Annotated in this window: 57 protein-coding genes (1 of these 57 running past the window's edge); 46 read left to right on the top strand and 11 right to left on the bottom strand. The window is 42.0% G+C overall.

The window, feature by feature from the left end; all coding sequences use genetic code 11:
* The 6 genes in view from G564_RS0107025 to G564_RS0107000 are tightly spaced (at most 24 nt apart) and all read left to right on the top strand, a layout consistent with a single transcriptional unit that may run on beyond the window.
* Positions 1-359, top strand: the end of a protein-coding gene (locus tag G564_RS0107025) for a ParA family protein (RefSeq protein WP_029037035.1). It extends 406 nt beyond the left edge of the window; only the last 359 of its 765 coding nucleotides appear in the window; the start codon falls outside the window, past its left edge; it ends in the stop codon at positions 357-359.
* A gap of 6 nt (positions 360-365) precedes the next feature.
* Positions 366-1271, top strand: a complete 906-nt coding sequence (locus G564_RS0107020; RefSeq protein WP_029037034.1) for a ParB/RepB/Spo0J family partition protein — start codon at positions 366-368, stop codon at positions 1269-1271.
* Positions 1261-1845 (top strand): DUF5683 domain-containing protein, encoded by a 585-nt coding sequence (locus G564_RS0107015; protein ID WP_029037033.1) that lies wholly within the window; start codon positions 1261-1263, stop codon positions 1843-1845. The genes G564_RS0107020 and G564_RS0107015 overlap by 11 nt, the downstream gene beginning before the upstream one ends.
* The gene (gene dapB, locus G564_RS0107010) at positions 1845-2540 is read left to right on the top strand and encodes a 4-hydroxy-tetrahydrodipicolinate reductase (RefSeq protein WP_029037032.1); all 696 of its coding nucleotides are present in this window, start codon (positions 1845-1847) and stop codon (positions 2538-2540) included. The genes G564_RS0107015 and dapB overlap by 1 nt, the downstream gene beginning before the upstream one ends.
* 24 nt (positions 2541-2564) lie before the next feature.
* The gene (gene lepB, locus G564_RS0107005; RefSeq protein ID WP_029037031.1) at positions 2565-4133 is read left to right on the top strand and encodes a signal peptidase I; all 1569 of its coding nucleotides are present in this window, start codon (positions 2565-2567) and stop codon (positions 4131-4133) included.
* Between the two features lie 8 nt (positions 4134-4141).
* On the top strand, positions 4142-4771 hold the full coding sequence (locus G564_RS0107000; protein ID WP_029037030.1) for a WbqC family protein: 630 nt from the start codon (positions 4142-4144) through the stop codon (positions 4769-4771).
* On the opposite strand, the gene G564_RS0106995 is transcribed toward G564_RS0107000, so the two are convergent.
* The 7 genes from G564_RS0106995 to G564_RS0106965 form a co-directional block, all read right to left on the bottom strand.
* Positions 4757-5797: an endonuclease/exonuclease/phosphatase family protein gene (locus G564_RS0106995; RefSeq protein WP_029037029.1), complete on the bottom strand. Its 1041-nt coding sequence runs from the start codon at positions 5795-5797 to the stop codon at positions 4757-4759. The genes G564_RS0107000 and G564_RS0106995 overlap by 15 nt on opposite strands.
* Positions 5797-6672 carry a rhomboid family intramembrane serine protease gene (locus G564_RS0106990; protein WP_051205352.1) on the bottom strand — a complete coding sequence of 292 codons (876 nt, stop codon included), beginning with the start codon at positions 6670-6672 and terminating at the stop codon, positions 5797-5799. Before G564_RS0106990 ends, G564_RS0106995 begins: the two co-directional genes overlap by 1 nt.
* A gap of 35 nt (positions 6673-6707) precedes the next feature.
* Positions 6708-7475 (bottom strand): rhomboid family intramembrane serine protease, encoded by a 768-nt coding sequence (locus tag G564_RS0106985; RefSeq protein ID WP_029037027.1) that lies wholly within the window; start codon positions 7473-7475, stop codon positions 6708-6710.
* Positions 7476-9335 (bottom strand): DNA mismatch repair endonuclease MutL, encoded by a 1860-nt coding sequence (mutL, locus tag G564_RS0106980; RefSeq protein ID WP_029037026.1) that lies wholly within the window; start codon positions 9333-9335, stop codon positions 7476-7478. It lies immediately after the preceding gene.
* Complete coding sequence (locus tag G564_RS0106975) at positions 9336-9635, bottom strand: hypothetical protein (protein ID WP_029037025.1); 300 nt, start codon at positions 9633-9635, stop codon at positions 9336-9338.
* Positions 9636-9747: 112 nt separating this feature from the next.
* Positions 9748-10245 (bottom strand): 6,7-dimethyl-8-ribityllumazine synthase, encoded by a 498-nt coding sequence (gene ribH / locus G564_RS0106970; protein WP_029037024.1) that lies wholly within the window; start codon positions 10243-10245, stop codon positions 9748-9750.
* 10 nt (positions 10246-10255) lie between these two features.
* Positions 10256-11026 carry a tetratricopeptide repeat protein gene (locus G564_RS0106965; RefSeq protein WP_029037023.1) on the bottom strand — a complete coding sequence of 257 codons (771 nt, stop codon included), beginning with the start codon at positions 11024-11026 and terminating at the stop codon, positions 10256-10258.
* Positions 11027-11164: 138 nt separating this feature from the next.
* On the opposite strand from G564_RS0106965, the gene recF reads away from it, so the two are divergent.
* The 5 genes from recF to G564_RS18790 all read left to right on the top strand — a co-directional run bounded on the left by recF (position 11165) and on the right by G564_RS18790 (position 15282).
* The gene (recF, locus tag G564_RS0106960; RefSeq protein ID WP_029037022.1) at positions 11165-12244 is read left to right on the top strand and encodes a DNA replication/repair protein RecF; all 1080 of its coding nucleotides are present in this window, start codon (positions 11165-11167) and stop codon (positions 12242-12244) included.
* Positions 12241-12675 carry a hypothetical protein gene (locus tag G564_RS0106955; protein WP_029037021.1) on the top strand — a complete coding sequence of 145 codons (435 nt, stop codon included), beginning with the start codon at positions 12241-12243 and terminating at the stop codon, positions 12673-12675. Before recF ends, G564_RS0106955 begins: the two co-directional genes overlap by 4 nt.
* The gene (locus G564_RS0106950; protein WP_029037020.1) at positions 12659-12955 is read left to right on the top strand and encodes a DUF721 domain-containing protein; all 297 of its coding nucleotides are present in this window, start codon (positions 12659-12661) and stop codon (positions 12953-12955) included. Before G564_RS0106955 ends, G564_RS0106950 begins: the two co-directional genes overlap by 17 nt.
* A gap of 559 nt (positions 12956-13514) precedes the next feature.
* A complete protein-coding gene (locus G564_RS0106945; protein WP_029037019.1) occupies positions 13515-14159 on the top strand; it encodes a protein-L-isoaspartate(D-aspartate) O-methyltransferase in 645 nt (214 codons plus the stop codon).
* On the top strand, positions 14149-15282 hold the full coding sequence (locus G564_RS18790; protein ID WP_156879196.1) for a hypothetical protein: 1134 nt from the start codon (positions 14149-14151) through the stop codon (positions 15280-15282). Before G564_RS0106945 ends, G564_RS18790 begins: the two co-directional genes overlap by 11 nt.
* Positions 15283-15484: 202 nt before the next feature.
* Here G564_RS18790 and G564_RS0106935 read toward each other — a convergent pair whose 3' ends face one another.
* Positions 15485-15904, bottom strand: coding sequence for a nucleoside-diphosphate kinase (locus tag G564_RS0106935; RefSeq protein WP_029037018.1), 420 nt, complete (start codon positions 15902-15904; stop codon positions 15485-15487).
* A gap of 165 nt (positions 15905-16069) precedes the next feature.
* Here G564_RS0106935 and G564_RS0106930 point away from each other — a divergent pair, with 165 nt between their 5' ends.
* From G564_RS0106930 to G564_RS0106920, 3 genes are read left to right on the top strand one after another with little or no spacing between them, the layout of a single operon-like run.
* Positions 16070-17086: a DHH family phosphoesterase gene (locus G564_RS0106930; protein ID WP_029037017.1), complete on the top strand. Its 1017-nt coding sequence runs from the start codon at positions 16070-16072 to the stop codon at positions 17084-17086.
* Positions 17083-17646 (top strand): gliding motility-associated peptidyl-prolyl isomerase GldI, encoded by a 564-nt coding sequence (gene gldI, locus G564_RS0106925; protein WP_029037016.1) that lies wholly within the window; start codon positions 17083-17085, stop codon positions 17644-17646. Before G564_RS0106930 ends, gldI begins: the two co-directional genes overlap by 4 nt.
* 7 nt (positions 17647-17653) lie before the next feature.
* Positions 17654-18772 carry a peptidylprolyl isomerase gene (locus tag G564_RS0106920; RefSeq protein WP_029037015.1) on the top strand — a complete coding sequence of 373 codons (1119 nt, stop codon included), beginning with the start codon at positions 17654-17656 and terminating at the stop codon, positions 18770-18772.
* Positions 18773-18849: 77 nt separating this feature from the next.
* Here the strand turns inward: G564_RS0106920 and G564_RS0106915 are convergent, their stop codons facing one another.
* On the bottom strand, positions 18850-20313 hold the full coding sequence (locus G564_RS0106915; RefSeq protein ID WP_029037014.1) for an aminoacyl-histidine dipeptidase: 1464 nt from the start codon (positions 20311-20313) through the stop codon (positions 18850-18852).
* Between the two features lie 412 nt (positions 20314-20725).
* Between G564_RS0106915 and G564_RS0106910 the strand changes: the two genes are divergently transcribed.
* The 3 genes from G564_RS0106910 to G564_RS0106900 all read left to right on the top strand — a co-directional run bounded on the left by G564_RS0106910 (position 20726) and on the right by G564_RS0106900 (position 26141).
* A complete protein-coding gene (locus G564_RS0106910; protein ID WP_037373665.1) occupies positions 20726-21796 on the top strand; it encodes a DUF3810 domain-containing protein in 1071 nt (356 codons plus the stop codon).
* 63 nt (positions 21797-21859) lie between these two features.
* The gene (locus G564_RS0106905; RefSeq protein ID WP_029037012.1) at positions 21860-24817 is read left to right on the top strand and encodes an amidohydrolase family protein; all 2958 of its coding nucleotides are present in this window, start codon (positions 21860-21862) and stop codon (positions 24815-24817) included.
* A gap of 10 nt (positions 24818-24827) precedes the next feature.
* Positions 24828-26141 (top strand): amidohydrolase family protein, encoded by a 1314-nt coding sequence (locus G564_RS0106900; RefSeq protein WP_029037011.1) that lies wholly within the window; start codon positions 24828-24830, stop codon positions 26139-26141.
* 65 nt (positions 26142-26206) lie between these two features.
* Here G564_RS0106900 and G564_RS18785 read toward each other — a convergent pair whose 3' ends face one another.
* Positions 26207-26650 carry a hypothetical protein gene (locus tag G564_RS18785; RefSeq protein WP_051205349.1) on the bottom strand — a complete coding sequence of 148 codons (444 nt, stop codon included), beginning with the start codon at positions 26648-26650 and terminating at the stop codon, positions 26207-26209.
* A 108-nt stretch (positions 26651-26758) separates the two neighbouring features.
* On the opposite strand from G564_RS18785, the gene G564_RS0106890 reads away from it, so the two are divergent.
* The 13 genes from G564_RS0106890 (at position 26759) to G564_RS0106830 (ending at position 38626) form a co-directional block, all read left to right on the top strand.
* Positions 26759-27574: a TrmH family RNA methyltransferase gene (locus G564_RS0106890; protein WP_029037009.1), complete on the top strand. Its 816-nt coding sequence runs from the start codon at positions 26759-26761 to the stop codon at positions 27572-27574.
* A gap of 343 nt (positions 27575-27917) precedes the next feature.
* Positions 27918-29150, top strand: coding sequence for a M48 family metallopeptidase (locus G564_RS0106885; RefSeq protein ID WP_029037008.1), 1233 nt, complete (start codon positions 27918-27920; stop codon positions 29148-29150).
* Between the two features lie 43 nt (positions 29151-29193).
* Positions 29194-31398, top strand: coding sequence for a RelA/SpoT family protein (locus G564_RS0106880; RefSeq protein WP_029037007.1), 2205 nt, complete (start codon positions 29194-29196; stop codon positions 31396-31398).
* 23 nt (positions 31399-31421) lie between these two features.
* Positions 31422-31877 carry a Fur family transcriptional regulator gene (locus G564_RS0106875; RefSeq protein WP_029037006.1) on the top strand — a complete coding sequence of 152 codons (456 nt, stop codon included), beginning with the start codon at positions 31422-31424 and terminating at the stop codon, positions 31875-31877.
* An 11-nt stretch (positions 31878-31888) separates the two neighbouring features.
* Positions 31889-33160: an adenylosuccinate synthase gene (locus tag G564_RS0106870; RefSeq protein ID WP_029037005.1), complete on the top strand. Its 1272-nt coding sequence runs from the start codon at positions 31889-31891 to the stop codon at positions 33158-33160.
* A gap of 127 nt (positions 33161-33287) precedes the next feature.
* Positions 33288-34445 (top strand): FAD-dependent oxidoreductase, encoded by a 1158-nt coding sequence (locus G564_RS0106865; protein WP_029037004.1) that lies wholly within the window; start codon positions 33288-33290, stop codon positions 34443-34445.
* Between the two features lie 155 nt (positions 34446-34600).
* On the top strand, positions 34601-35029 hold the full coding sequence (locus G564_RS0106860) for a hypothetical protein (RefSeq protein ID WP_029037003.1): 429 nt from the start codon (positions 34601-34603) through the stop codon (positions 35027-35029).
* 35 nt (positions 35030-35064) lie between these two features.
* A complete protein-coding gene (locus G564_RS20700; protein ID WP_245583670.1) occupies positions 35065-35394 on the top strand; it encodes a hypothetical protein in 330 nt (109 codons plus the stop codon).
* Between the two features lie 156 nt (positions 35395-35550).
* Positions 35551-35730, top strand: coding sequence for a hypothetical protein (locus tag G564_RS20695; protein WP_245583669.1), 180 nt, complete (start codon positions 35551-35553; stop codon positions 35728-35730).
* A 25-nt stretch (positions 35731-35755) separates the two neighbouring features.
* On the top strand, positions 35756-36004 hold the full coding sequence (locus G564_RS18775) for a putative signal transducing protein (protein WP_037373647.1): 249 nt from the start codon (positions 35756-35758) through the stop codon (positions 36002-36004).
* Between the two features lie 28 nt (positions 36005-36032).
* Positions 36033-36809 (top strand): enhanced serine sensitivity protein SseB C-terminal domain-containing protein, encoded by a 777-nt coding sequence (locus tag G564_RS19855; protein WP_051205348.1) that lies wholly within the window; start codon positions 36033-36035, stop codon positions 36807-36809.
* A 110-nt stretch (positions 36810-36919) separates the two neighbouring features.
* Positions 36920-37492, top strand: coding sequence for a DUF6794 domain-containing protein (locus G564_RS18765; RefSeq protein WP_037373645.1), 573 nt, complete (start codon positions 36920-36922; stop codon positions 37490-37492).
* Positions 37493-37648: 156 nt separating this feature from the next.
* Positions 37649-38626, top strand: coding sequence for a hypothetical protein (locus G564_RS0106830; protein WP_029037002.1), 978 nt, complete (start codon positions 37649-37651; stop codon positions 38624-38626).
* A gap of 422 nt (positions 38627-39048) precedes the next feature.
* On the opposite strand, the gene G564_RS0106825 is transcribed toward G564_RS0106830, so the two are convergent.
* Positions 39049-40449: a glycosyltransferase gene (locus G564_RS0106825; RefSeq protein ID WP_029037001.1), complete on the bottom strand. Its 1401-nt coding sequence runs from the start codon at positions 40447-40449 to the stop codon at positions 39049-39051.
* Positions 40450-40770: 321 nt separating this feature from the next.
* On the opposite strand from G564_RS0106825, the gene G564_RS0106820 reads away from it, so the two are divergent.
* From G564_RS0106820 to G564_RS18745, 16 genes are all read left to right on the top strand, one after another.
* Positions 40771-40980: a hypothetical protein gene (locus tag G564_RS0106820; protein WP_156879195.1), complete on the top strand. Its 210-nt coding sequence runs from the start codon at positions 40771-40773 to the stop codon at positions 40978-40980.
* Positions 40950-41915 (top strand): App1 family protein, encoded by a 966-nt coding sequence (locus G564_RS0106815; protein WP_029036999.1) that lies wholly within the window; start codon positions 40950-40952, stop codon positions 41913-41915. The genes G564_RS0106820 and G564_RS0106815 overlap by 31 nt, the downstream gene beginning before the upstream one ends.
* 648 nt (positions 41916-42563) lie before the next feature.
* On the top strand, positions 42564-42959 hold the full coding sequence (locus tag G564_RS0106805) for a hypothetical protein (protein ID WP_029036998.1): 396 nt from the start codon (positions 42564-42566) through the stop codon (positions 42957-42959).
* 167 nt (positions 42960-43126) lie between these two features.
* Positions 43127-43612, top strand: coding sequence for a hypothetical protein (locus tag G564_RS0106800; RefSeq protein ID WP_029036997.1), 486 nt, complete (start codon positions 43127-43129; stop codon positions 43610-43612).
* Between the two features lie 61 nt (positions 43613-43673).
* Entirely contained in the window at positions 43674-44141 is a 468-nt protein-coding gene (locus tag G564_RS0106795; protein WP_029036996.1) for a hypothetical protein, read from the top strand.
* Between the two features lie 78 nt (positions 44142-44219).
* Positions 44220-45023 (top strand): M23 family metallopeptidase, encoded by an 804-nt coding sequence (locus G564_RS18760; RefSeq protein ID WP_051205347.1) that lies wholly within the window; start codon positions 44220-44222, stop codon positions 45021-45023.
* Positions 45024-45059: 36 nt separating this feature from the next.
* Entirely contained in the window at positions 45060-45923 is an 864-nt protein-coding gene (locus G564_RS0106785) for a DUF6929 family protein (RefSeq protein ID WP_029036995.1), read from the top strand.
* 88 nt (positions 45924-46011) lie between these two features.
* On the top strand, positions 46012-47253 hold the full coding sequence (locus G564_RS18755) for a cytochrome P450 (RefSeq protein WP_037373642.1): 1242 nt from the start codon (positions 46012-46014) through the stop codon (positions 47251-47253).
* 108 nt (positions 47254-47361) lie between these two features.
* On the top strand, positions 47362-49197 hold the full coding sequence (locus G564_RS18750; protein ID WP_084625596.1) for an OstA-like protein: 1836 nt from the start codon (positions 47362-47364) through the stop codon (positions 49195-49197).
* 5 nt (positions 49198-49202) lie between these two features.
* The gene (locus tag G564_RS0106770; RefSeq protein WP_029036994.1) at positions 49203-50390 is read left to right on the top strand and encodes an aspartate aminotransferase family protein; all 1188 of its coding nucleotides are present in this window, start codon (positions 49203-49205) and stop codon (positions 50388-50390) included.
* 99 nt (positions 50391-50489) lie between these two features.
* The gene (locus G564_RS0106765; protein ID WP_029036993.1) at positions 50490-51890 is read left to right on the top strand and encodes a tetratricopeptide repeat protein; all 1401 of its coding nucleotides are present in this window, start codon (positions 50490-50492) and stop codon (positions 51888-51890) included.
* Positions 51891-51923: 33 nt separating this feature from the next.
* The gene (locus tag G564_RS0106760) at positions 51924-52871 is read left to right on the top strand and encodes a DUF368 domain-containing protein (protein WP_029036992.1); all 948 of its coding nucleotides are present in this window, start codon (positions 51924-51926) and stop codon (positions 52869-52871) included.
* Entirely contained in the window at positions 52849-53871 is a 1023-nt protein-coding gene (locus tag G564_RS0106755) for a DUF368 domain-containing protein (RefSeq protein WP_029036991.1), read from the top strand. The genes G564_RS0106760 and G564_RS0106755 overlap by 23 nt, the downstream gene beginning before the upstream one ends.
* A complete protein-coding gene (locus G564_RS0106750; RefSeq protein WP_211224619.1) occupies positions 53864-54598 on the top strand; it encodes a shikimate dehydrogenase family protein in 735 nt (244 codons plus the stop codon). The genes G564_RS0106755 and G564_RS0106750 overlap by 8 nt, the downstream gene beginning before the upstream one ends.
* Before the next feature lie 112 nt (positions 54599-54710).
* Positions 54711-57161 (top strand): DUF349 domain-containing protein, encoded by a 2451-nt coding sequence (locus G564_RS0106745; protein ID WP_245583668.1) that lies wholly within the window; start codon positions 54711-54713, stop codon positions 57159-57161.
* A 241-nt stretch (positions 57162-57402) separates the two neighbouring features.
* On the top strand, positions 57403-57671 hold a 269-nt coding region (locus G564_RS18745; protein WP_037373640.1), incomplete at its 3' end, for a hypothetical protein.

Here is a 57671-nt window from a genome sequence, read left to right as displayed (position 1 = left end):
ACGCTTTAACGGCGGCCGATTCTGTAATTATTCCTATACAATGCGAATACTTTGCCCTGGAAGGTCTTGGAAAATTGTTAAACACTATTAAGAGTGTACAGAAGATCCACAATGCCAAACTGGACATAGAAGGTTTGTTGCTTACGATGTACGATTCCCGTCTGCGACTTTCAAATCAGGTAGTGGAAGAAGTACAAAAGCATTTCGATGAAATGGTCTTTAAGACAATCATTCAGCGTAATGTGCGTTTAAGTGAAGCCCCCAGTTATGGGGAAAGTATAATAAATTATGATGCCGGGAGTAAGGGCGCGAGCAATTACCTGAGCCTGGCACACGAGATCATAAAGAAAAATTCATAGAAGAAGATGGCGAAGGCGACCAAGAAACAGGCATTGGGACGAGGACTTTCAGCGCTGCTGAAGGATCCACAGAATGATATAAAGTCGGCCGAAGATAAGAATGCCGATAAGCTGGTAGGGCACATTGTGGAACTGGAGCTGGATTCCATTGAAGTAAACCCATTTCAGCCGCGAACAAGCTTTAACGAGGAATCCCTTCGGGAACTGGCCTCCTCAATCAGGGAACTGGGAGTGATTCAGCCAATCACCGTTAGAAAATTAGATTATAATCAATACCAGCTGGTATCGGGTGAAAGACGATTCCGCGCTTCAAAGCTGGTAGGATTGGAAACAATTCCGGCATATATCAGGATAGCCAATGACCAGGAATCGCTGGAAATGGCCCTGGTAGAAAACATACAAAGGCAGGACCTGGACCCGATCGAAATTTCTCTTTCTTATCAAAGGCTAATTGATGAGATCAATCTCACCCAGGAACAACTGAGTGAACGCATTGGTAAGAACAGATCTACTATTGCCAATTATCTTCGCCTGCTTAAACTCGATCCCATTGTCCAGACCGGAATGAGGGATGGTTTCTTAAGTATGGGGCATGGAAGAGCTTTAATTAATATTGAAGACAGCCAGACTCAGCTGGAGATCTATGAAAAGATCATTGCCAACTCTCTTTCTGTAAGAGAAACTGAAAAACTGGTCAGGAATCTGCAGGAAGGAAAACCTGAAGAAAAGCTTGTTAAATCAACTCCTGCTGTTTCCAGGAATGTCAAGAAAAGTATCAAAGAATTTTCGGACAGGCTCGGCGCCAAAGTAGATGTAAAGGTTTCAAAAAATGGAAAAGGAAAAGTAGTTATCCCTTTCTCTTCCGAAGAAGATCTTGAACGCATTAAAAAGATCATTCAGGGTGAAGATTAAGGATCTCATAGCATCCCTCCTTCTCTTATTTTTTGCTTTGCAGCTATCTGCACAGGAAGATTCCCTGCTGGTCGCACCACAGATCGTTGTGGAAGAACCTACCTATAAACCTTATGATCCCCTTTCACCTGCCCGTGCTGCATTTTACTCGGCTGTTTTACCGGGACTTGGACAGGCGTACAATGGTAAATATTGGAAGATTCCTATAGTTTACACAGCTTTAGGGGTAGGTATTTACTTTTATCACAATAATGATGAGCAATATGATCGTTATCGTACCGCTTATAAAAGCAGGATAGCAGGAAGAACAGATGATGAATTTTCCAATGAAAACGGGCAACCTCTTATCTCCACTAATGGACTTATTGAGGCTCAGCGGTTTTATCAGCGCAACAAGGAAATTTCGGTTCTGGTAACCGTAGGGCTGTACGCTTTGAATATCATAGACGCAAATGTCGATGCTCACCTGCAGCAGTTTAACGTAAGTGAAGATCTGTCCTTAAGGCCCAGCCTGGATTATGACCAATTTACGGGTACTGCCGGCTACGGACTCAGTTTAAATTTTAATTTTTAATGAAAATAGCATTATTAGGTTACGGAAAAATGGGCAAAACCATAGAGAGGCTTGCTCAGGAACGTGGCCATGAGATCATCTTCAGGATTAGCGAAGATGTAGAGAATTACGACTTAAAACAGGCAGATGTCGCTATAGACTTCAGTGTACCCGACGCAGCCTTTAAGAATATTACCACCTGTTTTGAAAAGCAGGTCCCGGTAGTTTCGGGAACTACGGGCTGGTTAAAGAAATATCCGGAAGCGGTTGAAATATGCAAAAAGAAAGATGCTGCATTCATTTATGCTTCCAACTTCAGTCTTGGTGTAAATTTGTTTTTTGAACTAAACAAAAAGCTCGCTGAGATGATGAATAATTTTCCGGAATACAAAGTGGCTATTGAAGAAATTCATCACACTCAAAAACTTGATGCTCCCAGCGGAACAGCAATAAGTCTTGCGGAACAGATCATTGAGAATTCTTCCAAAAAAAGCTGGAAACTTGACACTGCTTCAGAAGAGGAAATACCCGTAACCGCAAAGAGAATAGAGAATGTACCGGGAACTCACATTATTTCCTATAATTCTTCCGTAGATTCCATCAAGATCGAGCACATAGCCCATTCCAGAGATGGTTTTGCATTGGGAGCGGTCATTGCGGCAGAATGGCTTCAGCATAAAAAAGGAGTTTTCACGATGAAGGACGTGCTGTTTTAGACAACTTAATTATAAAATATACACATGAATTTCACCTATTGGATCCTCTTTGTTCTTCTTGTTCAGTTAATACACTTTGCCGGAACCTGGAGGTTGTATCAAAAGGCCGGACGTAAAGCCTGGGAAGCGGCAATACCGGTTTACAACGCTGTAATACTCATGAAGATCATCAACCGGCCATGGTGGTGGGTTATTCTGTTGTTCATACCAATTGTAAACCTTATCATGTTTCCGGTGATATGGGTGGAGACAGTGAGAAGTTTTGGCCGCACCTCAACTACAGATACGATCCTCGCAGTTGTGACCTGTGGATTTTATATTTACTACCTCAATTATGTGAGTGATGTAAAATACCGGGAAAACCGGAGTCTGCACCCGGAAAGTGCAGCAGGAGAATGGATAAGCTCTATCCTTTTTGCAGTGGTGGCAGCCACTATAGTGCATACTTATGTGATGCAGCCTTTCACCATTCCCACCTCATCACTTGAAAAAACCCTGCTGGTTGGAGATTATCTCTTTGTTAGTAAATTCCATTACGGGGCAAGAACTCCCATCACCTCTGTGGCCTTTCCTATGGTACATGATACCATTCCCGGCCTCGGAATAAAATCTTACTGGAATAAACCTTCTATTCCCTATTTCAGGATACCCGGTTTCCAGAATGTGGACCGTAATGATATAGTTGTCTTCAACTGGCCCATAGACACGGTGAGAATGTTTAGAGACCAGTCGGGTCAACGCTTTGACAAACCTATAGACAAAAAGTCCAATTATGTAAAAAGAGCGGTTGGTTTGCCGGGAGATTCCCTGGAGATCATCAACGGAAAGATCCACATCAACAACCAACCTTTGCAATTACCTCAAAGAGCAAAGCCGCAGTTCTCTTACCAGGGCACCACCAAAGGTCAGGGATTTGATCCCTACACCATGTACAGGATGTATGACATTACAGACGGTTTTTATCACGATCCTAATACTAATCAGTTCTATATTCAGGCACTTACAGAAGAAAGCTATCAAAGGCTGAGAAATCATCCTAATGTGGCTTCTATTGAGCGAATAATTACACCTGAAGGCGAAGCTGAAGCCGCTATCTTTCCCAACAACAGAAAAGTTGATTGGAACAGGGATAATTTTGGGCCAATTTATATCCCAAAGGAAGGAGAAACAGTTACAATGGATCTTCAATCCTTTTCCCTTTACAGACAGATCATCGAGACCTATGAAGGCCTTGAGATGGGCAGAGACAGGAAGTTAAGTGTTAGCGGAGAGCAGGTTCTGCTTAATGGAGAGCCATTGAATACTTACACCTTTGAGCAGGATTATTATTTTATGATCGGAGATAATCGACATAACAGCGAAGACAGCCGATACTGGGGATATGTAGCCGAAAACCACATTGTGGGGAAGCCGGTTTTCATTTGGTTAAGCCTTGACCCCAATGCCTCGGGACTTAGTAAGATACGATGGGAGCGAATGTTCACTACAGTGGGAGGAGAGGGAGATCCTGTTTCTTATTTCCCTTATTTCCTGGTGATCGTAGTGGGTCTCTTCGGTTATAGTTTCTTCAGAAAGAAGAAGCCAAAAAAGTAGCCTTTTTGATGCAGAAGCTGTTAGTACATCCCACCTATTTTGGGCCCATCTCCCAATACACTGCCATGCTGAAGGCAGAGGAAGTGGTCTTTGAGAATGAGGATAATTATCAAAAGCAAACCTATCGTAACCGCATGTATATATATGGCGCGAACGGAAAACTGCTGCTAAACATCCCAATCAAACATACCGGCAATAAATCCAATCATCAAAGATACAGGGACGTAAGGATCGAGAATGATTTCCCATGGCAAAGCCAGCACTGGAAATCCCTGGAAACCGTTTACCGCACCTCTCCTTTCTTTGAATTTTTTGAAGATGAATTCCAGCCGCTCTTCGAGCAAAAATTTGATTTCCTGATGGATTTTAATTACCGCTGCCTTGAATTGGCCCTGGATTGCCTCCAAACAGATCTAAAAATGGAAAAAACTTCAGAATTTATTCTGAAGCCTAAGGATATGGTTGATGGGCGGAGACTTGTCGAAGCTAAAAAGCAGCATTTAAAAGTGCAACCTTACCCACAGGTATTTCAGGAAAAATTCGGTTTTTTAAATGATCTCAGCATAGTAGATCTCATTTTTAATGAAGGTCCTCAGGCTTGTGCTTACCTCAAGGAACAGGAGTTAGTATTTCCCTAACCTTAGACTTGCCGTTATGGGGAAATGATCTGAATATGGCACTTCATGGTTTGCGAAAGTAAGGATCTCCATAGACTCATCGGGTAGAATAAAATCTATTCGCAACGGCAGGATTCCGTTTAATTCGAAGGTCTTTCCGAAGCCATTTCCGGCTTCTTTATAAGCATCATTCAAACCCTGGGCCCTCAATTCCCTGTAGATATAAGAATAGGCGGTATTGTTAAAGTCACCCAATACAATAGCGCGATGTTTTGTATCTCTAAGAAGGTCACGCACCAGATTCATTTGACGTTCCTGTCTTACAAAGGTCTGTCCCATTCCCAGAAAGACCTGCTTGGTGTGTTGCTTTTCGATCTTCTCAAGATTAGGTTTGATGCCGAAAGACTGAAAATGCACATTAACCACTCTTATCGTATCTCCCGCTTTAAAGATATCGGCATAAATAGCATTATTATTACTATGAGTTGGGAAGTCTAATGATCCTGATTTAATTATTGGATATTTTGAAAAGATGGCCAATCCAAATTCAGCATTTTTCTCCTTCAGCTTTATGTACTTATGAGGAAAACTTCTGGCAATATTCAGCTCCCCGTTGTAATACTCCTGCATGGCCACCACATCTGCATCCTGTTCCTTAATAAATGCAGATAGCTTTTCGGGAATATCCCCATCTTCGGCCCATCCGTACTGGTTGAATTGCCTTACATTATAAGTCAGGACCTTAAGAATATTATCCCCCTGCACCTCTTCATCACCCGACGAAATTTCATAGACCGAGGTGACGTGATTAAAGCCAATCAATAATGCAATAAGAGACAGTAGTGCCTGGATACGAAGCCGGAAAAGCCAGAAAAGCAGAAAAATAACATTAATTGTTATCAGAAAAGGCACCCCAAGACTGAAAACAGAAAGCAGTGCAAAGGTACTTGGCGGAATGTACGGAAGCAAATAAGAGAATAGCAGGAATATGGCAAAGAGGATGTTCAGGAAGAACAAGAATTTATCAAACCAGTTGAGACCTCTCATTAATTGTCTTTTCCTGCGTTGAACAAATAATCCTTTTCCTGCTTGGTAAGGCTGTCATATCCGCTTTTGCTTATCTTATCGAGAATGGCATCTATTTTTTCCTGTTGCTCCCTTTTATTTCTTGCCTTCGTAGTATATGCAGATGCAGAACTTTCTGAGGTCTGCCGTTTATGGACAGTTCTCATATTGCTCCTCTTCTTTGGAACAGGACTGGACGAGAACATGGATCCAAACCAATCCAGCATCTTTTCAAAACCACTGGCAATATTATTCCCTTTGCCAAGTTGTTTCGCATACAAATAGCCGAATCCGGCCCCACCAAGATGGGCAAGGTGACCACCGGGATTTGAAATAGGGATCTGAATGACATCAATTACGACTAAAAAAGCCGCGATCCACCACAATTTTATACTACCAATCAATATCAGCCTCACCCTCATGTGTGGAATATGGGTCGCTATTCCCACCAGAACAGACATCACAGCTGCAGAGGCTCCAATAAGATAGGATCTGCCCATCCCCTGAAATGCAGGGAAAAGATTATAACTGGCCATATAGACGAGGGCACCAAATATACCTCCCAAAAAGTAGAAATTTAGCAGCTTCTTTGGAGAAAAATAATTCAGAAAATAAACACCCGAAAAATACAGTATGATCATATTCGAGAGCAAATGCCACAGTCCACTGTGAAGAAAAGCATAGGTGATTATTGACCAAGGCTTAAAAATAAATTCTCCCGGTTCTTTTGGAAACACCAGCCATTCGAGGACAAAATCAACATTAAAGTTGAAAAGAAAAGCCAGTGTCTTTACAAAGAAAAAGAGCACAAAAGCTATAACATTGACTGCTATTAGTTTCTCACTAACAGTAGCCATTTGAATCTTTGACCTTATGTTATTATTTCTCCTCACTAATCCCAGCGATTTTGATTAAACTGGTTTTTCTTCCAGTACCACATCATTATAAATCCAAACAGGGCTCCTCCTACGTGTGCAAAGTGGGCAATCCCTCCTCCAAATATAGAATATCCCGTGAATCCTGAAAAGAGGTCAAGTGCAATTAAAGCAGGAATAAAAAATTTAGCTTTAATAGGCACAGGCACAAACAGCAGGAACAGCTCCACATTTGGAAACAGCATTCCAAACGCGACAAGGATTCCATATATTGCACCGGATGCTCCCACTGCCGGGGTCACATACGTCTGGAACATAGTTCTCAAGACATCCTGGTCTACTCCCTCGGGAATTCTAAATTGTCCGCTTCTCGTAATAGATGCATAAGACTCTCTTAAATATTGTTCCACCTCTGCGGTACCAAATCCGGCATCAAGCAGCGCGCTGTATCCTGCCTGGAAGTGATAATAATTTACCAGGGTGTGCAGGATAGCTGCTCCTATTCCGGCCGAAAAATAGAAAAACAGGAACCTGTTCTTCCCCAGCACCTGCTCAATAGGGCTTCCAAACGCCCAGAGCGCATACATGTTAAACAGGATATGAAAAATACTGTTGGGGTCATGCATAAACATATGAGTGATGACTTGCCAGAATCCAAAATTCTCATTTTCAATGAACCACAGGGAAAATAATTTATATGCCTGCTCCCCCAAAACCTGACTCCCAATATATACAATGACGTTTATAATTAATAGAACCTTTACGGTATCTGTCATTCTTCCCATTTACATGAATTTTTTATCTAATTCGTCTACAGTTAAGGTAATAAAAATAGGCTTATTATATGGAGATAAACTTGTTTCCTTACAGGCAAATAAGCTGTTAACAATATTTTGTTGATCGGCAGAATTCAAAACAGTACCCGATTTAACCGCCATACCTTTAGCCAAAGATTTTGAAAGAGTGTCCACCTGCGAAAATCCGGTGCCCGGCACCTCGTTCTCCAGATCACTCAATAATTGCTCCAGTAGTATAGCTACTTCACTTGAAGAAATGAGGGTAGGAATTCCCGTAATCTCTACGGAATCCTTCCGCAATTCTGAGAAAATAAAACCCGTCTGCTCCAGTGAATCTTTAATTTCCTTCAGCAATTCCATTTCATTTACCGAAAACTGAAGCTCAAGTGGAAATAGCAACTGCTGGCTCACCGCCGAAGTAACAGTAATATTCTTCAACATCTCTTCATAAAGAATTCGCATGTGCGCCCTTTGCTGATCAATGACAAGAATCCCGCTTTTAACAGTGGTGACTATATATTTCTTATTAAGCTGGAAAGTGGTGCTTCCTGCTTCCTTATCATCAATATTTCCGAAAAGATTTCCTGTTACCTCGTCACTTTCAAATTCAACCTGGTCAAAGCCCGAAACTGTTCCGTTATTATCTCTTCCAAGGCCGTTATAGAGACTTTCCCAACTTCCTCCCCCAGATCTATCCCTTCTGTAACCGGAGGAACTTTTGTGGCCCGTGGGTCTGTCGTTCTGAAACGGATTAAAATTGGGATCCACTTCCACCTTTGGAGGAGTAACGTCTTTCTGCGAATATTCATAAGGAGTATCCAGAGTGTCATCCCGGTCAAAATCAAGAACAGGTGCCACGTTAAACTGCCCCAGACTATGTTTTATAGAGCTGCGCAAAATAGTGTATAAGGTATGCTCATCATCAAATTTAATCTCGGTCTTTGTAGGATGAATGTTGATATCAATACTCTTTGGATCCACGTCGAGGTACAAAAAATAACTAGGATAGGCTTTATCTTTCAATAAACCTTCAAAAGCCGCTGTTACCGCATGATTGAGGTACGGACTTTTAATAAACCTGTCATTTACAAAAAAGAACTGCTCTCCCCTCCCCTTTTTGGCAAATTCAGGTTTACCTACAAAACCGTGAATTTTGACTATTGCCGTATCTTCTTCGACCGGAACCAGTTTTTCATTGGTTTTTCCGCCAAAGATGTTGACTATACGTTGCCTGAAATTTGTTTCGGGTAGCTGGAAGAGCTCACTCCCATTGTGAAGCAAAGAAAATTGTATGTTTGGATGAGCTAAGGCCACCCGCTGAAATTCGTCAATAATATGACGCAACTCTACGGTATCGCTTTTCAAAAAATTACGCCGCGCCGGAATATTGTAAAATAGATTTTTAACGCAAATTGTGGTCCCTACAGGAGTAACACAGACTTCCTGGGAAATCACTTCACTCCCTTCAATTCTTATACAGGAGCCAACTTCATCATCTTCCTGTCTAGTCTTTAATTCTACATGTGCAATTGCGGCTATGGAAGCAAGTGCTTCTCCACGAAATCCTTTTGTTTTTAAACTGAAAAGATCTTCGGCTGAATTTATTTTGGAAGTTGCATGCCTCTCAAAGCAAAGTCGGGCATCTGTAACACTCATCCCTTTCCCATTGTCGGTAACCTGAACAAGAGTTTTCCCGGCTTCCTTGACAAGGATCTTTATGCTGGTACTGCCGGCATCTATAGCATTTTCCAGTAATTCTTTTATTACAGAAGCAGGTCTTTGGACCACTTCACCTGCTGCTATTTGATTGGCGACATGGTCTGGCAGGAGATGAATAACATCAGTCATTTAATGCGGATTGGTAAAGATGGACAAATCAAAATCTATGATCCACAGGAAGATAAGCACAAGAAGAGCGATAATAACCAGAACTGTTCTGTTGATTTCGCGGTTCCCACGATGACGGCTACTTTCCCGGGCTTCTTTCCATTGGCTTCCAAAATCAATGGCATTGGTCGTCTCCCTGTATTTATTGAATTTCGAATCGAATTTATAAACATTCCCGGTGTCTTTGCCTTTGTAGTAACGCGGGGTATAATTATACCGGTTCTTCTTTTTCTTAGCTGATAAGATGTTGAGTTTAAGCATTACTGTTCTTTATAATTCCGGAAATATCAAAAATACTTAAAATGCCCAGAATTTCCGAAGTTTAGGTGAGCAAACTCTCAACTACAAAAACAGTGCCTTTTAAAAGAGAAGATTAAATACGGCTGTCCTTCCTCAATTGCGCCATTTTAATGGCGGCAACAGCTGCTTCGGCACCTTTGTTACCGTGCCTGCCGCCCGAGCGATCCAGGGCCTGTTGCATATTCTGGTCTGTAAGAACACAAAAGATAACCGGAATATCTCCCTGAACATTGAGATCCTTCACCCCCTGTGAAACAGCCTGGCATACAAAATCAAAGTGTTTGGTCTCTCCCTCGATTACGCTTCCTATTGCTATGATGGCATCCAACATATCATAGGATTCTGCCATTTTTTTACAGCCGTAGATCAATTCAAAGCTTCCCGGAACATTCCAACGCACGATCTTTCTTTCCAGTACATCGTTTTCCAGCAAGACCTCCATCGCTCCTTTACAAAGGTTTTCAGTGATGTTGTCGTTCCATTCAGAAACAACAATCCCAAACCTGAATTCCTTCGCGTTTGGGATTTTATTTTTATCGTATGTTGAAAGATTCTTTCCTTCAGTAGCCATATATTATATTTTATTGCATTGCCTGCGCCTGTCCAAGATAAACATTTACCTTATTAGCTTCAGCAGATTCAGGATATTCTTTCTGAATCCTGTTTAGATGTTTTTCGGCAGCCGCTCCGTTTCCGAGCCTTATCGCCGTCACTGCAGCTTTCATAAGAAATCTTGGAGTGGTGAATGCATTATCTCTCATTTTTGCAGCTTCCTCATAGTAATCAAGAGCTTCTTCAGGCTGATCTAACTGAAGAAAAGCATCTCCGATTGCACCTTTTGCAAGAGGCGCCAGAATTTCGTCATCACTGCTAAAATCATCAAGATAATCTATAGCCTGCTGATAATTGTTTGTATTGAGATAAGCCATTCCTGCATAGTAACGGGCAAGATTCCCGGCTTTAGTCGAACCGTAATTGTCAATGATATCTTCAAAACCAAATTTCCCCTGTCCTCCTGTTAAGGCTAAATTATAAAGGGAATCACTCTGTGCACCTGAAGAGTTCAATGCATTTTCGAAATATTGTTGTGCAACGAACATTTCATTGGCAGCTTCGGCCTCTTTTGGCTCCTGTATGAACTCCTCATAAGCAAGATATCCAAGGATCACTACGGCAGCAATACCAATAATGACAAAAATATACTTTTGGTTGCGTGCAACCCAGGCTTCGGTTTTACTGGCACCCTCATCAAGGGTGTTAAAAACTTCTGCAGTTGTTGATTGATCTTCAACTGCGTTTTGTTGCTCTTCCTTAGTTTTGGGCTTATATCCTCTTTTCTTGTACGTAGCCATAAATATTCGTTAATTGAAGCGCAAAAATAGAATTTTTCTTTAAAATTAAAAGGGAATTAAATTGTTTATTTATGCTAATTTGCACATCCTGAAGGTTAAACCCATTCCTGTTCATACCTTGCTGAATTACAGTTTTTTATGTTTCTCAAAAGTCTTTCCTTATTAAATTATAAAAATTTCTCATCGGCCGAATTTGATTTTGATCCCAAAATCAACTGCCTGGTAGGTAATAACGGGAAAGGCAAAACGAACGTACTCGACAGTATTTATCACCTTTCCTTCGGAAAAAGTTATTTTAACCCCATCACCAGTCAAAACATTAACCACGATGCCGACTTTTTTGTAATCGAGGGAATTTTTGAGAAAAAAGACCGGGAGGAACAAATCGTGGTGAGCGCCAAAAGAGGCCAGAAAAAGGTAATTAAGCGGAATAATAAACCCTACGAAAGGTTTAGTGAACATATTGGCTTTATTCCCACTGTGATCATTTCCCCTGCAGATCGTGACCTTATCATAGAAGGCAGTGAAACCCGCAGAAAATTTATTGATGGGGTGATCTCTCAGAGTGACAGCAAATACCTGAACAACCTCATTGACTACGGGAGGATCCTGGCACAGAGAAATTCCCTTTTAAAATACTTTGCGGCCAATAACAGCTTTGATCGTGAAACACTTTCTATTTATGACATGCAACTGGAGGATCTGGGAAATTTCCTTTACCGAAAGAGAAAAGAATTCCTTGACACTTTTATACCCATCTTTCAGAAGCGTTATGAGATCATAAGTAACGGCAGGGAAAAAGTTTCCATTACCTACAAAAGTCAGCTGGAAGAGGGAGATTTCAGAAAACAGCTGGAGGACGGCCTGCAAAAAGATATGGCCCTGCAGTACACCGGTGTAGGGACTCACAAGGATGATCTGATCTTTGAAATTGAAGGTCATCCAATTAAGAAATTCGGATCCCAGGGGCAGCAAAAATCATTTTTGATCTCTCTGAAGCTTGCTCAGTTTGATTTCATTAAAGATTTGAGTAAAGTCTCCCCCATCCTGCTCATGGATGATATTTTTGACAAACTGGATGAAAACCGGGTTGCACATATCGTGGATCTCGTGGCTACAGATGAGTTGGGACAGCTGTTCATAAGTGATACCCATGGAGATCGTACAGAAAAGGTGGTGAAGGAAACCGGACAAACCTATAAAATGTTCAACCTGTGAAAAAAATAGTGCTACTTTTTATCTTCGGAATGCTTCTGTTAAGCTGCAACACCCAAAGCCCGGAGGAGCAAACGGAAAACCTCAACGGTTATTGGGAGATCAAACAAGCCGATCTGCCTGAAGGTATCTCCAAGGAATTCCGTTTTTCTGAACTTGTGGATTATATAAAAGTGGATAGTTCTGCCGGATTCCGCACCAAAGTTAGACCACAGCTGGATGGTAGCTTTATATCTTCAGATGATGTGGAGATTTTCAACATTAAAGTTGAAAATGACAGTATTAATTTGTACTATTCAACTCCCTATGCAGAGTGGAAGGAAACAATAATTTCTTCCGAAGAAGATGAACTGGTGATCCTCAACTCCGATGGGATCATCTACACCTATAAACGTTTTACCCCCTATTCCGGCAACTATGGCGAAGAGAATTAACGACCACATAAGCATAAGCGAAGCCCTCAAGGAATTTGTGAGCGACAACAAGCTTCAAAAAGGCCTTGATAAAGTTCATGTGCGGGAGGTTTGGAACAGCCAGATGGGGCCTGCAATAGAAAAATACACCACCTCCATAAAGCTTGACCGGGATACTCTTTATGTGCAGCTAAGTTCTTCTGTCCTGCGCGAAGAATTGAGCTACGGCAAAGAAAAGATCATAAGAATGCTGAATGAGGAACTTGGAAGGGAACTGATCACAAAGCTGATTCTGCGCTGAAAGCACCAAATTCCAAGCACCAAATTCCAAGCAAGATCCTGTCTCTTCCAGGGGCAGTTTCGTGTCCTATTTCCTCACACAGTTCAATGTCACCTCAAGCGAAGTCGAGAGGTCTCTGAATCCATTGCACACCTTATTCTCGACCAGTTCTTCCAATTAACTACTAACAACTTAACCAGTCTCCATTACTGTTTCCCGTTTCCTGTTTCTGGTTCCTATTTCCTGAATTCTTTTTCCGAATTAACCAATCACCAATTAACCAATCCCCAATTAACGGTTTTCCGTTTCCCGTTTCCTGTTTTCCGAATTAACGATTCCCGAATTAGCGAATCCCCAATTAACCAATCCCCAATTAACCAATCCCCAATTAACCAATCCCGATTAACCTTTCCCGATTCCTGATTTAACGAATCCCGAATTAACGAATCCCGAATTCGAATCCCGAATTAACGAATTAACCAATTGACTATTCCCCGATTAACGAATTAACTCCCCCCTTTCTTTCAAAAAAGCTCAATTTTCCGTAACTTATTATTGATCAAATATTTAAAATGATGATATGAGTACGAAGAAAGATATGATCGAATTTCAACTGAAAGGTCGCGGAATTTCAGATGCCGGGGTATTACAGGCAATGGAGGAAGTAGACCGTTCCCTTTTTGTCCCAGACGAATACCAGGACAAGGTATATGAGGACAGGCCTCTTCCCATTGGGAAAGATCAAACTATTAGTCAGCCGTACATAGTCGCTTATATGGCCGAACAATTGCACTTACAAAAGGATGAAAAGGTGTTGGAAGTTGGAACCGGATGTGGATATAATGCTGCCGTGGTTTCCAGGCTGGTTAACAAGGTGTATAGTGTGGAGATCATCGAATGGCTGGCTGATCTTGCTAAAGAAAATCTGGCGAAAACAAATTATGACAACATTACTACCAAACACGGCGATGGATATTCGGGATGGAAAGAAGAAGCTCCTTTTGATGCCATACTTCTCACAGCAGCACCACCATCTATTCCCAAACCTCTGAAGGATCAGTTAAAGATCGGCGGCCGACTGCTGGCGCCGGTGGGCCGTTTGAATCAGAAATTAGTGTTACTATATAAGACAGGCGAAGACGAATTTGAAGAAAAGACCCTGCTCCCTGTGAGATTTGTACCGATGACCGGAAGGGCTGACAAAGGCGGCAGCTATGGAAAATAGTACATATCTTAATCGGGCCCGACAGCTTATGGATGCCTTTGCGGGCCGCACCGGTTTAATCGATGAACAGGGTGATCCTGCCCGGCGTTATCTGTGGACAGATGCTTTTGCAGTGCAGGCTTTTTTTGGTCTGTCCCACGCACTCAGGGAGGAAAAATACCGGCAGCAAGCCATTCGGTTAATAGATTTAGTACACGAACACCTGGGAAAATTCCATCCGCGGGACAGCCGGGAAGGATGGATAAGCGGACTCGACAATGATTCAGGAAGCTTACAACCTACAGTGGCGGGATTGCGAATAGGAAAAAAACTTCCGGAAAGGCAGGAGCATGAATCTTACAACTCCCGACTGGAATGGGAGCGGGACGGGCAGTATTTTCATTACCTCAGCCGGTGGATGAATACTTTGCTCCAGGCCCATAAAGAAACAAAAGATCAGAATTATCTTTTACATGCCCGCGATCTGTTCCTTGCGACCGATAAATTTATATACGGCATTGGCAATGGCCTGGCGATGTACTGGAAAATGGACACGCAACTTTCCAGTCCTTTAGTGCCCAGCATGGGAGCACATGATCCTCTTGAAGGTTTGCTGTGTGGAATGAGCCTCAAAAATGCCATTTTTGAGGAGGATAAAGAAGTGGAAACTTTGATCGAAAAATTCAGGATCATGTGCCGTGGCAAAAGCTGGACTACCACAGATGCTTTGGGAATTGGCGGACTCCTGCTCAATGCAGCCCGTGCGGCAGAGTTGGAGTCTTTCGGAATGCATTTACCGGCTTCGGTTCAGGCAGGAAAGCTTTTCAGAGAAAGTATGAACAGCCTTAGAGGTCTACACGGGTTTGGAAAGGATCAAAATCCTAACCGTCGTCTGGCCTTCAGAGAGTGCGGACTATCACTCGGACTTCACGTTGCAAAGGCCTCTGAAAATGCCATTTTTGACACCTCTGCTTCAGAAGGTTTAACCGACTATTTTTATTTAGCTTCAGAAATTGAGGAATTCTGGTTAAACAGCGAACACCGGCAGGCGGCAACCTGGAACGACCATCTGGATATTAATTCGGTTAGCCTGGCATCGTCCTTAATTGCTTCAGAAGCACCTGAAGTTTTTTCAGCAATATAAAAGCAACAAAAAAACCACCCGAAAAAGGTGGTTTTTAAAGGTGGTATTAGTATCGGAGAAGATTTTTGATCCTCTTCCCTCTTAGGGTAATTCAATTATTCTTTCTCAGGTTATAAGAAAAAAATCTTGATTCTTGGCTCTAGAAGCCTGCCTGCCGGTAGGCAGGCGCAGCGATCTTGATTCTTTTAATATTAAAAATACCTTAGAACATCTCCCTTCCAGCGAAGTGGAAAGCTCCTTCTATTTCTGCATTTTCATCACTGTCACTTCCGTGAACGGCGTTCTCGCCGATAGAAGTAGCGTATTTCTTTCTGATAGTACCTTCGGCAGCATCTTCTGGATTTGTTGCGCCGATAAGGGTTCTAAAATCTTCAACTGCATTTTCTTTTTCAAGAATAGCAGCTACAATTGGTCCGCGGCTCATGAATTCAACCAGTTCCCCGAAGAATGGACGCTCTTTATGGATCTCATAGAAACGCTCTGCATCGTTACGCGTCATTTGCGTAAGCTTCAGTGCGACAATCCTGAATCCTGAAGCAGTGATCTGCTCTAAAATAGCTCCAATGTGTCCGTTTTCAACTGCATCGGGCTTAATCATGGTGAAAGTTCTGTTTCCTGCCATTACATCAATTTTTAATTTGGCTGCAAAAATAATCAAAACAATAGCATTTCCAACGAATTGGAGCTTATAAAGCTTCCGAAGTCGGAAAGATCTCCTAAAAATGCCCTTTTTGGAAGGTTTAGAATTGTTTTTTGGATCTTCAAATATTCGGTATCTTCGCCCTCTATGACAAATGAAGATATTTCCCGGGTAAAAGAATTACTATCTCCGGAAAAAAAGATCGTGATCGTTCCTCATAAAGGCCCCGACGGGGATGCAATGGGTTCCACCCTTGCACTTAAGATCCTCCTTGAAGAACTGGAACATCACGTACAGCTGATTGCTCCCAATGATTATCCGGATTTTCTTAAATGGTTACCCTACCAGGAGGAAGTTTTGATCTTTGAACAGGATCCCCAAAAATGCTCTTCTCATATTGCTGAAGCTGATGTCATTTTCACTCTCGACTTCAACAGCCTCTCCCGCACGGGAGATATGTATGAACCTCTTAAAAATGCTACTGCCGATTTTATAATGATCGATCACCACCAGCAACCGGACGATTATGCGGTTGTAACCTACAGTGATGTGACGATGTGTTCTACCGCACAAATGGTTTATCATTTTATAGAGAACATTGGTTTGGCTGACAAGATCACGCCTCAGATCGCCACCTGTCTTTACACCGGCATCATGACCGATACCGGATCTTTCAGGTATAGATCCACGACCAGCCTTACTCATAGAGTGGTAGCCGATCTTATTGAAAAAGGAGCCGATAATACTAGTATTCACGAAAATGTATTCGATACCAGTTCCTATGGCCAGCTTCAGTTATTGGGTTGTGCGCTTCAGAATTTAAGAGTTGTGGAAGGATTGCGTACAGCATTTATTACGCTTTCTCAGGAAGAGCTGGACAGACATAACTTTAGAAAAGGAGACACAGAAGGTTTTGTGAATTATGGTCTTTCGCTGAAAGGAATCGTATTTGCCGCCATTTTTATAGAACATAAAGCAGATAAGATCGTAAAGATCTCCTTCCGCTCAAAAGGCACCTTTTCTGTCAATGATTTTTCCCGAAGACACTTTGGAGGAGGGGGTCATGTAAACGCTGCGGGAGGCAAAAGTGATCTCTCTCTGGCAGAAACAGTTGAGAAATTTATTAGTATCTTGCCCGATTATAAAACAAGTCTGGCACTATGAAAATGAAACTTATCATGCTGCTGTCGGGACTGCTGCTTTTCTCCTGCAAGTCTCCCGAAGCCAGAAGACCGGTTACTCAAAAATCGGGTTCTTATATTAATCAATCTGTAGAACGCAATAAGAAGATCGTAGCCGAAGAAGAAGCTCAGATCCAGAAGATCATCGAGAACGATTCTGCAAATGACTATATCTCATCGCCCAATGGCTTCTGGTACTATTACAATAAAAAAGATACGACCACTACCAAAACTCCGGAATTTGGGGATATTGTAAAGTTTGATTACAGTTTGCAAACCCTCGACGGTAAAAATATTTATACAGATGAGGAGATCGCTCCCCGAACTTATACCATGGACCAGGAACAGCTGTTCAGCGGATTGCGGGAAGGTCTTAAACTCATGAGAGAAGGAGAAACAGTAACATTTTTGTTCCCATCTCACAAGGCATTCGGTTATTACGGAGATAAGAAGCGCATAGGATCTGATGTTCCTGTGATCTCCAAAGTCACCCTGATGGAAATTACCGAAGACAATGAAGACAATAACAACCCAAACAATTAAAATTCAAATGAAGAAAATCAGTTTTTTATTTTTATTCAGTGTTCTTTTTGCTTTTACAGCATGCAATGAAGAATACCCGGAACTTGAAGATGGAATGTATGCCGAATTCAAGACCAACAAAGGCACTTTTATAGCCGAACTTTTTTACGAGGCAACTCCTATGACCGTTGCCAGTTTCGTATCCCTTGCCGAGGGAAACAGCACAATGGCGGAAGAGCAGTACAGGGACAAACCTTTTTATGATGGCCTTGTTTTTCACAGGGTAATTAAAGATTTCATGATCCAGGGAGGAGATCCTCAGGGAACAGGAAGCGGAAGTCCCGGTTACAAATTTCCAAATGAGATTGTAGACACTCTAACTCATGATTCAAAAGGAATACTTTCTATGGCCAATTCGGGTCCTAACACCAACGGAAGTCAGTTTTTTATAACCCTTAAAGAAACTCCGTGGTTAAATGGTCTTCATACGGTTTTTGGAGAAGTAGTAAAAGGAATGGATGTGGTGGAAGCAATTGGACAGGTTGAGACAGATCCAACAGATCGTCCCGTTGAAGAAGTGGTGATGCAGGAGGTGAAAATTATTCGCAAAGGTAGCGACGCCAAAGATTTTAAAGCTCCGGAAGTGCTCTCCCGCGAGTTACAGGAATTTAAAGAAGAAGCTGAAGCGAAGGAACGTCAAATGGCAGAGCAGGTAGAAGCCAGTAAGCAACGTTACGAAGAATTAAAAGCTGATGCAAAAGAGCTTGAAAGCGGACTTCAAATGGTCTATCTGGAAGAAGGAGATGGCCCGCAGCCAACATCAAGAGATACCGTTCTGGTAAACTACCGCGGATATCTTGCTTCCGGGGAGATCTTCGATACTAATATTGAAGAAGTTGCTGAAGAAGCAGGAATATTAAATCCAAGAAGACAGGAAATGGGAGGTTATTCACCTATGGAGGTGCTCTACAGCCCTGAAGCTCCAATGATTCCCGGCTTTAAAGAAGGAATTCAACAAATGCAGGTGGGAGATAAAGCTGTGCTTTACATCCCTTCTCATCTAGGTTACGGCGAGCGTGGTTACCCACCGGTAATTCCACCATCATCAGATCTTATTTTTGAAGTAGAGCTGGTGGATATCAAATAAGCAACAGCTTAGTACAAATTAAAAGCCCTTCCAAAAATGACATTTTTGGAAGGGCTTTTTTTATGCTTTTAAAAACATTATTTCTTCTCGGGAATATTCTTTAATACTTCAAGCACAAATTTCCAGTATTTCTGAGCAGACGAGATACTTGCTCTTTCATCTGGCGAATGTGCACCGCGAATGGTAGGCCCAAAGGAGATCATATCCATTTCGGGATAATTTTTTCCGAGGATCCCGCATTCGAGTCCGGCATGGCAGGCTGCGATATCCGGTTCATCGGTATTCATTTTCCGGTACAATTCATCCAGGACCTTTAGGATAGGAGAATCCATGTTTGGAGCCCAGCCTGGATATGCCCCCGAAAGCTCCACTTCAAAGCCTGCAAGTTCAAATCCGGAGCGAATGCTGTTCGCCAGGTCAATTTTAGAGGATTCTACAGAAGATCTGGTGAGACAAAGCACCTCTATTTTACCATTTTTGACACTTACACGGGCGACATTATTTGAGGTTTCTACCAATCCTTCAATGTCCGGACTCATTCTGTAGACTCCATTTGGAACGGCATATAGTGCCTTCACAAGCAGCTCCTGCACTCCCAGCTCCATTACCTTTTCCACGGCATCAACTTCTGAGATCTCGATATGCAGCTTCGGTTCGAGCGACTTATATTCCTGCTGAATATCCTGAATGAGTTTACCCATTTCGGCCGAAAAATCCTCTTTCTGAATTTTCTCCACCACCACAACAGCTTCACTTTCCCTCGGGATCGCATTTCGAAGTCCGCCGCCGTTGATCTCAGAAATTCTCATTCCGAAGTTCTCATAGCCTCCAAAAAGGATGCGGTTCATCAGCTTATTGGCATTACCAAGACCTTTGATGATATCCATTCCGGAATGTCCTCCCTGCAGACCTTTTACCACAACCTTATATGCGATTATATCGGCAGGTGTAGGTTCTTCCTTATAGGTTCTGGATGCAGTTATGTCTACACCCCCGGCGCAGCCAATTCCTATTTCGTTATCTTCTTCGGTGTCGAGGTTGAGAAGGATGTCTCCATTGAGCAAGCCTGGTTTTAATCCCATGGCACCGGTCATTCCCGTTTCCTCGTCTATGGTGAAAAGTGCCTCCAGTGCAGGATGTTCAATATCCGTGCTCTCAAGAATAGCCATCATGGTCGCTACTCCCAATCCGTTATCGGCCCCAAGGGTGGTACCTCTTGCTTTTACCCAGTCGCCGTCCACATACATCTCGATCCCCTGATTCTCAAAATCAAAATCTACATCATTGTTCTTTTGGTGTACCATATCCAGGTGTGACTGCAGCACAACTGCTTTTTTGTTCTCCATCCCCGGGGTGGCAGGTTTCCTGATGATCACATTGCCCACTTCATCAACTTCTGTCTCAAGCCCAAGCTGATTCCCAAAGTTCTTAATGAACTCTATCACTCTTTCCTCCTTTTTGGAAGGCCTTGGTACCGCATTGAGATCGGCAAATTTATTCCAAAGTGGCTTGGGTTCTAAAGCTCTTATTTCTTCATTCATTTTGATGGTATTTAAGTTTGAAAACAAAGATAGAAAGAAATCGGAGTTTCCTTCTTGGCCACGAAAACACGAATATTCATTTATGGCCATTGGCTTTTAGCTTAGCTATTGGCTTTTGTTTAAGTGGAAAGAGGACAGAGGACAGAGGACAGAGGACTATAAATTTTTACATAATGATTCGTGAATTCGTGGCATCTCACCGAGTTCCGATTTCTATATAAAAGTTTTCCCTTTACGGTGTACGTAAAACCACGTCAACTCGCATCCCGCAAACACGCAACCGGTAACCGGTAACCGGTAACCGGCAACAGGAAACCGGCAACAGGAAACCGGCAACAGGCAACAGGAAAAATTCTCACTACTCAATACTAACTTCTCACTACTATCATCCAAAAAATCCTATTTTTGAGTGGTGAAAAAGAAAGTTGCAGTCATTCTGGCATTATTGCTTCCGGTTCAGGTGATCTTTATTAAGATCCTGAGCCGGTATCCGTATTTTGTTGAGGAGTGGTATAGCAACGGGATCTACCCCTATACCTCTGCCTTACTCAGGAGAGGCCTCGGGTTCTTACCTTTTTCACTGGGAGATTTCCTGTATGCTTTCCTGGTGATCATGTTGATAAGATGGATCGTTCTCAGAATTAATCAGCGCTTCCGGAATCCAAAACAATGGATCATAAATGCCTTTGCGACTCTTTCCCTTATCTATGCCTGCTTCAACCTTTTTTGGGGCTTTAATTATTACCGGCTTCCCCTCCATGAAGCTCTGGAAATTGATAATGACTACACCACCGAAGAGCTTATTGAATTGACAAGAGACCTGATTGCCACCTCCAATGACATTCACTTCCTGATCACCCGAAATGATTCGGTTAAGGTGGACATCCCCTACTCTAAAACAGAATTACTGAATTTTTCCGTAGAAGGTTACAAAACCATAGAAGATGATTTTCCAGAATTAGACTACAATATTCCGAGTGTTAAAAGATCCCTCTACAGCATTCCGCTCACTTATATGGGATTTAACGGGTATCTAAATCCGCTGACGAACGAGGGGCAGGTAAATACTCAGATCGTACCCTATAAGATCCCGACCACTGCAAGTCATGAAATTGGTCACCAGCTGGGGTTTGCAAAAGAAAATGAAGCTAATTTTCTAGCCTGTCTTACGACCATGAATCATCCTGATAAATATTTCAGGTATTCGGGTTATACCTTTGCTCTTAGCTACTGTTTAAGTGAGCTTTCCAGAAGAGATGAAGAACTTACAGCCGATTTGATGAAGACGATCAATTATGGAATTATTCTTAATTACAGAGAGGTAAGGGAATTCTGGGAAAGCCATGCCAATCCTTTTGAACCTCTTTTTCTCTATACCTATAATTCTTTTCTTGTAGCAAACAATCAGCCCGAAGGTATGCGTAGCTACAGCTATGTGGTGGCTCTCCTGGTGAATTATCACAAAAGCAGGGGAAGAATGTAAGGCTTTGCCGTTTTTAATTTTTTGTTATCTTACCGGCTCAAAATTCCAATCCTAAACTATTTTATGAGAATCAGATTTTTATTTTGCCTGCTGTTTAGTGCCGTAACCGGACTGCAGGCGCAGGAATACTTTCCTAAAAATGATGCCGTAAAGGCAGAGGTCAATACCAATTTCACGGTATTCAAAAATGCCAATATTCATGTAGATCCTTCAAACGTGATCAACGGCGGAATGCTCGCTGTTCGCAACGGCAAGGTGACTGCAGTAGGCAAGAACATCAAGGTACCGGCGAATGCCGTAGTTGTAGATCTTAAGGGCAAAACCATTTATCCTTCCTTTATTGATCTCTACTCCAACTTCGGGATAGAAAAACCAAAAGGTCAGAACGGAAGCCCCTATAGTGGAAATCCACAGTATGATGCCGATCGTGAAGGCTACTACTGGAATGATCACATAAGGCCTGAAACTGCTGCCCTGGAGAGTTTTAAATACAGTGACAGCGAAGCCGAAAAACTGCGAAAACTTGGTTTTGGCGTGGTAAATACCCACATGCCCGACGGAATTGTGAGAGGGACCGGAATGCTGGTTGCCCTTAATTCTCAAGGGACTGAAGGAGATCGTATCCTGGATGAAAGATCTGCTCAGTTTCTTTCTTTTGATAAAAGTGCAAAATCCAGGCAAGTTTATCCTTCCTCCAAAATGGGAGCCATGGCATTGCTCAGACAAACCTACCTGGATGCCGACTGGTATGCTAAAGGTAATTCGCAGACAAAAGATCTGGCCCTACAGGCCTTCAATCAAAATAAAAACCTGTTACAGATCTTTAAGACAGATAACCTGCTGGATGAACTCCGTGCAGATAAGATAGGAGATGAATTCGGCGTACAATATGTCATAGTAGGAAGCGGGAAAGAATTCGAAAGACTAGACGCTATTAAGGCTACTAATGCCACTTTTGTTGTTCCGGTGAATTTCCCCGCCCCATTTGACATGGAAGACCCATATATAGCGAGTTATGCCAGCCTTGCTGATATGAAGGAGTGGAATCAGGCTCCTGCAAATCTCAAGATGATGGCCGAAAAGAGTATTCCTTTCAGCATCACTTCCCAGGACGCTGAGAAAAATTTCCGCGAGAATCTTATTAAGGCTGTGGAGTACGGACTGGATAAAAAATCGGCACTTGCCGCTTTAACCACTGTTCCCGCAAAAATAATAGGAAAAGAGAATCAGCTCGGAACTTTAAAAGAAGGCGCCTGGGCCAATTTCCTCATCACCTCGGGAGATTACTTTGATAAGGAAACAACAATTTATGAGAACTGGGTACAGGGAAAAAGATCTGTAATTGAGGATATAAATCTTGTAAGTATTAACGGCACCTATGATGTCAACGTTGCCGGCAACACCTATGAAGTCAAGATAAGCGGAGAAGCTACCAAGCCTAAGGCCGAAGTGAAGCTGAACAACAATAAAATCGGCTCTAAGCTGAACTATAAAAGCAACTGGTTAAACATCCTGCTTTCAGCACCCGATACCACAAAAGCAGAATATACCCGCCTAAGTGCCAAAGTTCCCGAAGATCCAAAAAGCTTCAGCGGAAAAGCCATTTTAGGCGATGGTACAGAAACCACATTTACTGCAACAAGGACTGCGGAAGCTTCAGAAGATAAAAAGAAAAAAGAAGATGAACATCCCGAAGTGCTCCCGGTGACTTTCCCAAACATGGGGTACGGCTTTGAAAGACTTCCGAAGCAACAGAACATTTTATTTAAAAATGCCACAGTATGGACCAGTGAAGACGCCGGTATCCTGGAGAATACAGATGTACTCGTTCGCAACGGAAAGATCGCGCAGGTAGGAAAGAACCTTAGCGCACGCGGGGCAACTGAAATTGATGCTACGGGGAAACACCTTACGGCCGGAATTATTGATGAGCACTCGCACCTTGCAGCTTCTGCAGTTAATGAGGCCGGTCACAATTCTTCTGCCGAAGTGCGTATGGAAGATGTCGTAGATCCCGATGATATCGGAGTTTACCGTAACCTCGCAGGGGGCGTTACAACTATGCAGTTGCTGCATGGTTCTGCCAACCCTATTGGAGGACAGTCGGCAATTCTAAAAATGAAGTGGGGTGCTTCTCCTGATGAAATGATCTTTAGCAATTCTCCCAAATTCATAAAGTTCGCGCTTGGGGAGAATGTAAAACAGGCTAACTGGAGCAGTAATTCAAGATTTCCGCAGACACGTATGGGTGTGGAGCAGGTATTTGTAGATTACTTTACCCGCGCTAAAGAATACGAATCTCTGAAGAAAAGCGGAAAACCCTTCCGTAAGGATATAGAAATGGAAACTCTGCTCGAGATCCTTAATGGCGAACGTCATATCACTGCCCACTCTTATGTACAGAGTGAGATCAACATGCTGATGAAGATTGCAGAACAATACGGATTCAAGATCAACACCTTCACTCACATTCTGGAAGGCTATAAGGTGGCCGATAAAATGGCTGAACATGGAGCCGGAGGTTCTACCTTCTCTGACTGGTGGGCGTACAAGTATGAAGTGAAGGATGCTATCCCACAAAATGCCGCTATTATGCACAACGCGGGAGTGACTGTTGCAATTAACAGTGATGACGCCGAAATGAGCCGCAGACTCAACCAGGAGGCGGCAAAAAGTGTAAAATACGGTGATATTTCTGAAGAGGAAGCCTGGAAGTTTGTAACTATAAATCCGGCGAAACTGCTTCACATAGATGATCGTGTGGGAAGTATAAAAGAAGGAAAGGATGCCGATCTTGTACTTTGGACAGCAAACCCGCTTTCAGTTTATGCAAAACCGGAAAAAACTTTAATAGAAGGGGTTGTTTATTTTGATATCGAGAGAGACCGGGAACTGCGTGAGGAAGTAGAAAAGCAAAAGAACCTGCTGGCCACACAAATGCTCAAGGCTAAGAACAATGGCCTAAAGACGCAGGCAGTGAAGGAAACAAAGAAGGAAGAAATGCATTGTGACACCCTATAAAACAGACTCTATGAAAATTATAAACCTAATTATATTGCCGGTCCTGCTTTTTCTTACAGGGACCACAATTGCACAGCAAACCCCGGCACCCGAACAATCCCGGGCTGTCACTATAGTCGGAGCCACGGCCCATATTGGTAACGGCGAAGTAATCGAGAACAGTCTTATCATTTTTGAAAACGGAAAGATCACTACGGTTACAGATGCCAACTCCACAAAAAGGCAGTATCCCGGAACTATTATAGACGCCAAAGGAAAGCACGTTTACCCCGGATTCATTTCTCCGAATTCCACTTTAGGACTGGTGGAGATAGATGCTGTAAAGCAATCTGATGATGAGGATGAATTGGGAGAACTACTGCCTCACGTTAGAAGTATTATAGCTTACAATGCAGAAAGCCAGGTGGTAGAAAGTATGCGTCCTAACGGGGTCCTGGTAGGCCAGATCACCCCGCGTGGTGGCAGGATTTCAGGTACTTCTTCCATAGTACAGTTTGATGCATGGAACTGGGAAGATGCCGTTTTAAGAGAGGATGACGGAATACATATCAACTGGCCGAACAGCGTTCGCAGAGGTCGTTGGTGGGCCGGTGAAGACCCGGGAGTAAAGCCCAATGATGATTATGAAAAAGATATACGTACTGTTTCTGAATTTTTCAGCAACGCCAGGGCCTACCTGGCAGGTCCACAGGAAATTGCTAATCTGCCATTTATGGCAATGCAAAATGTCTTTGACGGAAAACAAAAAATTTACATTCACGCCGACGGAGAAAAGGAACTCATGGACATTTTGCAATTCAAAAGGGATCATGACCTTGAACACGTCGTTTTGGTAGGAGCTTACAGTGCCTATAAAATTGCCGATCAGGTAAAGGCTGCCAATGTGCCAATTCTGGTTGGAAGAGTACACAGCAGGCCCAACCACGAGGATAGCCATTACGACCTGCCATACAAGATGGCTTACCTGCTTCACCAAAAAGGAATATTAGTTGGACTTGAATCCAGCGGAAGCATGGAAAGGATGAACAGCCGTAATTTACCTTTTTACGCAGGTACGGTTACAGCTTACGGGGCCAGTAAGGAGGAAGCCCTGCAAATGATCACACTAAACACCGCAAAAATCCTCGGCATCGACGACAGTCTGGGATCATTGGAAACCGGTAAGGATGCTACCCTGTTCATTAGTGAGGGAGACGCTCTTGACATGAGGACCAACAAGATCTCTCAGGCTTTCATCCAGGGCCGGGAAATAAGTTTGGAAAGTCACCAGACTCAGCTGGCAAAACGATACACAGATAAATACGGACAGGAGGAGAAAATATAACCTGCCGGAAATTTCATTTTTGAAAGGCTGTCCCGGGAAAAAATATTTTTCCGGGACAGCTTTTTTTATACCTTAAATTCACCTGAATTAAGCACCACCTGGGTGGAGGGGAGCACAGGGCTCGGGTCATCCTCGGCGGTAACAAAAATCCTTATAGGTTCATAAGGAGTGCCGGTCGTGATCTTTGCGTTATTCTTTCGGGAGACATTTAGGTTGCCAATGTTGATCGTTCCATGCTTTTTTGTTACCAACCATACAACATAGTGTTTGCGGGCCGGAGTCAGCCTTTCCGCCTCTGCAAGATTACTGACTTCCAGTTCGATCTCGTAATTTTTATTGGAGTCCTTATCAATTTTCACAACGGCTTCGGCTGCCGGCACAACTTCCGAAACCGGAAATGTGACTTTCTTACTGCACGCGCTTATCAGGATAGCCGCAAAAATAAAGCTGAGAATTCGGAAAGAACTTTTTATTGAAAGTTGATTTCCTTTATTGTAATTAATTTCCATCTGTCTCTTTTCCAGTTAATTTACGACATTTTTTTAACAAATAGTAATTGGGAGCAGCTTCCTTATTACAACCGGTTTTACCATCCCGAAGTTTTTTATCTTTACGGTATGCAAAAATTCATCAGCAGTCTGCAAAATCAGGCGGTTAAGAGACTGCTTCAGCTACAGGAAAAGGCAAGAGCCCGTAAGAAAGAGAATGTCTTTGTAGTCGAGGGCGTACGCGAGATTGGTTTAGCCATCAAGGGTGGGTATGAAGTGCGGGAACTCTATTTTAACCCTGAGTTATTTCCTGCTGAAAAAGCTGAAGAACTGGTTTCCCCTTCTACCGAAATCATTGCACTCTCCCCTGAAGTTTATGAGAAGATCGCCTATCGCGGAAGCACCGAAGGTGTGATTGCTGTAATCGCTGCCAGGGAACTGAGCCTTGATAAAATTAAACTGAAAAATGAAAATCCGCTAATTCTTGTAGCCGAAGCTCCTGAAAAACCCGGAAACATTGGTGCTTTACTTCGAACTGCCGATGCGGCTGCTGTAGATGCTGTATTTATTGCGAATCCAAGAACCGACATGTTCAACCCCAATATCATTCGCAGCAGTGTTGGTTGTTTATTTACTAATAACATTGCTACGGGAACTACAACGGAAATTATTTCATTTTTAAAGCAGCGAAAAATTGCCATTTTTGGAGCTGCATTACAGGCCTCAGTTCCTTATCACACAGTAGATTTCACAGAAGGTTCCGCAATTGTGGTCGGCACCGAAGCCACGGGTTTAAGTGAAGAATGGCTGCAAAACACTACCAAAAATGTCATCATTCCCATGGAAGGAGAGATCGATTCCATGAATGTTTCAGTCGCTGCAGGAATTCTGATCTTTGAGGCGAAAAGGCAGCGCCTGCGGCGCAATTCAGAATTCAAGATTTAAAATTCAAGGTTGAAGGTCAACTTTTCTTAAGTTCGGAACTTTGGAAAGTTCGTCTCACCCTCTGTCATTCCGACGAAGGAGGAATCTCTTTCACTGAGCATTGAACACTTATCTCCCACCCCGCCTTACAGGCACCCCTCCGGAGGAGGGGAGGAAATCGATGAAACATTCCGAGATACCACTCCGGAGGAGGGAACTCCTTTCGATAAAAATCTAAAAAATCATTGGTGAATTCGCGGCAAAAATTTTCTGATCACTAAGCACTGAAGACCAGAATGAACTTCTAAAATCTACCTTCTAACTTCCCCCCGATTCTGCTTATATTAGCCCCAAAACAAAAAAATTGACTGCAAATACTCTCTTTTACATCATTGTCGGCATTATAATTATTGACTTTCTGGTGGATAAAATCCTGGATGCACTTAATGCCAAACATTATAATGATCCGGTGCCGGATTCCCTTCAGGATGTGTTTGATGAAGAGGAATACAGGAAATCTCAACGGTATAAAAAAGTCAATTACAGGTTCGGGATCATATCTTCAACTTTTTCAGTTGTTGTTTTACTGCTGTTCCTTTTTTTGGACGGATTTGATTTTGTGGATAATATTGCCAGATCGGTTTCAGATAATGCCATAGTCATCGCTCTAATTTTCTTCGGGATCATTATGCTGGCCAGTGATTTGCTGTCTCTGCCATTTTCCTGGTACCACACCTTTGTCATTGAGGAGGAATTCGGCTTTAATAAAACCACTCCCAAAACCTTTATTTTAGATAAATTCAAGGGCTGGGGCATGATGATACTGCTGGGCGGCGGCATTCTTGCACTTATCGTTTGGTTCTACCAACTCGCGGGAGATGACTTCTGGTGGTACGCGTGGATCCTGGTGGCAGTATTCAGCATCTTTCTCAATATGTTTTACGCAAAACTTATTGTTCCCTTGTTTAATAAACAAACTCCTTTGGCCGAAGGTCCCCTGCGGGAAAAAATTGAAACCTATGCACAAAAAGAAGGTTTTACCCTTGATAAGATCTTCGTAATCGACGGCTCCAAAAGGAGTACTAAGGCCAATGCTTATTTTTCTGGCTTTGGAAGTGAAAAAAGAGTCACCCTTTATGACACTCTCATTAATGATCTGGAAGATGAAGAAATTGTGGCGGTCCTGGCGCACGAGGTGGGGCATTACAAAAAGAAACACATCATCATCAATCTCATCATTAGCATTCTCACTACCGGTTTTATGCTCTGGATCCTGTCTCTTTTTGTGGGAAACCCGTTGCTTTCCGAAGCACTGGGCGTAGAACAACCGGGATTTCACATAGGACTGGTTGCCTTCGGAATTCTCTACAGCCCTATTTCTGAATTAACAGGTATTATCATGAACTACCTCTCCCGGAAGTTTGAATACCAGGCAGATAATTTTGCCAAAAACACTTATAAGGCACAGCCTTTGATATCCGGATTAAAGAAGCTGTCAAAGAATAGTTTGAGCAATCTTACCCCGCATCCTGCTTATGTCTTCGTTCATTATTCTCACCCGCCGCTGTATAAACGTTTCAGGAACCTGCGGGCTTAATTATATTGCCCAATTTCAATCTTAATTGTATTTTTAGATCATGATGACGGAAGCTGCTATAGAAAAAGAAAATAAGGAGATTGCTCACCAATACAAGGAACTCCTGCGAATAAGTTACCAGACGCTTACCGATGAGGATAAGAAACTTATTCGTAAGGCTTTTGATATTGCCGTCGATGCTCATAAGGATCAGCGTCGCAAGTCGGGCGAAGCCTATATCTTCCATCCTATTGCTGTGGCCAAGATCGTGGCTTCAGAGATTGGACTGGACGCAACTTCTATCGCTGCTGCCCTGCTTCACGATGTGGTGGAAGACACCCGTTATTCTCTTGAAGACATTCAGCAGCTTTTTGGCGATACCGTAGCACGTATTGTGGACGGACTAACAAAGATCTCCCACCTGGAGCATGACAAAGATGTTTCCCTACAGGCAGAGAACTTCAGGAAGATGCTGCTCACGCTCAATGATGATGTACGGGTGATCATTATTAAAATTGCCGACCGCCTGCACAACATGCAGACCATGGATTCCATGCGGACAGATAAGCAGGAGAAGATCGCTTCAGAAACACTTTATATCTACGCTCCCCTTGCCCACCGGATTGGGCTCTACAACATTAAAACCGAACTTGAGGACATGGGTCTCAAATACACCGAACCGGATGTATATGACGAGATCCTGAAAAAAATAAGGGAAAGCAAGGAAGAACAGGATAAGTATATTGAGGAATTCACCAGGGTGATCCAGGATTCCCTGGACAGGGAACAGATGCAGTACACTATCAAGGGTCGGCCAAAATCCATCTATTCCATTCGTCGCAAGATGAAGAATCAGAATGTCACGTTCGACGAGGTGTACGATAAATTTGCGGTGAGGATCATCTATAAATCAGATCCTGCCAATGAAAAGTTTCTGGCATGGAAAATTTATTCCATAGTAACAGATCACTTTAGACCAAATCCTACCCGCCTGCGGGACTGGATCTCTTCTCCCAAATCAACAGGATACGAGGCCCTTCACATCACTGTAATGGGACCTAAAGGCCGCTGGGTGGAAGTACAGATACGCAGTGAGCGAATGAATGAGATTGCTGAAAAAGGCTATGCCGCACATTACAAGTACAAACAGGGGAGCAATCAGGAAGACGGGCTGGAGGAATGGGTAAACAAACTTCAGGAAGCACTTGAAAATGCAGAGGTGAACGCAGTAGATTTTGTCGAGCAGTTTAAACTTAACCTGTATTCGAAAGAGATCTTTGTTTTTACACCGCAGGGGGAGTTAAAATCCTTGCCGAAAGGTGCGACTCCGCTGGACTTTGCCTTCAGCATTCACACAGAGGTAGGTCTGCGTACACGGGGTGCCAGGGTCAATGGAAAACTTGTGCCATTAAGCACTACCTTAAACAGCGGAGACCAGGTAGAGATCATTACTTCAGAAAAAGCCAAACCAAATTCAAACTGGCTGGACTATGCTACTACGGCAAGGGCCCGGGCGAAAATTAAATCCTCTTTGAGAGAGGAGAAGAAAACTATTGCCGAAGAAGGTAAAGCTATCCTTACCCGAAAACTGAGAGCTCAAAAAATACCATTTAACGAAAAGACCATCAATGAGCTGGTAATCTTCTTTAAACTCAAAACCAGTCTTGACCTCTTCTACCGGGTAGGAATAGGCACTATTGATAACCAGAAGCTGAAGGATTACGCTGCCTCCCGGAGTAATGCACTGGTTAGCTTTTTTAAGAGCAAGATCAGGAAACAGGGTACCGTAGAGGATATTGATAGAGACGAGATCACCGCCAAATACGACCAGCTTGTCTTTGGCCGGGATGAGGAAGTACTTGATTACAAGCTCGCCAATTGCTGTAATCCTATACCCGGGGATAGCGTTTTTGGTTTCATTACAGTGAGTGAGGGGATAAAAGTGCATAAAAAAGACTGTCCCAATGCAATCCAGCTACAGAGCAACTTTGCCTACAGGATCATACAGGCAAAATGGAGGGATTCCAGCCAGGAAGAATTCAAGGCTGTAATTAAACTTACCGGAATTGACAATATTGGATTGGTGAATGATGTGACCCGGGAGATCTCAAACAATATGAGCGTCAACATACGTAACATAAATTTTGACAGTCAGGATGGTGTTTTTACAGGTCGCATTACTGTAGTGGTTAAGAACAATAGCATACTTAAAAAATTGATGGAACACCTTAAAAAAATAAACGGTATTGATAAGGTGTCACGCGAATAATCTTATACCTTTGCACCCATATCATGAGCAAAAAAGTAGTCAATAAGAACGACCAGGCTGTTGTAAAGAATGTTTTTACAAAATACCTGGAAGACAAAGGACACCGCAAGACGCCCGAGCGTTTTGCTATCCTTCAGGAGATCTACAACAGTGATGATCATTTTGATATTGAGTCTCTTTATATCAAAATGAAAAATAAGAAATACCGGGTTAGCCGGGCCACACTTTACAATACTATAGAACTTCTTCTGGAATGCGGACTGGTGCGCAAACATCAGTTTGGAAACAATCAGGCGCAATATGAAAAATCATATTTCGACCGTAATCATGACCACATCATTCTTACAGACACCGGGGAAGTTATCGAGTTCTGTGATCCTCGAATTCAATCGATAAAACAGACTATTGAAGAAGTTTTTAATATCGAGATCAGTAATCATTCTTTATATTTTTACGGAAACAAAAAATCAACCGAATAACCTGAATTTTTATGGCAGTAGACTTACTTCTTGGATTGCAATGGGGAGATGAAGGAAAAGGAAAAATAGTAGACGTATTCACCAAAAAATATGATGTCATCGCCCGCTTCCAGGGAGGCCCAAACGCCGGACATACCTTAGTTTTTGATGGAAAGAAGCATGTGCTTCATACCATTCCTTCGGGCATCTTTCATGACAACACTATTAACCTGGTTGGAAACGGGGTGGTAATTGATCCTGTCATCTTTAAAAAAGAGCTTGATAATCTTTCCAAAGCAGGAGTCGATTACATAGACAAGCTTATAATTTCCAGAAAAGCACATTTGATCCTGCCTACTCACCGCTTGCTCGATGCGGCAAGTGAAGCTTCAAAAGGCAAGGCAAAAATTGGTTCCACTCTTAAAGGGATAGGTCCCACTTATATGGATAAAACCGGCAGGAACGGAATTCGCGTGGGAGACCTCGAACTTAGTGACTGGAAAGAAAAATACCGGAATCTTGCCGATAAGCATGAGGCAATGATAAGCTTCTACAACGTAGATGTGCAATATGATCTCAGAGAACTTGAAAATGAGTTTTTCGCTGCCATTGAAACTCTTAGAAGCTTGCAGTTCATTGACAGTGAAGAATACCTGTATCAGGCACAAAAAAGCGGTAAATCTATTCTTGCTGAAGGTGCCCAGGGATCTTTGCTGGACATTGATTTTGGAACTTATCCATTTGTTACCTCCTCAAATACCACTGCGGCGGGAGCCTGCACCGGACTCGGAGTTGCACCAAATCAGATAAAAGATGTTTTTGGGATTTTCAAAGCCTATACTACCCGGGTAGGCAGCGGCCCCTTCCCTACCGAACTTTTTGATGAGGACGGGGAAAGAATGGCGCGAGTGGGCAATGAATTCGGCGCCACGACCGGAAGACCAAGACGCTGCGGCTGGCTGGATATGGTAGCATTAAAGTATGCAGTACAGGTAAGCGGTGTGACCCAATTGATCATGATGAAGTCGGATGTTTTAAGCGGCTTCAAAACCCTTAAGGTATGTACCGCATATAACTATCGCGGAGAAGAGATCACTCACCTGCCGTATAATATAGAAGCCGAAAATGTAACCCCGGTTTACACTCATTTTGATGGCTGGGAAAAAGACCTTACACGCCTTTCCTCTGCAAGCGAGTTACCAAAAGAGCTGAAAGATTACATCGCATTTATAGAAAAAGAACTGGAGATCCCCATTAAGATCGTATCTGTAGGCCCGGACAGGGTGCAGACTATAGATTTATAAGGGCTCTCAAAAATGCTATTTTTGAAAGGTGTTGCGAAAGCAGCACCTTTTTTGTTTCCGGAAGGTTTCTCAGAAAAAATGTAAATTAGAGAGATAACGCAATCCAGCTGCAGCTTAAGGATCAATAATGCAAACCGACCTCACGTATGATGTTCTTATTGTGGGCGCAGGCCCTGTAGGTTTAAGCCTGGGCATTAGTCTTGCTCAAAAGGGAAAAAAGGTGATCCTTTTAGAGAAGGAAGCTTCAACTGCGGAATATTCGCGGGCACCAAGCCTCTGGCCAAAAACCCAGGAAATTCTGGCAGAACTCGGAGTCATTCATCATTTTCAGAAAGCTGCAATTGAACTACCGGTAATGGAAATTTTTGATGCCGACAAAAACCTGAACATATTAAGGCTTCCTATAAAAGAACTTGGTGGCTCCACTCCTTTTCCACAGCTATTGCTACTTCCTCAATCCAAAACAGAAGAAATCCTGCTTAAGAAGCTGAAAAAGTTCCATTCTGCTACTGTTATTTTTTCAAGTGAAGTTTCAAAAGTGATTCAGGAAAAAGACAAGGTAAATGTAACGGCAAACCAAAAAAATGCAGAGAAGCAGTATTCAGCAAAAATAGTGGTAGGTGCCGATGGGGCCCACAGTACGGTACGGGAACAAATGCAAATTGCCTTCCCGGGAACCACCTATGCCTTTAAAGCCGCCCTGGCCGATATTAAATTTCCTGATGATTTGATGATCCCCTTTCCCAGAATTAGTACTAAAGAGTGCCCGGCTATAGGAATAAAGATTTCAGAGAATTTGTGGCGCATCATCATGCCCTTTAGCGACAGAGATAAAATGGAACTTCAGGAGAGAAGTGAGCGTTCTGTGAACCACCTCTTTCCTCAGTTAGAATGGGAACTCGTATGGAAGAGTGAATTCAGTCTTTATAGAAGGTTAGCTTCAAATTTTACTAAGGGAAGAGTTGTTCTGGCGGGAGATGCCGCCCATCTCAACAGCCCGGTGGGAGGACAGGGAATGAATTCCGGAATTCAGGATGTACCTGTCTTAACCGCCGCTATAATAGAATCCCTGACCAACAATAATTCCGGTCCTTTGGAAGTCTACAGCAATAAGAGAAGAAAAGAAATAGAAAAAGGAGTCAACCGGTTTACCCACATTCTTACCAGAATCCTCCTGAAGAGCAAAGGTAAAATGATCAAACCAGTCTTTAAACTTCTGAATTACCTGATGAGGTTCCCTCCTTTGCGAAGAAAATTTTTGAAGAAAATAGCGATGCTTTCCTGAGGGATTAAAAATTTATGATTCAGGATTCAAGATTGATCAACTTACCAGCATAACCCGAAAAAACAATGCACTCACCCAGCTCTGTATAAGTAAGGAATAATGTTGCGTAATCACATAAGGATTTTTCTTACATTGCTTTAGTTAAAGAAATATTAATGAAAAAAATCTATTTGTTTTTGTTGGGGCTGTTTATCTGCACAGGAACCTTTGCCCAGGATAATATTCCGGAGGAAATTAAAGTAGTGGACAAATCTCCTGTGGCAAGAGGTTGTGATCCAAATGCTTCCAACCCGGAACTAAAGGATTGTTTTACCCGGGTAGTCACAGAGCAAATTTTGAGTAAGATCAACGCCTCTTATCTCCAAAAACATAATCTGGCCCCGGGTATGTATAAAGTTCACACCACTTTCTCAATAGATGAAAAAGGAAAGGTGCAGGATGTTAACGCAAATTTCGAGAAGACTAAGATCGCAAAACATTTTGCGAAAGCAGTAAAATCTATTGCCCGCGTTGAACCGGCATATATAGATAATAAACCGGTAAAAATATTTTATGCCATTCCTATAAAGTTCGTGGTGAATTAAACTTAATTAAAGATGGGATTTTTCCGAACTTATTAATGAGAGAGACACTCAATTATATAATAGCTGCATTGTCACTTCCGGGCTCCACTTATTTACAGGCTCAAAATAAGGAGACCACCCATTTCATACCCGATGGTTACTCATTATTTAAGGAATATACCGGAGAATTAAATAATGACGGACTTGAAGATAGTGTTCTGATCGTAAAGAATACGAAAAAAGAGAATGTTATAATTGATCGTGGTGAAGAAGTAGACCGTAACAGGAGAGGGATCATCGTGCTCTTTAATAAGGAAGACCATTATGAATTAGTTGCTGAAAATTTAAACTGCTTTTCTTCCGAAAATGAGGACGGCGGAGTTTAATTCCCACCAGAACTATGGATCATTATTGAAAATAATAACCTGAAGATCCATTATGGTCACGGGAGATATGGTTACTGGCAATATATCTTTAGATATGATCAATCAGATTTCAGATTAACCGGTTATGAATCCAGCGAAAACCGTGGACCGGTAGTCTTGTACAAAACCAGTATTGATTTTCTGACTCAAGAGAAAATTATTTTCAAAAATATTACTCAAAATTCGGAGAATGAAGATGAAGTATTTGAAGAAACCCGGCGAAAAATAAAGGCTGATAATCAAATAAAGCTTTCCGGAATCCCTGATTTTGATGAGCTTGATATATACAATTTATAAAGACTATGACTAAATCCATAATCCAATGAGCAGTTCAAACCACTACGTAGATTTTTATTCAGGTTCCGAAGTCGAAGTTCTAAGGGTAAAAGACCTTCTGGAGGGAGGAGAAATTCCTTCAATAATCCAAAATGACCTCCAATCGGGAAATCTCGGCGGATTCTTTGGAGGTACTTTCAGCACTATCCGCCTGAAAGTACAGGAAGCAGACCTTGATAAGGCCCGGAAATTATTAGCAAGTCTTGATCCAAATAATCAAAATTTAAAAGGATAAGGCTTAGCCCAACTATAAATAGAAGAAAATGGGATTATTAGATCTATTCAGGAGAAAGAGAACAGAAGGCAATTTTCCTGAAAATGAATTAGAGAAAACATTGATGCAGGCTACGACAGACTCCTCTAAACGCAAGGATTTCTACATGAAACTTTTATGGAATGATCTAATAGTCTTGACCACCAAGCATGATAAAGAGGGAACCCATGTTTTAGAAGAGAACACTACAGTGCAATTTGTGAACTTTGAAGATGGAAAGATCCCGATATTTACTTCGACAAATAGAATCTTTGATAAAGCAATAGTTAAGGATGAAGTGCCTTTTATGGCCTTAAAGGGAAAGGATCTATTTAAAATTGCACGGGGAGCAACCTTCATTCTCAACCCCTATTCAGATTATGGAAAGGAATTGATTCCGAATGAAATTGAAAAATTGCTGAATGGTTCGATCTTTAATGAAACCAATGAATTCAAAATTGAGGAAGATACTCAGGTTCAGATAGGTCAGCCGGCAGAATATCCTGTTGCACTTGTTAAGGCTTTAAAGCAATTCTTTAGGGAGAAAAAAACCGTTAGAGCTGCTTATTTAGCAGCAGTGAAAATGGATAAGTCTAATGACCAGCCTCATATCATGATCGCAATAGATATGGATGGTGATATGAAGTCGATCACCAACGAAGCAGGACCTATAGCAGAAAAATATCATCAAAATCAGGCAGTGGATTTCTTGCAAATTGAACATTCCAACAATGGAATTTCTGAATACTTTTTAAAGGAAACAAAAGCTTTCTATAAGAGGAAATAACCTGAAGAAAATGTTTGAAAATGCTGCGACCTTTAGTTGGAATTATACACAAGAGAGTTTAGGGAGTCCTGCCGATTCAAACTGCCCGATGGCGGAAAGCTGAAGAAAATATGAGAAAAATTGTCCTTATTCTATGCCTTTCTTTCAGCTTCATTTCATGTTCGCAGAAGAATATTCCTTACGGACTAAGGAGCACGATCAATGAGATCGACCGAAACCTGAATGACACGGTGAAATATGATTTTAAGATAGCTCCTGAAGGTGTTGCCACCTCAAAACATCATTTTGGCCTAGGACTGAATATAAGAAATGAGAAAAACCTTTGGCGAAGCAGCCTGCTTAAAACCTTTTTCCAATTGAATGGCATTCAGCATCCAGATGATATGAGTGGAATTATATTGACCACATATCATCGGGAATTGAACAACAAGCCAATTAATTTTAGGGAACAGAAGAGGTATTACAAAGAATACTGGAAAATAGCGCAGCTCCCCGGAGATACAATTGAAAAGTGGTATGCCGCTAAAAATCCGGAAGCTATTTATCAAAAAGAAAATGAAGCATATCTCTCCAATTTTACAATAGGAAGAAAGGTATTAGGTTCCGTTAATGCCTGGAAAGAGAGAGAGAGAGAATGGATGGTCCGGTTCCTCTGTAAGTTTTATAGCAGAAATTACCGGTAGAAATGACAGAATTTTGAATCTTAAAATAATAGAACTTGAGGCACCTAAGATTGGGTTTGAACTGGAAATGAAGGTAGGAGACATGGTGGAGGCCGATCCCTACGAGGTTTTTGTGATTCCTTAAAGCGAATAACCTCCTAAAATTATGGTCATAACATGAAGCAGGTAAAATCAAGATTCTTAAATATTGAAAATATTAATTCAGCACTCATAATATGTGCCTCCTTCACATTAATTTTCCTGGGATATCTGGTTTGGCTGGCTACATCAATTGACCAGGAAACTCTGCCTTATTTAACGCTTCCGCTAATTTTGGGCCTCATCCTGGAGAATCGCCGACTGGATAAGAACTGGAAGGTATTGGCTTTAAAGCTCATGTTGGCCAGTATTTGTGCCTCAGTGATCTCCTTCTTCAAGATCCTCGATTCCGACGTTTCAACAGAAATTGCACTTTGGCCGTATCTTTTCATCATCTTTTTTGCCATTTTCTCCGCCATTTACCATGATAAAAAGGTCACCCCGGTGATCACCGAGGGTACTACCCTGCTCCAGTCCATCTCCATAATTTACTGGATCATTCATTACAATTATCTGAGTTTTTCAAACTTCTTTGAAGCTGCCGTACTTTTCATCGGACTCTTATTCTGTCTGCTCTCCTTCTATACTGCCTTCAGCTACACTCCACTCACCTCAACCCTTAGGCTTGTGCTGAGCATTTGGAGTGCGGTTATCATGCTGGCGTTTTCCATTGTTTATATCTACAGAGTAATTTACCACAATGACTTTGGAGGGAATTATTTCATTGATAATTCCATGAATTTCATTCAATATTTCCTACTCGGAATATCTCTGATCTATTTGATACAGAACGCCCGGATGGTCATTGTATATATACCTTCCAAAAATAGCTTTTTTGACAGGGCTCATTTGAAAAGGATCGCAAGGATGAACAAATTACACCTGTGGAGATATTCCAAAGAACAGGTAAAGGTGAAGGATTCCCTGCTTATCCTCGGTTTCACTTCTGTAGTTTTTTTCTTCAACTATTCAGCAGATCTCATTCCACCCTTTACCATGATTTGGCTCGTATTCTGGTCGGCCCCCATCATAATCTTTTTCAAGAACAGGAGATAACAAAAGAATCCGCAGCAGACGCTAAACCCGTAGACCTTAGGATTACCAAAGAAAAAAGCAAAGGGAGCTAATTGGGGATTGGTTAATTGGATAAATGGTTAATTGGTTATTTAGGGATTGGAAATAAGCTCCCTTCTTTTTATTCAATTATAGGTTATACTCTGATCTATGGATTCCAAAAACAGGGGTTAACCCCCCCCGGCTACCAATCCTTCGTCCTACTGGACTGGTAAAAAATTTAAATTTTTTTTTTACCCATTTAAACTCCCCCACGCCCCCTTTGTCAGCCTGACGAAGGAAGGGTCGCATCTGAGTAAGCAGTCACCCCACGCCTTGTCACCCTGACGAAGGAAGGGTCTAACCTGAATAAGCACATTTCGTACATTTAACTTCCTATATCTACCTTCCTGCCAACTGACCACTTATCCCCTCGTCAACCATCCCCTTTTGCTAGCTGTGGCGATAGCATAGGGAGTGATCCAGAATAACCCAAAGGTGTACAGGATACTGTATGAGTACGCCCAGAAGGATTCCGAAAGCTTATATTTTTTGGCATAGAAGAAAACCGGGAAGCTGGACCAGATCAGGATGCTTAGAAGTGTGGAGCTAAGGAACAATAAGGGATCCATGGAAATAAAGAAAAGCATGAGCAGAATCGTTGGATAGCTCATCACCAGTTTAAGCACCTGGTTAAGAAAAAGAATACGGGATCCTGCCTTTGAGCCTTCCCTGAAATCTGTGAACACATATTTTGCCATGGCGATATTTTCCCTCACATTGCTTCTCCCCCACCTGATGAACATTTTATAGAGTCCGGTATATTTTTCGGGCACATTGGTATAGGCAAAGGCATTTCTCTGGAAAAGGACGTGGTAACCCTGCTTAAGGATCATGTTACTCATTGCCCGGTCCTCCCCAATATCTGAAGCTTGTCCCATAAAGGTTTGATTGATCCATTCTTCAAGACATCCAAATACAGCTTCCCTTTTGTAGGCCGCTAAAGCCCCTGGCGTACAAAGAACAGACTCAAGGCTGCTTTCTGCGGAACGCACAAACTCGAAACTTAATACAAAGCTAACATCCAGCATTTTGGGCAAAAGGGCTTTATGATCATTGTTAAGCACACGAATGTTTCCTGCTACCGCCCCGCATTTATCATTTGTGACAAATGGACTCACCAGGTTGCGCAGCGTATCTTTAGTAACTTCAGAATCACTGTCTACAGTGACGAAAACCTCTCCCGTTCCCAGGTGGAATCCGCGGTAAAGAGCGTGACGTTTACCTTTGTTTTGAGGCTGCTGATAAATACTTACCCGGTCTCCCAGGTCTTTTTTCGCTTTCTGCATCCACTCCCAGGTATCATCCTTACTTCCGTCGTCAATGGCCAGTAGTTGTAACTTGCCTTCGGGATAATCACTTTTGGCGAGGCTCATTAAAGTTGCCCACACCTGCTTGCCTTCATTGTATGCGGGAACGATCACTGTACAGGTAGGCAGCTCGTTATTAGCTACAGAAGCCACCGGTTTGTAGCGCAGGTACAGGTACAGGTTATAGAAGAAGAACCCGGCTCTAAAAAAGAGCAGGGAACCTGTGATGATCAGGAATACTATTCCCCAGGTCGAATCAAGACCTTCCAGACTGTAGCGTCCAAAATCGTTTTGTAGGACATATACCAGATATGCCGCACCCATAAGCAGTGCCAGGCTGCTGGCTCGTACGATAACACCTTTCAGGTTTTTTGGTTTTTCTTTAAAATTTGAACTTTCATTTAAAGCAGATTTCTCTGCGGAAATAAATTGATTTGAAGCTATGTTTTTTTTCATTTCTGAATATTCTTGTTTTAATTTCTAAGTGTAAAGGATCTACCCACACCCGCGCAGACTTAGCAATCCACGTACCATTTTGTAAGAGAGCTCAAAAAGAGCTCATTAAGAATTAGCCTGAAGGAGAGGTGGGGAGTATTTCCACACCTATAAAAAGTAAATCCCCAACTTTGGTCTTATAAGGGACATTGGGAATATTCTAAAGTCCTGGTTCATCTATTTATAATCTTCTCCTAAATCTGTTTGGACTATCTCCTTTTTAAAGATTAATTTTTATTTTAAATGGGTCACAGAAATAATTCTGCAGTAAAAACATCTCATATGGCCAATCCTCCAACCGAACTGAAGAAAAACCTTCAAGAAGCACTATCCGGGTTAGAGCATCTTCTAACCAGAACAAAACTATCTGTAAAGGAGAAACTCAATCTCCTGGAACCTTTAAAGATCCTGCCTTTTATGGTTATGGGAATGAACATTCTGTATTTATTCAGGGACGGGTCATGGAGGAAGAGAAGATTCAGGATCAGGTAAAGGATCAATCGGTTATGGAACATCTCAAAGACACCTATAAGAGATATGAGACAGATGAAATCCCCTATATTGGTATAAAGGGATCTTTCGGGGGAAAGGAAATAGAAACTAAAACAGATGCAGAAGGTTTCTTCGAGTTAAAATTCACATTTGAAAAACCGATTGATTATTCAGAAACAGGGAATATAGTACAGTTGGAACTCCTTGAAAGGAAGACCGAAAACGACCAATTGAAAGCTGAAGGGCACATCTTTGTGCCTGGAAAAGATCCGGAGTTCGGAGTGATATCCGATATTGACGATACAGTCATGATTTCACGGATGAACCATTTCATAGAAAAGCTGAGATTAATGCTGCTAAATGATGCGACCGATAGGACACCTTTTCCCGGAATTAGTGCTTTACTAAAGGCCCTGCAACTGGGATCGGATGGCAAAGGTAATAATCCGCTCTTCTACGTCTCCGGGAGTGAATGGAACCTTTATGACCTTCTGGTGAATTTCATGCAATATCATGATATCCCACATGGCCCTTTATTCCTGAAAGATAAAGGGAGTGGACTTGACTCCGGACAATGGGAAACAGAAGAGGAAGGTTATAAGCAGAAAAGAATCCGACACATCCTGAAGACCTATCCCCCTCTTAAATTCATTTGCATTGGAGATAGTGGCCAACATGATCCCGAAGTTTATCAAAAGATCCAGGAAGAGTTTCCCGACCAGCTTCTTGGAATTTACATTAGAGATGTTACTCCAGATAAGCGTGACAGGGAAGTGAGGGAGATCAGAAAAAAAGTGAATGATATGGGCACAGAAATGGAACTCATTGAAGAAACTTTTACTGCTGCAAGACATGCCCTGAGGATGAGTTGGATAAACAAAGATCAATTAGACAACATTCGCAAAAGCTGTGAAGAGGATGCTAAGGGATCCTAATTTTCTCCTCTTGTAGCCATTACGGATATCCTCATTTGTTTTACCATTTTATTCAATATCTTGCTCTAGTTAAAGAAACATTAAGATCAATAAGGTTAATTTTAGTTGGTGAAATAAAGATTAATGTAAAATGAAGAGACTAATCCCCATATTGACAGTTTTTCTCTTGAGTTCATGTTCGTCACAATATGACAAGAAGCTACTGACTGAATACTTCAAGGAAGTGAAAGAGTTAAATCAAATATTGGTTAACCTTAAGATCACATAAGAAATAGTGACGGACTTCAGGCTCTTTTACAGAATATTCCCGAAAGCCGTGTTTTAATAGAACTACTTAAACGGAAATTGAACCTGACAGAAATCGAACTTTATAATGTCGAAGGAGAAGCAGCCAAATTAGGTAGTGCATATAGATTTGGAGACCCTTCGTTAGAAAAGCACTACAGCTTTCTATTATTCACACAAGATCAAAACCACCTTGAGTCATCCTGACTGTGGAAAAACAGAAGTTATTAATAACCATTGGGCCTTTTCCAAAATAACAGTAGCCTTCAATAATTGAGAAAGAAAAAACATGATGCATAACAATAAGAATCAAAAATGACCTTTTTGAAATATAATTTCCTGTCATTTCAAAACAACAATAGAATGAAATTAATAGCCGCAATTTGTTTTCTAAGTCTGATTACAACTTCCTCTATCGCCCAGGAATCAGGTACAGTATCGGACCTGCGGATAAAAGTGGATTCGATCATCCGCTATCAGATAGCATATGTAATTGATTCTACTACAAATGCGAGGCCGGCATATCAACCTGATACTATTCCTTATAAAGGCCTCCGGCCTGCCCCAAAAAGTTTTCCATTAAATCCTATGCCTCAAATAGTTTTAGATGGGCAACCGATCAAATCTGAAAAATTAAATGGATATAAATTAGAAGAAGTTGCAGAAATAAGAGTTTTTCCTAAAAATGATCATACTGCAATGGCACTTTACGGAAGCAGTGCCAGAAACGGATTAATAATTATTCAGCTAAAGAAATAAAGCCTGTGCAATCTCATAAAGTTATGCTTAAACCTCTTCAATTTGAAATGTCTTTTCGCTCGTAAGGTGTGATGGCCATTCGACAATTGTGCTAAACCTGATTAATACGCAACATTGGCAGAAACTAAACTAAAATAATTTACACCTAATAATTTCAATCCACATTTATGACAGCAAAAAATTACATCTTTTATTTAATTACCGCTCTTATATTAATTAGTTGTGAAAAAGAAGAAACTATTAACTACAGGGATATAGTAGGATTTTACGAGTTACGTGACTTTCACAAATTACAAGTTTTTGAAACTGAATCCAGCACTAGAACAGAATTTACCTATTTAAGAAATATGTGTACGATAAACTCTTCACTCGAAGTTAAAGGAGATGGAACATTCCAAAAAATCGATTACAGATTAGTAGAAGAAGAATGTATAATAGTTTCTGAGGAAAACGGAGTTTGGAAAAAAACATTAAGCAACTATGGTAATTTCGTTGGGGAATTTATGGTGAATAATTCCAATAAAAAATACGATGCCTATGGACATGGAGAGTATACTACGGGAGAAGCAACAAGTATAGATTTCGACTTAGGATCTACAGCTTCCGGAGACAAAATAATGTATAAAATGACTTACCTCAAGGTGATTTTTTAACGAGTCGAACTTCAGTCAGCAACCACACAATAGGTAATTACCTTAAAAAAGTTAAAACCAGATGAAAAAATTACTGATAGTACTATCCCTAATTCTTATAGCAGGTTGTTCTAAGGATGAAAAAATATGTTGTACAATTATTGACACAGGAGTCTCAATAAAGTACATTAATAAAGAAGGAGAAAATTTATTTGAAATGGATGGCGGATTAAACGTAGCCGATATGAATATCTATCATAAAATAAATAATGAATGGGTAAGGTATTTTGAAGGGAATCTCGATGATCCCAAAGGCATTAGTACAGTTGAAAGAGAAGACGGAACATACCTGGTTATATTTCCTGGTACCACGATCGTGGAAAATAATTATTCAGAGACAAAAATTGAATTTTCGGAATCTGATTCTGATATCCTCAAAACAGAAGTAAATAAGAAAAACTCCAATGAAATCGTGACAAAGGTTTGGTACAATGATGAACTGAAATGGGATGGAAATCAATCTGAAAGGATAATTGAAGTCGTGAAATAAAAATCTGTTACAAATCTATATAATAATCTAAGCCCTCACCTGCCACGCCGGTTCAAATAACCATCAAATCCTTTAAGAATGAAACAGCTTTTAATCCTTCTTTTCCTCTTTATCTCCTGTTATTCCACCGCGCAGGATATCAAATTCTACCACGAGAAAACAAATACCGGATACCGTCTATTTGCCGATAATAATGAGTTTGCTCCGGTAAGTATGAATATGAATTTTACACTTGAAAACCTGAGATTGCATGGAAATGATGTTGTTGTTTTAGAACCTAACAAAAGCAAACAGTCTATTGGAGAACTTAGAATTATCGACAGAAAAAAAGCTTACAGTTTTTCAGTTAAAAGAAGCTTTAATTTTGGAGATACCTTTCTAGAAAAATACACGGAGAATTACGAATACCTGCTTCCATTTCCAAAAGATAGCTCTTATCTGGTCATACAGGGTTATAATGGTAATTTTTCCCACCAGAATAAAAAAGCCATTGATTTCAGGATGCCTGTTGGCACACCCGTTCTTGCCGCCAGGGAAGGAGTTGTTGTACAGGTGGTGGATGCTAACAATAAAGGTTGTGCGGGGAAGGAATGCCTGGAGTTTAATAACTTCATTAAAATTCTTCATCCCGATGGTACCTTTGCCGAATATGTGCATCTTAAACATCAGGGAGTTGTTGTTAAAAAAGGAGATGTTGTTACCAAAGGCCAATTAATAGGATATAGCGGCAATACGGGATGGAGTTCTGAGCCTCATTTACATTTTGTAGTATATCTTCAGCAGATCTTTGCCCGCACCACTCTGCCTACATTGTTTAAAACAGATAAGGATCTGGATCCCCGGATCCTGGAGCGGGGAAATATTTATATGAATGCTTTATAGAATGACTACTTCAGGAGAATATTAAACCGGATAGCCTTGAATTTCGAACTGTTTGAAGTAAAGAAACTTGACAGGATTCCCAGCGCCTCCGGCCTTGCGAAGTATAAGGCATTTTATTATGTCCTGGGAGATGATTCTCCCCATCTTTTTAAGCTGAATCCAGGTTTTGAAGTCGTGGAGAAAATTCTTCTGTTTCAGGATGAGCCAAGGGAGCGTATCCCAAAACCCGAAAAACCGGATTTTGAAGCACTTGAGCTGATTCCGGAAAACAACGAACTGATCGGGTTTGGCTCCGGTTCTCTTTCCCCACAAAGAGACCGAATGATAAAGATAAAGCTCGACAAAGAGCTAAAGGTGGAGACTTTTTCCCTTACCGTTTTCTACACTTTTTTAAAAGATCTGGACATCATGCAGCATAGCGAGCTCAACATTGAAGCCGCTGCTCTTTGTAAAGACCGACTCCATCTTTTTAACAGGCGGAAAAATATAATTTTCAGCCTTTGTTTTTCAGAATTTATGGCTGCCCTGGAAAGCGGCTCCTTTTTACCTCCCGTGAACGCGCTGGAGTTCAGCCTGCCTGAGATCAACGGCATAGAAGCAGGATTTTCGGGTGCCACGGTTTCTCCTTCAGGAAAGCTTGTAGTGACCTGTTCTGTCGAAAATACTCCAAATGCATATGATGACGGGGAAGTGCTCGGCAGCTTTGTTGGAATTTCTTCAGGTGTCAAAAATGGTATTTTTGAAAGTCTTTCCTGGACCCGGATCGCTTCCGAAGAAGCCTTTAAAGTTGAATCGGTCTCCGTAGAACGTGAGATTTCAGCAACCGAACTTGAACTCGTAATGGTGACCGACAGCGATGGTGCTGAGTCAGTGATCATCAAAGGCAGACTTCAGGTTTAACTGCATTCACTTTAACAAAAATATCACGCTTTTCCCCCGGGGGTCCTTTGAGTCTTTTCTTAAATTAGGAAAAACTAATGCTAAGACTATGGAAAGTACTCCCGGAATTGCCCTAAAAGGTTACAGCTACTTTCACGATCAGTTCGTGGAAAAGAAAACTGATATTCTTCAAACCCGTCTCTTTCTGAAAAAAGCCATAGTTATGAGAGGCGAGAGAGCGGCAGAAATTTTTTACGACACCAGTCTTTTCACCCGAAAGGATGCCACTCCAAAACGCTTCCAGAAGACATTACTGGGCGAAGGTGGCGTACAGGGCCTCGATGAGGAGGAGCATGCACACCGGAAGCATATGTTCATGCAGGTGATGAATGAAGATTCCCTGGACCGGCTGGAGCAATATTTTGAAGAGCACCTCAACCACGCCCTGCTCAGCTGGGAAAAGCAGGAGGAAATCACCTTTTACAAAGAGATAGAAGAAGTGCTGTTCCGTGCTTCCTGTGATTGGGTGGGAGTGCCGGTGAAGGAAAAGGAAGTACAAAAACATACCGAAGAACTCTCACAGATGATCGATGGGTCAGGAGGATTTGGTTTACGTCATCACAAAGGACGTAAGGCAAGAAAGAAAGCCGAAAAATGGATCATGAAGCTGGTAACCGAAAAAAGGAGGAAGGAAAAGAAGTCTCCCGGTGATTCGATTCTTTCTCAATTCGCTTTTCACCGGGACCTGAAAGGAAAGCTTCTAAAAAAACGCATTGTAGCTGTTGAAATCCTCAACCTGCTACGTCCAATTGTTGCCATTGCCCGTTACATCACCTTTGCAGCACTGGCACTGCACGAGCATCCGCAATACCGGGAACGCCTGCGCAAGGATATGGAGAAGCTGGACCTGTACTTTGTGCAGGAAGTGCGAAGATTTTACCCCTTCTTCCCTTTTGTTGCCGCAAAAGTGAAGGAAGAATTCGAATGGAAAAATGTTGTATTTCCAAAGGGCAGGCGTGTGCTCCTCGACTTGTATGCCACCCAGCACCATGAGGATATCTGGACCAATCCCAATGCTTTTTATGCAGAACGCTTTTCGACCTGGGATGGCAGCGCCTTCAATTTCATTCCGCAGGGAGGAGGGGATTACAACCAGAATCACCGCTGTGCAGGGGAATGGATTACTATCAATCTAACCCGGATTGCGCTTGATTACCTGGTGAGCAGGATGGAATATGAGGTGCCTGAGCAGGATCTAAAGATCGATCTTTCCAGAATTCCGGCCATTCCTGAAAGCCGGTTTAAAATGCAGCATATAAAACGAAGCCTGCACGGGATCCAGGTGAAGTAAGATTACGGCTACAGCTATAGAATGGACTGATGCTGCCATTCTTAAAAGATTCTTCTATGGACTCTCAATCCTTCTAAATTCACTACTTTTGAAGCTAAATTTTTTTGGGTGAAAAACTGCCGACTTTTAATTATTTCCCTGTTCGTCTTTGCGTGGACCATAACCGGTTTTGGCCAGCAGCGCAAGATCAACTATGAGAGTGACAGGTTTTCCCGGGAAGAGCGGTTCCCCGGTGCACTTATTCTTACTAAAATTAATAATCAGGTTTATTTTGCTCATGAAGGGATTGAAGTGTGGTGTGACCAGGCCATCCATTATGAAGAAGACAATTTTTTTAAAGCTTACGGAAATGTGCGTATGGTGCAGGGCGATACCATCACCATGACCAGCCAGTACGCTGAATATAACGGTAACACCCAATTTGCCTTTGCCAGCGGAAGGGTCTTTATGAAGAATCCGCAGTCAAGTCTCCAAACCGACACCTTATTTTTTGACCGTACCAAGCAGCAGGCATACTACCGCAGCGGCGGAACCATACGTGATACTGCAAGTGTACTTAAAAGCCGTATAGGAAGATATTATCTGGAGAATGACAAATACACCTTCTCTACAGAAGTGGTGATCACTAACCCCGAGTATGTTCTAAAGTCCTCTCAACTGGATTTTTATTCGGAGAGCGGCCACGCCTATATGTATGGGCCATCGACCATTACAAGTGAGGCTTCCACAATTTACTGTGAGCGTGGTTTTTATGACACCCGCGGGAATACCGGGTATTTTGTAAAGAATTCAAGAATAGATTATGAAAACCGCATTTTAGAGGGGGATAGCCTTTACTTCAATCGTAATACAAATTTTGCTTCGGCTACCAATAATATAAAAGTTACAGATACCGTGAACCGCAGTGTGGTTCGGGGACATTATGCCGAAGTTTTCCGGGACAGGGATTCGGTATTTATCACAAAAAGAGCAGTAGCAGTTGCCCTTCAGGAACAGGATTCGGTTTACATTCACAGCGATACCCTCATGATCACAGGCAAAGCCGATGACCGGGTGATAAGGGGATTCTATGGGGTTAGGCTTTTCAAGAGCAACATGAGCGGAAAGAGCGATTCCATTCATGTTCGGGAAAAGACGGGCCTCACTCAAATGCTGGGTCGCCCTGTCATCTGGTCAGAAAATAACCAGCTCACGGGAGATACAATTCATTTGCTGAACAATGTGGTAACCGAAGAGATGGACTCGCTTAAGGTATATGACAATGCTTTTATGATCCAGCGGGACAGTCTTGGCGGCTTTAATCAACTGAAAGGAAAGGAGATGTATGGTAAATTTGAAGACAATAAACTGAAGCAGGTAGACCTGATAAAAAATACTGAAACTATATACTACATGAGGGATGATCCAGGTAATCTTATAGGTATTAACAAGACACTTTCCAGTACAATTACAGTTCATTTCGAAGATCAGCAGGTGGTGGATATTTACTACTACAACCAGGTCGATGGGGTGCTTTATCCGGAAGAGGAGTTGCCTGTTAATGCGAGAGAACTAAAGGGGTTTAACTGGCGGGGAGAGGAAAGACTGAACTCGGTTGAAGATCTCTTCCTGGACGAGCCCGATTATGAACCGGTGAAAATTGAGGGAATTCCACTTCCCGATAAAGAAGAAAGTTTCTTTGAGAATGGCAATAACAAAAGTCACCTATTAAACGAGAAGTCGAGGTTAAAACAAACAGACCTGCAGGAAAGGGCTAAAGATACCCTTCCGGCCGTGATTAACGAAGCCGCACCCCAACCGGAGCCACTAATAGAGCAGGAAGTTTTAGATAGTCTGCCGACACAGGATACGCTGCAAAAGCCTTCTCAAATGCCACAACCTGCACCCACACAACAGCGGGATACCATCTCCCCTGCCGTGATCCCGCAACCAAAAAAGGAATAAACAATTTGAAGCAGGAATTTTTAAAATATCAGGCGCAGACATCGCCTTATCCGCTGGCTCTTGAAGTTTCTCACGCAGCCGGTTCCTATATATATGATACCCAGGGAAAAAGTTACCTTGATTTTGTGGCGGGAGTTTCTGCATGCACCCTTGGTCATTGCCATCCCCGGGTGGTAAATGCCATTAAAGTCCAGGCAGACAAATATCTGCATGTTATGGTCTACGGGGAATATGCACAGGGACCTGCCGTAGAACTCTGCCGCTTACTGGCCGAAAATTTACCGGATCCCCTTGAAAAGACCTATCTGACCAATTCCGGCACCGAGGCCATTGAAGGGGCGCTAAAGCTTGCCCGCCGTTACACGGGCAGGACCGGGATCATAGCTGCTAAGAATGCTTACCACGGGAATACAATGGGCTCCCTGAGTCTTATGACCTATGAGGAAAGGCAAAAACCTTTCCGGCCCCTGATAGGTGATGTTTCCTGGATAGAATTTAACCGGGAAGAAGACCTTGAAAGGATCAACGAAAATACTGCCGGAGTCATCCTGGAGAGTATACAGGGTGGTGCCGGATTTATTCAGCCGCAAAACGATTATCTTAGAAAAGTCAAGGCGAGGTGTGAAGAAGTTGGTGCCCTGCTTATCCTGGATGAGATCCAACCCGGATTTGGACGCACCGGAAAACTTTTCGGGTTTCAGAATTTTGAAATGGTACCCGATATTGTGGTGATGGGTAAAGGCATGGGCGGCGGAATGCCAATTGGTGCCTTCACTTCCTCTTCAGAGATCATGGATACTTTAAGCGACAATCCAAAGATGGGTCATATTACTACTTTTGGAGGAAATCCTGTGATTGGGGCCGCAGCTTTGGCCACACTTAAAGAACTGATCGAAGGAGATCTGACGGAACAGACACTTGAAAAAGAGCAGTTATTCCGAAAATTATTAGTGCATCCGTTGATAACTGATGTCCGAGGTCGCGGATTAATGCTTGCTCCTGTTCTCATTTCAGAAGAAATTGTGAATTCTTTAGTACTAAAAGCCCAGGATAGAGGACTCATTTTGTTTTGGTTACTTTTTGAAAAAAGAGCTGTTAGAATTACGCCACCCCTTACTATTACAAAGAAAGAAATTGAAATAGGATGCGGCATAATTATTGGAATACTAGACGAATTAATGCAGCAGAATTAAGGTGTTAATTACTTTGTTAACAACAAATTTGGTTTTAACCCTTGCCGCTGTAGAACATTTATAACTTTAATACTGTAGAAATCAGTAACAAAACTGCTTATGCAATTAAGTCATAACGAAGAAAATAATTTTCCCCTTACTCGTTTTGAATCTATGCTGAAGACAAATGATGTCTTGTTCTTCGACTCAGAGGAATTTGAAAACATCATTCATCATTATCTCGAGAATGGAAAAATTACTCTTGCCAAAAAAGCTGTTAAACTGGGACTTTCTCAACACCCAACTTCTGTTAACCTGAAGTTGCTAAGAGTTGAGATCCTTGTTTTTGAAGACAAGCTTGATCAGGCAGAGGGAATACTGAACGAAATTTACCAACTGGAATCCTCAAATGAGGAGATATATATTCAGAAAGCAAATATCCTGTCCAAGAAGGATCTGCATCAGGAGGCTATTCACATGCTGGAAACAGCTTTAGAATTAACTTATGATGAAGCAGATGTCTATTCCCTCCTGGGAATGGAATACCTCTTCCTGGAAGATTTTGAGAATGCCAAGCAAAATTTCATGAAATGTCTTGAAGCCGATGAGGAAGATTATTCGGCCCTGTACAACATCATGTACTGCTTTGATTTTCTTGAACAAAAACAGGGTGCAATAGATTATCTCAACTCCTTCCTTGATCGCAATCCATATTCAGAAGTTGGATGGCATCAGCTTGGAAAGCAATATTTTGATCTTAAAAACTTTTCAAAAGCACTGTCAGCATTCGACTTTGCCATAATAAGTGACGACACTTTTATTGGAGCTTACCTGGAAAAAGGAAAAGTTCTTGAGAAGTTGGGGAGATTAAATGAGGCTATTGAGAACTATACTATAACTATGGACCTCGATGATCCTACATCCTTTGCCTACCTGCGAATAGGGAAATGTTATGAGAAGCTGGGGCTCGACGAACTGGCACTTAAGAATTACCGTCAAACGGTACATGAGGATCCTTTGCTGGACAAAGGCTGGATTGCTATCACCGATTTCTTTTATAAAAAAGCAAATTACCGGAAGGCACTTTACTATATCAATAAAGCAATTAATATTGATGGTGAAAATGTTCTTTACTGGAAACGATATGCCCGCATCAACAACAAGCTGCAAAACCTGGAGGAAGCTGAAAGAGGATACCGCAGGTCTCTCGAATTAGGAAATTATGAGTTGGAAACCTGGATCAAAAGATGTGATATCTTAATTGATCTTGGAGAATACGACGCGGCAATCCAAAACCTGCTGCAGGCAATAGAATTCTATCCGGAAACGGCAGAGATCGAATACAGGCTCTCAGGCCTTTACTTCATGCTTCATGAAGCTGAAAAAGGAAATTTCCACCTGAATAATGCCCTGAAGATGGATTCTGAATACTACTTCATTATTGAAGAGCTTTTTCCGGACATTTTCGCCAGAAAATCTGTCAGGGATAAAATAAAGCTGCATCTTAAATCTTGCAGTTAATTCTTATAACTTTGCGCTCTTCAAAATTAGACGATGCGACGAAGTTTTAAAGATTACCTCATTATTTCAGTTAAAGGAATGGCCATGGGAGCAGCAGATGTTGTTCCCGGAGTCTCAGGTGGTACCATTGCTTTTATTTCCGGCATATATGAAGAGTTGATCAACACCATTAGCGGGGTGAAGATAGGCCTGTTGAGAACGTGGAAAACAGAGGGTTTTAAACCAATGTGGAAAGAGCTTAACGGCAACTTCATCATAGCTCTGCTAACCGGGATCCTCATAAGTATTTTTTCTGTGATGCGGGTGACCAATTACCTGCTTGAAAACCATCCTATTTTAATTTGGGCATTCTTTTTTGGGCTTGTACTAGCCAGCGTATATTATGTAGGGAAACAGATCAACAAATGGACTTTCAACGTATTTCTTTTCCTGCTACTTGGTGCAGCAACTGCATTCTATATTACCTCGCTGCCTCCTATGGCGGCTGCGGCAAGTGATCTGTTCCTCTTTTTCGCGGGAGCTATAGCGATTTGCGCCATGATCCTTCCGGGTATTTCCGGGGCATTTATCCTGGTCCTGCTGGGAGCTTATAAAACGGTAAGCGAAGCCGCTCACGATTTCGATCTCAAAACGTTGGGCATCGTCGCTTTGGGAGCTGTTTTTGGCCTCCTCTCCTTCTCACGACTTTTGAAATGGTTATTCATCAATTACAGCACCCTTACCCTGGCTACCTTAACCGGCTTCATTGCAGGTTCGCTTAATAAGATATGGCCCTGGAAACGCGTCTTGGAGACTGCCGAATTCGGGGATAAATCCATTGTTATTAGGGATGAGTCTGTACTGCCATGGAATTTTGAAGCACAACCTCATACAATGGAAGCTTTCTTTTTAATGCTTGCAGGCTTCCTGCTAATTCTTATCTTAGAGGGCCTCGCAGAAAAAAAACCGGTGCAGGAAAATGCAGGAAACCCGAACGTTTAGCGATAAGATATTCCTGGTCATAAAAGGTATCCTCATGGGGGCTGCAAACAAAGTTCCCGGGGTTTCGGGAGGTATGGTGGCCTTTGTCGCAGGATTCTATGAAGAATTCATTTTTTCACTGAGGCGTTTTAATTTAAACTCCCTGAAGCTTATTGTGAACGGAAGATTTCGAAGCCTTTGGTATTATACCAATGGCCGTTTTCTTTCCCTGCTCGTATTGGGAATGGTGATAAGCTATTTCTCGGTTTCACTGCTGCTGGATTATCTCATCACCCATTTTGAACTGTATGTTTGGGCCTCTTTCTTCGGAATGATCCTGGGATCGATCTATTATATAAGTAAGGATTTCGAGGAGTGGAATCGCAGGAATATCGGGTTCATGCTGCTGGGAATCATAGCCGGGGTAAGTATAAGTTTTCTCGAACCGGCCGCACAGAACGATAATCTCTGGTTTGTATTTTTCTGCGGAATCATTGGAGTTTCAGGAATGACCCTTCCCGGATTGTCAGGTTCTTTTATCCTAATCCTTCTTGGAAATTACGTGCTGCTGCTTGTAGATTCGGTGAATGCATTGTATATGACCCTCTCTGAAATTATGGTCTTCAACTTCTCATTTACCGAAGATCCGGAACGTCTTCGTTTATTGAAGGTGCTTCTTACCTTTACCGCAGGCTCAATTGCGGGTCTGGTGAGCCTCTCCCACATCTTAGGTTATCTCCTCAAGCATTATAAAAGTTCAACTTTTGCAGTGATCATTGGCTTTATTACCGGCTCTCTCGGCGTAGTGTGGCCATGGAAAGAAGCCGAATACCGTCGTGACCGGGAAGGTGCATTTTTACTGGATAAAATGGGAAATAAGATCACAGACAACTATGACCGTTACCTGCCAGACTTGTCAAAATTTGACACCTGGATCGCAATTTTATTTATTATCGCAGGTGCGGCCCTGGTTCTCTGGATTGCGTTTGTAGAACTACAGAACAAGAAGACTGATGCGTAGATTTGGACTCATAGGAAGAAACATCTCCTACTCTTTTTCAAGAAAATATTTTTCCGAAAAATTTGCTGCGGAAGGTATAGCGGCCACTTATGAGAATTTCGATCTGCAGGAGATCACCGAATTTCCTGAAGTGCTTCAAAAGCACGAAAATCTTAAAGGTTTAAATGTGACCATTCCATATAAGGAAGCAATTATTCCATTTTTAGATACCCTGGATAAAACTGCCGCGGAAATTGGAGCCGTGAACACTATTAAAATAGAAGAAGATGGCAGCCTCACCGGCTTTAATACCGACTACTTTGGCTTTATGGAATCCATCAAAGCCTTCCTGAAGCCACATCATCAAAAGGCCTTGATCCTGGGAACAGGAGGCGCATCTAAAGCGGTGAATTACGCGCTTAAAACTTTGAATTTGCAGACAACTTTCGTCTCCAGAACAGCTTCAAAAAATGCTATTTTATACACAGATCTTTCCGAAGAGATCATGGAGGAATACACGGTAATTGTAAACACCACTCCCCTTGGTACCTTTCCCGGTGTGGAAGATTATCCAGACCTGCCCGTGGAATATCTGAAAAGCAAGCATCTGGTATTTGATCTCATTTATAATCCGCCCAAAACCAGTCTTCTGCAACTGGCCGAAGCCAGGGGTGCAAAAGTCCTGAACGGAGAGAAAATGCTGGTCCTTCAGGCCGAAAAAGCCTGGGAAATCTGGAACCGGGACTAAAAGCTTTTCGACATTTTTCACTTCATAAATCACCGCAAAGCCTTGTTAGGTATGTGCGGAGTTGTTATCTTTCAGACTTATTATAAATTGACGAACCCTAACATTGAAAGATATGTCTGAGAATGAAAATCTGTCGAACAAAAATCTTCCGGAAAACGAGGATAAAAACCTGAATCCACAGGCCGACAATACCCAACCGGAAAAGACAGAAAATACCGCTGAAAAAACTTCCGGAGAAAAGGAAGAGAGAGATTCCATTGAAGATGCGATGGTAGATGAATCTAAAGCAACCAAAGAGAAGAGAGCAGTAGATCCTGAATCCTCTCCCGAAGCTGCTTTGGATAGTGATCATGATGATCATGAGGAGGAAGAAAGAACAGCTTCTCAGCAAAAAGAGACCGTACCGCCTGCTTCTAAAAAACCTGAAACCCGAAAGAAAGTTTCAGAAGAACAGGATTTAAAAGATGATATTTCTGACGCGATGCTCGATGAGAACAAGGCCACAGAAGACAGAAAAACTGCCGAAAAAGTAGCCTCTCCCGAATCGGCTTTGGAAACTGATGATGAGGATGAAGAAAAAGCATCGGCAAAAGAGAAAGATGCCGCTACTACTGAAGCTTCAGAAGAAAAAACAGAAGCGAAAAATCCCTTTTTTGACTCCTCAAGTCCGGGAACTTCCGACGAAAAAGTTGAAAGCCCTTCCGGAGAAAAAGCTAATGAAGTGGATGAGGAGGAAGAGGAAGCACCAGCTCCAAAAGCTCCACGTGATGCACAATCTGACGTTGATGATGCCGTAGCCGAAGATAGTGAGGATGAATCAACGGGAGAGCGTCATGGAATTGAGAAAAAGGATTATCATGCCATGAGCAAAGAAGCTTTGGTGGATGAACTGGAAAAGCTCGTAAAGAAGGAGAAGGTACAGGCTATCAAGGAACATGTAGAAGAAATCCGTGCCGAATTCAACGCAAAATTCGACGAGGAAGTAGAGGAGAAAAAAGAGGAATTTCTGGCCGATGGCGGAAATATAATTGACTTCCACTACTCTACCCCTTTAAAAAAGCAATTTAACTCCCTTTATTTCGACTATAAAGAGAAACGCAATAAATATTACCAGCAACTTAAGCAGGACCTGAATCAAAACCTGGAAAAAAGGCTGGAGATCATTGAGGAATTAAAGGGTCTGCTTGGTGTTGAAGAGAACATAAACACGACCTATAAGCACTTCAAGGACCTGCAGGACAGGTGGAAAACTGCGGGACCAATTCCGCGGGATAAGTACAACACCGTTTGGAACACTTACCATCACCATGTAGAGAATTTTTATGATTTTCTGCACCTCAACAGGGAATTCAGAGATCTTGATTTCAAGCACAACCTGGAACAAAAACTCAAGATCATCTCCCGGGCAGAAGAGCTAACCCAGGAGCAGGATACGAACCGTGCTTTCCGGGAGCTTCAAATGCTGCATAAGATGTGGAAAGAAGACCTTGGGCCGGTTGAAAAAGAGTACAGGGAAGACATCTGGCAGAAATTCAGCGACGCCACAAAACAGATCCACGACAAGCGACAGGAATATTTTGAACAGCAGGAAAAACAGTTCGAAAAGAACCTTGAGAAAAAGGAAGAGATCATATCAAAGTTGAGGGAGATATCCGGGCAGAATTATAATTCCCATAAACAGTGGCAGCAAAAGATCACCGAGGTGGAATCCCTGCGGGAAGAATTTTTTAACGCCGGAAAAGTACCACGGCAGGTAAACGACGAAACCTGGAAAAAATTCAAGGAAGCGGTTAGAAGCTTTAACCGGAACAAGAACGCTTTCTATAAGAATCAGAAAAAAGAACAGTACGAGAATCTGGAGAAAAAACAGGAACTGGTAAAACTGGCAGAGGAACACAAAGACAGTGAAGACTTTAAAGCCACTACCCCGCTCATGAAAAAGATCCAGAGTGACTGGAAAAAGATTGGCCACGTTCCCCGAAAGGACAGTGATAAGATCTGGAAGAAATTCAAGGCTGCATGTAATCATTATTTCGACAGGCTACATGCTTCAAGAAATGAAGAGAACAAAGAGGAGAACGAAGCTTTTGATCAGAAACGCGATTTACTGGAAAAGCTTAAAAATGTGGAACTAACAGGGGATCGTAAAAAAGACCTTCCTACCATCAAGAACTTTATTGAGGAATGGAAAAATCTTGGCAGGGTACCTCAGAACAAACGCTATATAGAAGGAAAATTCAATAAAGCGCTCGATCAGGCTTTTGATAAGCTCGACCTGGATAAGAAGCAGAGCGAGATGCTCAAGTATGAGAATAAAGTGCAGGCTTTAGAAGATTCAGACGATTCAAGAAAATTGAATAATGAGCATTATTTTCTCACAAAAAAGATCGAAGAAACAAAAGCAGAGATAAGACAGCTGGAAAACAATCTCCAGTTCTTCTCCAATGTTGATGATAAGAATCCGCTGGTACAGGAAGTTCATAAGAACATTCAGAACCACAAGGAGCAACTCAAGATCTGGAAAGAAAAACTTGAAAAGGTAAAATCCCTTTACGACGAGTAGCTTGTTAAACCGAAAGCAAAAAGACCTCTCGAAAATGACATTTTTGAGGGGTCTTTTTGATTTAATCTGGTCAAGTTGGAGATTCACTTTTTTTAAGCACCAAATCCCAAATTCCAATTTGTATAATACCGGTGTCTGGATTTAATGTTGAATCTTAAATTTTGAGTCCACTCTAAAAACAAATTTACTTCAATTAATTCTAAGAATGGATTATCTTTAAACCACTTTCCAATGTACTATCATGTTTAGAAAAACTCAGGATTCTTCTCAATCAGATCTCTTCTCTGGTTTTGGCCAATTGCTTGATGACAAGAAAGATAAGAAGCTAAACGATCCAAAGGCCTGGTACAATATTTTTTATAAGTATTTTATTTCCAGGATTGATGAAGAAAAATTTGCTATTCTTTTTTCGTCTACCGGTCGTCCCAATGCTTCGGTGAAGATTTTGGTGGGGATGATGTCTTTAAAAGAAGGTTTTGGCTGGAGTGATTCTCAGCTTTTTGAACAGGT

This window comes from Salinimicrobium xinjiangense DSM 19287 (assembly GCF_000423585.1).
In the GTDB taxonomy this organism is placed as follows: domain Bacteria; phylum Bacteroidota; class Bacteroidia; order Flavobacteriales; family Flavobacteriaceae; genus Salinimicrobium; species Salinimicrobium xinjiangense.
Note: the sequence above shows the minus strand (reverse complement) of the source record. Positions and strands in the feature narration are given on the sequence as shown.

What these genes read in the sequence shown, in the direction of transcription:
- G564_RS0107020 (WP_029037034.1), top strand. Translation starts at nt 366, where the DNA reads ATGGCGAAGGCGACCAAGAAACAGGCATTGGGACGAGGACTTTCAGCG.
- dapB (WP_029037032.1), top strand. Translation starts at nt 1,845, where the DNA reads ATGAAAATAGCATTATTAGGTTACGGAAAAATGGGCAAAACCATAGAG.
- lepB (WP_029037031.1), top strand. Translation starts at nt 2,565, where the DNA reads ATGAATTTCACCTATTGGATCCTCTTTGTTCTTCTTGTTCAGTTAATA.
- G564_RS0107000 (WP_029037030.1), top strand. Translation starts at nt 4,142, where the DNA reads ATGCAGAAGCTGTTAGTACATCCCACCTATTTTGGGCCCATCTCCCAA.
- G564_RS0106995 (WP_029037029.1), bottom strand. Translation starts at nt 5,797, where the DNA reads ATGAGAGGTCTCAACTGGTTTGATAAATTCTTGTTCTTCCTGAACATC.
- G564_RS0106990 (WP_051205352.1), bottom strand. Translation starts at nt 6,672, where the DNA reads ATGGCTACTGTTAGTGAGAAACTAATAGCAGTCAATGTTATAGCTTTT.
- G564_RS0106985 (WP_029037027.1), bottom strand. Translation starts at nt 7,475, where the DNA reads ATGGGAAGAATGACAGATACCGTAAAGGTTCTATTAATTATAAACGTC.
- mutL (WP_029037026.1), bottom strand. Translation starts at nt 9,335, where the DNA reads ATGACTGATGTTATTCATCTCCTGCCAGACCATGTCGCCAATCAAATA.
- G564_RS0106975 (WP_029037025.1), bottom strand. Translation starts at nt 9,635, where the DNA reads ATGCTTAAACTCAACATCTTATCAGCTAAGAAAAAGAAGAACCGGTAT.
- ribH (WP_029037024.1), bottom strand. Translation starts at nt 10,245, where the DNA reads ATGGCTACTGAAGGAAAGAATCTTTCAACATACGATAAAAATAAAATC.
- G564_RS0106965 (WP_029037023.1), bottom strand. Translation starts at nt 11,026, where the DNA reads ATGGCTACGTACAAGAAAAGAGGATATAAGCCCAAAACTAAGGAAGAG.
- recF (WP_029037022.1), top strand. Translation starts at nt 11,165, where the DNA reads ATGTTTCTCAAAAGTCTTTCCTTATTAAATTATAAAAATTTCTCATCG.
- G564_RS0106950 (WP_029037020.1), top strand. Translation starts at nt 12,659, where the DNA reads ATGGCGAAGAGAATTAACGACCACATAAGCATAAGCGAAGCCCTCAAG.
- G564_RS0106945 (WP_029037019.1), top strand. Translation starts at nt 13,515, where the DNA reads ATGAGTACGAAGAAAGATATGATCGAATTTCAACTGAAAGGTCGCGGA.
- G564_RS18790 (WP_156879196.1), top strand. Translation starts at nt 14,149, where the DNA reads ATGGAAAATAGTACATATCTTAATCGGGCCCGACAGCTTATGGATGCC.
- G564_RS0106935 (WP_029037018.1), bottom strand. Translation starts at nt 15,904, where the DNA reads ATGGCAGGAAACAGAACTTTCACCATGATTAAGCCCGATGCAGTTGAA.
- G564_RS0106930 (WP_029037017.1), top strand. Translation starts at nt 16,070, where the DNA reads ATGACAAATGAAGATATTTCCCGGGTAAAAGAATTACTATCTCCGGAA.
- gldI (WP_029037016.1), top strand. Translation starts at nt 17,083, where the DNA reads ATGAAAATGAAACTTATCATGCTGCTGTCGGGACTGCTGCTTTTCTCC.
- G564_RS0106920 (WP_029037015.1), top strand. Translation starts at nt 17,654, where the DNA reads ATGAAGAAAATCAGTTTTTTATTTTTATTCAGTGTTCTTTTTGCTTTT.
- G564_RS0106915 (WP_029037014.1), bottom strand. Translation starts at nt 20,313, where the DNA reads ATGAATGAAGAAATAAGAGCTTTAGAACCCAAGCCACTTTGGAATAAA.
- G564_RS0106905 (WP_029037012.1), top strand. Translation starts at nt 21,860, where the DNA reads ATGAGAATCAGATTTTTATTTTGCCTGCTGTTTAGTGCCGTAACCGGA.
- G564_RS0106900 (WP_029037011.1), top strand. Translation starts at nt 24,828, where the DNA reads ATGAAAATTATAAACCTAATTATATTGCCGGTCCTGCTTTTTCTTACA.
- G564_RS18785 (WP_051205349.1), bottom strand. Translation starts at nt 26,650, where the DNA reads ATGGAAATTAATTACAATAAAGGAAATCAACTTTCAATAAAAAGTTCT.
- G564_RS0106890 (WP_029037009.1), top strand. Translation starts at nt 26,759, where the DNA reads ATGCAAAAATTCATCAGCAGTCTGCAAAATCAGGCGGTTAAGAGACTG.
- G564_RS0106880 (WP_029037007.1), top strand. Translation starts at nt 29,194, where the DNA reads ATGACGGAAGCTGCTATAGAAAAAGAAAATAAGGAGATTGCTCACCAA.
- G564_RS0106875 (WP_029037006.1), top strand. Translation starts at nt 31,422, where the DNA reads ATGAGCAAAAAAGTAGTCAATAAGAACGACCAGGCTGTTGTAAAGAAT.
- G564_RS0106870 (WP_029037005.1), top strand. Translation starts at nt 31,889, where the DNA reads ATGGCAGTAGACTTACTTCTTGGATTGCAATGGGGAGATGAAGGAAAA.
- G564_RS0106865 (WP_029037004.1), top strand. Translation starts at nt 33,288, where the DNA reads ATGCAAACCGACCTCACGTATGATGTTCTTATTGTGGGCGCAGGCCCT.
- G564_RS0106860 (WP_029037003.1), top strand. Translation starts at nt 34,601, where the DNA reads ATGAAAAAAATCTATTTGTTTTTGTTGGGGCTGTTTATCTGCACAGGA.
- G564_RS20700 (WP_245583670.1), top strand. Translation starts at nt 35,065, where the DNA reads ATGAGAGAGACACTCAATTATATAATAGCTGCATTGTCACTTCCGGGC.
- G564_RS18775 (WP_037373647.1), top strand. Translation starts at nt 35,756, where the DNA reads ATGAGCAGTTCAAACCACTACGTAGATTTTTATTCAGGTTCCGAAGTC.
- G564_RS19855 (WP_051205348.1), top strand. Translation starts at nt 36,033, where the DNA reads ATGGGATTATTAGATCTATTCAGGAGAAAGAGAACAGAAGGCAATTTT.
- G564_RS18765 (WP_037373645.1), top strand. Translation starts at nt 36,920, where the DNA reads ATGAGAAAAATTGTCCTTATTCTATGCCTTTCTTTCAGCTTCATTTCA.
- G564_RS0106830 (WP_029037002.1), top strand. Translation starts at nt 37,649, where the DNA reads ATGAAGCAGGTAAAATCAAGATTCTTAAATATTGAAAATATTAATTCA.
- G564_RS0106825 (WP_029037001.1), bottom strand. Translation starts at nt 40,449, where the DNA reads ATGAAAAAAAACATAGCTTCAAATCAATTTATTTCCGCAGAGAAATCT.
- G564_RS0106820 (WP_156879195.1), top strand. Translation starts at nt 40,771, where the DNA reads ATGGCCAATCCTCCAACCGAACTGAAGAAAAACCTTCAAGAAGCACTA.
- G564_RS0106815 (WP_029036999.1), top strand. Translation starts at nt 40,950, where the DNA reads ATGGAGGAAGAGAAGATTCAGGATCAGGTAAAGGATCAATCGGTTATG.
- G564_RS0106805 (WP_029036998.1), top strand. Translation starts at nt 42,564, where the DNA reads ATGAAATTAATAGCCGCAATTTGTTTTCTAAGTCTGATTACAACTTCC.
- G564_RS0106800 (WP_029036997.1), top strand. Translation starts at nt 43,127, where the DNA reads ATGACAGCAAAAAATTACATCTTTTATTTAATTACCGCTCTTATATTA.
- G564_RS0106795 (WP_029036996.1), top strand. Translation starts at nt 43,674, where the DNA reads ATGAAAAAATTACTGATAGTACTATCCCTAATTCTTATAGCAGGTTGT.
- G564_RS18760 (WP_051205347.1), top strand. Translation starts at nt 44,220, where the DNA reads ATGAAACAGCTTTTAATCCTTCTTTTCCTCTTTATCTCCTGTTATTCC.
- G564_RS18755 (WP_037373642.1), top strand. Translation starts at nt 46,012, where the DNA reads ATGGAAAGTACTCCCGGAATTGCCCTAAAAGGTTACAGCTACTTTCAC.
- G564_RS0106765 (WP_029036993.1), top strand. Translation starts at nt 50,490, where the DNA reads ATGCAATTAAGTCATAACGAAGAAAATAATTTTCCCCTTACTCGTTTT.
- G564_RS0106760 (WP_029036992.1), top strand. Translation starts at nt 51,924, where the DNA reads ATGCGACGAAGTTTTAAAGATTACCTCATTATTTCAGTTAAAGGAATG.
- G564_RS0106755 (WP_029036991.1), top strand. Translation starts at nt 52,849, where the DNA reads ATGCAGGAAACCCGAACGTTTAGCGATAAGATATTCCTGGTCATAAAA.
- G564_RS0106750 (WP_211224619.1), top strand. Translation starts at nt 53,864, where the DNA reads ATGCGTAGATTTGGACTCATAGGAAGAAACATCTCCTACTCTTTTTCA.
- G564_RS0106745 (WP_245583668.1), top strand. Translation starts at nt 54,711, where the DNA reads ATGTCTGAGAATGAAAATCTGTCGAACAAAAATCTTCCGGAAAACGAG.